Source organism: Halomonas faecis, from assembly GCF_010993975.1.
Classification (GTDB): Bacteria; Pseudomonadota; Gammaproteobacteria; order Pseudomonadales; family Halomonadaceae; genus Halomonas; species Halomonas faecis.
Genome location: NZ_JAACZO010000006.1, coordinates 1 through 55,876, shown reverse-complemented (window position 1 = coordinate 55,876; position 55,876 = coordinate 1). Strand labels below are relative to the sequence as shown.

55 protein-coding genes and 3 tRNA genes (1 of these 58 cut by a window edge) are annotated in these 55,876 nt (G+C 64.3%); 12 read left to right on the top strand and 46 right to left on the bottom strand.

Going from position 1 to position 55,876, the window contains the following annotated elements:
• From GFD32_RS03870 to GFD32_RS03750, 25 genes are all read right to left on the bottom strand, one after another.
• A protein-coding gene (locus GFD32_RS03870; protein ID WP_276208787.1) for a DegT/DnrJ/EryC1/StrS family aminotransferase crosses the window boundary here: on the bottom strand, positions 1-95 show its start. Its footprint begins 1,063 nt before the window's first position; the window shows 95 of its 1,158 coding nt (coding positions 1-95); the start codon lies at positions 93-95; its stop codon lies off the left edge, out of view.
• A 111-nt stretch (positions 96-206) separates the two neighbouring features.
• Entirely contained in the window at positions 207-569 is a 363-nt protein-coding gene (locus GFD32_RS03865) for a GxxExxY protein (RefSeq protein WP_163575249.1), read from the bottom strand.
• A 31-nt stretch (positions 570-600) separates the two neighbouring features.
• Positions 601-1,179, bottom strand: coding sequence for a UDP-2-acetamido-3-amino-2,3-dideoxy-D-glucuronate N-acetyltransferase (gene wbpD / locus GFD32_RS03860; protein ID WP_089683455.1), 579 nt, complete (start codon positions 1,177-1,179; stop codon positions 601-603).
• 126 nt (positions 1,180-1,305) lie between these two features.
• Entirely contained in the window at positions 1,306-2,256 is a 951-nt protein-coding gene (locus GFD32_RS03855; protein ID WP_163575248.1) for a Gfo/Idh/MocA family oxidoreductase, read from the bottom strand.
• Between the two features lie 151 nt (positions 2,257-2,407).
• Complete coding sequence (gene wbpA, locus GFD32_RS03850) at positions 2,408-3,721, bottom strand: UDP-N-acetyl-D-glucosamine 6-dehydrogenase (RefSeq protein WP_089683458.1); 1,314 nt, start codon at positions 3,719-3,721, stop codon at positions 2,408-2,410.
• Between the two features lie 3 nt (positions 3,722-3,724).
• Positions 3,725-5,107, bottom strand: coding sequence for a hypothetical protein (locus GFD32_RS03845; protein ID WP_163575247.1), 1,383 nt, complete (start codon positions 5,105-5,107; stop codon positions 3,725-3,727).
• A 3-nt stretch (positions 5,108-5,110) separates the two neighbouring features.
• On the bottom strand, positions 5,111-6,493 hold the full coding sequence (locus GFD32_RS03840) for a Fic family protein (RefSeq protein ID WP_205599033.1): 1,383 nt from the start codon (positions 6,491-6,493) through the stop codon (positions 5,111-5,113).
• Positions 6,494-6,715: 222 nt separating this feature from the next.
• Positions 6,716-6,904 carry an MBL fold metallo-hydrolase RNA specificity domain-containing protein gene (locus GFD32_RS03835; RefSeq protein ID WP_276208788.1) on the bottom strand — a complete coding sequence of 63 codons (189 nt, stop codon included), beginning with the start codon at positions 6,902-6,904 and terminating at the stop codon, positions 6,716-6,718.
• Positions 6,901-7,572, bottom strand: a complete 672-nt coding sequence (locus tag GFD32_RS19920; protein WP_163575244.1) for a hypothetical protein — start codon at positions 7,570-7,572, stop codon at positions 6,901-6,903. The genes GFD32_RS03835 and GFD32_RS19920 overlap by 4 nt, the downstream gene beginning before the upstream one ends.
• A gap of 52 nt (positions 7,573-7,624) precedes the next feature.
• On the bottom strand, positions 7,625-9,052 hold the full coding sequence (locus GFD32_RS03825) for an MBL fold metallo-hydrolase RNA specificity domain-containing protein (protein ID WP_163575243.1): 1,428 nt from the start codon (positions 9,050-9,052) through the stop codon (positions 7,625-7,627).
• Positions 9,053-9,102: 50 nt separating this feature from the next.
• The gene (locus tag GFD32_RS03820; RefSeq protein WP_163575242.1) at positions 9,103-9,480 is read right to left on the bottom strand and encodes a type II toxin-antitoxin system VapC family toxin; all 378 of its coding nucleotides are present in this window, start codon (positions 9,478-9,480) and stop codon (positions 9,103-9,105) included.
• The gene (locus GFD32_RS03815) at positions 9,464-9,688 is read right to left on the bottom strand and encodes a DUF2281 domain-containing protein (protein ID WP_089683465.1); all 225 of its coding nucleotides are present in this window, start codon (positions 9,686-9,688) and stop codon (positions 9,464-9,466) included. Before GFD32_RS03815 ends, GFD32_RS03820 begins: the two co-directional genes overlap by 17 nt.
• Before the next feature lie 110 nt (positions 9,689-9,798).
• On the bottom strand, positions 9,799-11,121 hold the full coding sequence (locus tag GFD32_RS03810; protein WP_163575241.1) for a UDP-glucose dehydrogenase family protein: 1,323 nt from the start codon (positions 11,119-11,121) through the stop codon (positions 9,799-9,801).
• Complete coding sequence (locus GFD32_RS03805) at positions 11,118-11,942, bottom strand: Wzz/FepE/Etk N-terminal domain-containing protein (protein ID WP_240455543.1); 825 nt, start codon at positions 11,940-11,942, stop codon at positions 11,118-11,120. The genes GFD32_RS03810 and GFD32_RS03805 overlap by 4 nt, the downstream gene beginning before the upstream one ends.
• 423 nt (positions 11,943-12,365) lie before the next feature.
• Positions 12,366-13,634, bottom strand: a complete 1,269-nt coding sequence (gene glyA / locus GFD32_RS03800) for a serine hydroxymethyltransferase (protein WP_163575275.1) — start codon at positions 13,632-13,634, stop codon at positions 12,366-12,368.
• A 123-nt stretch (positions 13,635-13,757) separates the two neighbouring features.
• Positions 13,758-14,786: a quinolinate synthase NadA gene (gene nadA, locus GFD32_RS03795; RefSeq protein WP_163575240.1), complete on the bottom strand. Its 1,029-nt coding sequence runs from the start codon at positions 14,784-14,786 to the stop codon at positions 13,758-13,760.
• A gap of 226 nt (positions 14,787-15,012) precedes the next feature.
• A complete protein-coding gene (locus tag GFD32_RS03790; protein WP_163575239.1) occupies positions 15,013-15,297 on the bottom strand; it encodes a type II toxin-antitoxin system RelE/ParE family toxin in 285 nt (94 codons plus the stop codon).
• Positions 15,291-15,491: a type II toxin-antitoxin system RelB family antitoxin gene (gene relB / locus GFD32_RS03785; RefSeq protein WP_163575238.1), complete on the bottom strand. Its 201-nt coding sequence runs from the start codon at positions 15,489-15,491 to the stop codon at positions 15,291-15,293. Before relB ends, GFD32_RS03790 begins: the two co-directional genes overlap by 7 nt.
• 178 nt (positions 15,492-15,669) lie before the next feature.
• A tRNA-Lys gene (locus GFD32_RS03780) sits at positions 15,670-15,745 on the bottom strand.
• Positions 15,746-15,780: 35 nt separating this feature from the next.
• Positions 15,781-15,856 (bottom strand) — tRNA-Lys (locus GFD32_RS03775).
• Positions 15,857-15,928: 72 nt separating this feature from the next.
• Positions 15,929-16,786, bottom strand: coding sequence for a 23S rRNA pseudouridine(2605) synthase RluB (gene rluB / locus GFD32_RS03770; RefSeq protein WP_163575237.1), 858 nt, complete (start codon positions 16,784-16,786; stop codon positions 15,929-15,931).
• A complete protein-coding gene (gene scpB / locus GFD32_RS03765; protein ID WP_163575236.1) occupies positions 16,783-17,655 on the bottom strand; it encodes an SMC-Scp complex subunit ScpB in 873 nt (290 codons plus the stop codon). The genes rluB and scpB overlap by 4 nt, the downstream gene beginning before the upstream one ends.
• The gene (locus tag GFD32_RS03760) at positions 17,652-18,575 is read right to left on the bottom strand and encodes a segregation and condensation protein A (RefSeq protein ID WP_407081067.1); all 924 of its coding nucleotides are present in this window, start codon (positions 18,573-18,575) and stop codon (positions 17,652-17,654) included. Before GFD32_RS03760 ends, scpB begins: the two co-directional genes overlap by 4 nt.
• 105 nt (positions 18,576-18,680) lie before the next feature.
• Entirely contained in the window at positions 18,681-18,929 is a 249-nt protein-coding gene (locus GFD32_RS03755) for a DUF2442 domain-containing protein (protein WP_163575235.1), read from the bottom strand.
• The gene (locus tag GFD32_RS03750) at positions 18,913-19,155 is read right to left on the bottom strand and encodes a DUF4160 domain-containing protein (RefSeq protein ID WP_163575234.1); all 243 of its coding nucleotides are present in this window, start codon (positions 19,153-19,155) and stop codon (positions 18,913-18,915) included. Before GFD32_RS03750 ends, GFD32_RS03755 begins: the two co-directional genes overlap by 17 nt.
• Before the next feature lie 396 nt (positions 19,156-19,551).
• Between GFD32_RS03750 and GFD32_RS03745 the strand changes: the two genes are divergently transcribed.
• The gene (locus GFD32_RS03745; RefSeq protein WP_163575233.1) at positions 19,552-20,067 is read left to right on the top strand and encodes a hypothetical protein; all 516 of its coding nucleotides are present in this window, start codon (positions 19,552-19,554) and stop codon (positions 20,065-20,067) included.
• Positions 20,068-20,162: 95 nt separating this feature from the next.
• Here GFD32_RS03745 and purL read toward each other — a convergent pair whose 3' ends face one another.
• Positions 20,163-24,110, bottom strand: a complete 3,948-nt coding sequence (gene purL / locus GFD32_RS03740) for a phosphoribosylformylglycinamidine synthase (RefSeq protein WP_163575232.1) — start codon at positions 24,108-24,110, stop codon at positions 20,163-20,165.
• Positions 24,111-24,266: 156 nt separating this feature from the next.
• On the opposite strand from purL, the gene mltF reads away from it, so the two are divergent.
• Both mltF and GFD32_RS03730 read left to right on the top strand, forming a co-directional pair.
• The gene (mltF, locus tag GFD32_RS03735) at positions 24,267-25,730 is read left to right on the top strand and encodes a membrane-bound lytic murein transglycosylase MltF (RefSeq protein WP_163575231.1); all 1,464 of its coding nucleotides are present in this window, start codon (positions 24,267-24,269) and stop codon (positions 25,728-25,730) included.
• A gap of 12 nt (positions 25,731-25,742) precedes the next feature.
• Positions 25,743-27,725: a GGDEF domain-containing protein gene (locus tag GFD32_RS03730; protein ID WP_163575230.1), complete on the top strand. Its 1,983-nt coding sequence runs from the start codon at positions 25,743-25,745 to the stop codon at positions 27,723-27,725.
• Here GFD32_RS03730 and tadA read toward each other — a convergent pair.
• Positions 27,720-28,196 (bottom strand): tRNA adenosine(34) deaminase TadA, encoded by a 477-nt coding sequence (gene tadA / locus GFD32_RS03725; protein ID WP_163575229.1) that lies wholly within the window; start codon positions 28,194-28,196, stop codon positions 27,720-27,722. The two genes, GFD32_RS03730 and tadA, sit on opposite strands and share 6 nt — an antisense overlap.
• Before the next feature lie 67 nt (positions 28,197-28,263).
• On the opposite strand from tadA, the gene GFD32_RS03720 reads away from it, so the two are divergent.
• Positions 28,264-29,079, top strand: coding sequence for an acyl-CoA thioesterase (locus tag GFD32_RS03720; protein WP_163575228.1), 816 nt, complete (start codon positions 28,264-28,266; stop codon positions 29,077-29,079).
• A 41-nt stretch (positions 29,080-29,120) separates the two neighbouring features.
• Positions 29,121-29,196 (top strand) — tRNA-Thr (locus GFD32_RS03715).
• Between the two features lie 98 nt (positions 29,197-29,294).
• Here the strand turns inward: GFD32_RS03715 and GFD32_RS03710 are convergent.
• From GFD32_RS03710 to GFD32_RS03665, 10 genes are all read right to left on the bottom strand, one after another.
• Positions 29,295-29,942 (bottom strand): metallophosphoesterase, encoded by a 648-nt coding sequence (locus tag GFD32_RS03710; protein ID WP_163575227.1) that lies wholly within the window; start codon positions 29,940-29,942, stop codon positions 29,295-29,297.
• A gap of 23 nt (positions 29,943-29,965) precedes the next feature.
• Positions 29,966-30,838: a bifunctional nuclease domain-containing protein gene (locus GFD32_RS03705; protein ID WP_163575226.1), complete on the bottom strand. Its 873-nt coding sequence runs from the start codon at positions 30,836-30,838 to the stop codon at positions 29,966-29,968.
• Between the two features lie 105 nt (positions 30,839-30,943).
• Positions 30,944-31,696: an SDR family NAD(P)-dependent oxidoreductase gene (locus tag GFD32_RS03700; protein WP_163575225.1), complete on the bottom strand. Its 753-nt coding sequence runs from the start codon at positions 31,694-31,696 to the stop codon at positions 30,944-30,946.
• Positions 31,697-31,797: 101 nt separating this feature from the next.
• Positions 31,798-33,075: a Y-family DNA polymerase gene (locus GFD32_RS03695; RefSeq protein ID WP_163575224.1), complete on the bottom strand. Its 1,278-nt coding sequence runs from the start codon at positions 33,073-33,075 to the stop codon at positions 31,798-31,800.
• A complete protein-coding gene (locus GFD32_RS03690) occupies positions 33,072-33,539 on the bottom strand; it encodes a LexA family protein (RefSeq protein ID WP_163575223.1) in 468 nt (155 codons plus the stop codon). Before GFD32_RS03690 ends, GFD32_RS03695 begins: the two co-directional genes overlap by 4 nt.
• A 69-nt stretch (positions 33,540-33,608) precedes the next feature.
• Entirely contained in the window at positions 33,609-33,773 is a 165-nt protein-coding gene (locus tag GFD32_RS03685; protein WP_163575222.1) for a hypothetical protein, read from the bottom strand.
• Positions 33,773-35,125, bottom strand: coding sequence for an amidase (locus tag GFD32_RS03680; protein ID WP_163575221.1), 1,353 nt, complete (start codon positions 35,123-35,125; stop codon positions 33,773-33,775). Before GFD32_RS03680 ends, GFD32_RS03685 begins: the two co-directional genes overlap by 1 nt.
• Positions 35,115-36,536: a TRAP transporter large permease gene (locus tag GFD32_RS03675; RefSeq protein ID WP_163575220.1), complete on the bottom strand. Its 1,422-nt coding sequence runs from the start codon at positions 36,534-36,536 to the stop codon at positions 35,115-35,117. Before GFD32_RS03675 ends, GFD32_RS03680 begins: the two co-directional genes overlap by 11 nt.
• Entirely contained in the window at positions 36,533-37,144 is a 612-nt protein-coding gene (locus GFD32_RS03670) for a TRAP transporter small permease subunit (protein ID WP_163575219.1), read from the bottom strand. Before GFD32_RS03670 ends, GFD32_RS03675 begins: the two co-directional genes overlap by 4 nt.
• A 136-nt stretch (positions 37,145-37,280) precedes the next feature.
• The gene (locus GFD32_RS03665; RefSeq protein WP_163575218.1) at positions 37,281-38,492 is read right to left on the bottom strand and encodes a TRAP transporter substrate-binding protein; all 1,212 of its coding nucleotides are present in this window, start codon (positions 38,490-38,492) and stop codon (positions 37,281-37,283) included.
• Positions 38,493-38,785: 293 nt separating this feature from the next.
• Here GFD32_RS03665 and nfo point away from each other — a divergent pair, with 293 nt between their 5' ends.
• Together nfo and GFD32_RS03655 are read left to right on the top strand one after the other, a co-directional pair.
• The gene (nfo, locus tag GFD32_RS03660; protein WP_163575217.1) at positions 38,786-39,628 is read left to right on the top strand and encodes a deoxyribonuclease IV; all 843 of its coding nucleotides are present in this window, start codon (positions 38,786-38,788) and stop codon (positions 39,626-39,628) included.
• 84 nt (positions 39,629-39,712) lie between these two features.
• Complete coding sequence (locus GFD32_RS03655; RefSeq protein ID WP_163575216.1) at positions 39,713-41,002, top strand: MgtC/SapB family protein; 1,290 nt, start codon at positions 39,713-39,715, stop codon at positions 41,000-41,002.
• Between the two features lie 24 nt (positions 41,003-41,026).
• Here the strand turns inward: GFD32_RS03655 and GFD32_RS03650 are convergent, their stop codons facing one another.
• Positions 41,027-44,128: a bifunctional diguanylate cyclase/phosphodiesterase gene (locus GFD32_RS03650; protein WP_240455542.1), complete on the bottom strand. Its 3,102-nt coding sequence runs from the start codon at positions 44,126-44,128 to the stop codon at positions 41,027-41,029.
• Positions 44,129-44,360: 232 nt separating this feature from the next.
• Between GFD32_RS03650 and GFD32_RS03645 the strand changes: the two genes are divergently transcribed.
• Both GFD32_RS03645 and GFD32_RS03640 read left to right on the top strand, forming a co-directional pair.
• Entirely contained in the window at positions 44,361-44,558 is a 198-nt protein-coding gene (locus GFD32_RS03645) for a helix-turn-helix transcriptional regulator (protein ID WP_163575215.1), read from the top strand.
• The gene (locus tag GFD32_RS03640) at positions 44,542-44,964 is read left to right on the top strand and encodes a hypothetical protein (RefSeq protein WP_163575214.1); all 423 of its coding nucleotides are present in this window, start codon (positions 44,542-44,544) and stop codon (positions 44,962-44,964) included. Before GFD32_RS03645 ends, GFD32_RS03640 begins: the two co-directional genes overlap by 17 nt.
• Before the next feature lie 184 nt (positions 44,965-45,148).
• On the opposite strand, the gene GFD32_RS03635 is transcribed toward GFD32_RS03640, so the two are convergent.
• A complete protein-coding gene (locus tag GFD32_RS03635; RefSeq protein ID WP_240455541.1) occupies positions 45,149-46,300 on the bottom strand; it encodes an MFS transporter in 1,152 nt (383 codons plus the stop codon).
• A gap of 67 nt (positions 46,301-46,367) precedes the next feature.
• On the opposite strand from GFD32_RS03635, the gene GFD32_RS03630 reads away from it, so the two are divergent.
• Positions 46,368-46,913 carry an Lrp/AsnC family transcriptional regulator gene (locus GFD32_RS03630; RefSeq protein ID WP_163575212.1) on the top strand — a complete coding sequence of 182 codons (546 nt, stop codon included), beginning with the start codon at positions 46,368-46,370 and terminating at the stop codon, positions 46,911-46,913.
• On the opposite strand, the gene ada is transcribed toward GFD32_RS03630, so the two are convergent.
• The 6 genes from ada to GFD32_RS03600 all read right to left on the bottom strand — a co-directional run bounded on the left by ada (position 46,889) and on the right by GFD32_RS03600 (position 52,143).
• Positions 46,889-47,983, bottom strand: coding sequence for a bifunctional DNA-binding transcriptional regulator/O6-methylguanine-DNA methyltransferase Ada (ada, locus tag GFD32_RS03625; RefSeq protein WP_163575211.1), 1,095 nt, complete (start codon positions 47,981-47,983; stop codon positions 46,889-46,891). The genes GFD32_RS03630 and ada overlap by 25 nt on opposite strands.
• 244 nt (positions 47,984-48,227) lie before the next feature.
• Positions 48,228-48,686: a cupin domain-containing protein gene (locus GFD32_RS03620; RefSeq protein WP_163575210.1), complete on the bottom strand. Its 459-nt coding sequence runs from the start codon at positions 48,684-48,686 to the stop codon at positions 48,228-48,230.
• Positions 48,687-48,781: 95 nt separating this feature from the next.
• Entirely contained in the window at positions 48,782-49,528 is a 747-nt protein-coding gene (arsH, locus tag GFD32_RS03615; RefSeq protein WP_163575209.1) for an arsenical resistance protein ArsH, read from the bottom strand.
• Positions 49,525-50,688, bottom strand: coding sequence for an MFS transporter (locus tag GFD32_RS03610; RefSeq protein ID WP_163575208.1), 1,164 nt, complete (start codon positions 50,686-50,688; stop codon positions 49,525-49,527). Before GFD32_RS03610 ends, arsH begins: the two co-directional genes overlap by 4 nt.
• Positions 50,689-50,737: 49 nt before the next feature.
• The gene (locus tag GFD32_RS03605) at positions 50,738-51,169 is read right to left on the bottom strand and encodes a PadR family transcriptional regulator (RefSeq protein ID WP_163575207.1); all 432 of its coding nucleotides are present in this window, start codon (positions 51,167-51,169) and stop codon (positions 50,738-50,740) included.
• Between the two features lie 50 nt (positions 51,170-51,219).
• Positions 51,220-52,143: a bifunctional helix-turn-helix transcriptional regulator/GNAT family N-acetyltransferase gene (locus GFD32_RS03600; RefSeq protein ID WP_163575206.1), complete on the bottom strand. Its 924-nt coding sequence runs from the start codon at positions 52,141-52,143 to the stop codon at positions 51,220-51,222.
• Between the two features lie 513 nt (positions 52,144-52,656).
• On the opposite strand from GFD32_RS03600, the gene GFD32_RS03595 reads away from it, so the two are divergent.
• Positions 52,657-53,244: a helix-turn-helix transcriptional regulator gene (locus GFD32_RS03595; RefSeq protein ID WP_163575205.1), complete on the top strand. Its 588-nt coding sequence runs from the start codon at positions 52,657-52,659 to the stop codon at positions 53,242-53,244.
• A gap of 11 nt (positions 53,245-53,255) precedes the next feature.
• On the opposite strand, the gene GFD32_RS03590 is transcribed toward GFD32_RS03595, so the two are convergent.
• Positions 53,256-54,128, bottom strand: coding sequence for an EamA family transporter (locus GFD32_RS03590; protein ID WP_163575204.1), 873 nt, complete (start codon positions 54,126-54,128; stop codon positions 53,256-53,258).
• A gap of 413 nt (positions 54,129-54,541) precedes the next feature.
• Here GFD32_RS03590 and GFD32_RS03585 point away from each other — a divergent pair, with 413 nt between their 5' ends.
• The gene (locus GFD32_RS03585) at positions 54,542-55,501 is read left to right on the top strand and encodes a DMT family transporter (RefSeq protein WP_163575203.1); all 960 of its coding nucleotides are present in this window, start codon (positions 54,542-54,544) and stop codon (positions 55,499-55,501) included.
• Positions 55,502-55,876 lie beyond the last annotated feature (375 nt).

Genomic DNA, 55,876 nt, shown 5'->3' with positions numbered 1-55,876 from the left:
AGGATGTATTTACCGTGGGCGAGAACACGTTGGATGCCGGCGTCGATTTGGTCCTTGATGCGCGCTTGCTGGGCGGCGAGATCGATGAATTGCATTATGACACCTTTTTATTGCCACGGAAAAACACGGAAAGACACAGAATAAATAACTAATTTAAATAATTTTCTGTGTTATTCCGAGGATTCCGTGGCAAAATCATGTAAAAACTAAAAAACAAGGCGCTTTACAGTGGCTTTGGGCCAGGCAAAATTTATCAGCAGCCCGACTTTCAGGCCAGTCGCTTTCAGGTAGTTTATTACCTGAGCTTCTGCCGATGGATGAACGGTGCTGGTGGCCTTTAGCTCTAGCAGTATTTTATTTTCCACGACGATATCGGCACGAAATTCACCTACCGCATGATCTTTGTAGACAACAGACAGAGGAAGTTCGGCAACGGCTTTGATTCCGCTCATTGACAGTTCGTGAATCAACGCTTTTTGATACACGCTTTCCAGAAAGCCATGGCCGAGTTGGCGGTAAACTTCAAACACAGCGCCTCTAATCTTATATGTCAGTTCTTCTTCATGCATTGTATTCAGTGTTATTCCGTGCTTTCCGTGGCTATCGACTTTTGATGACTTCCGTGCCATCCAGAACGTAGCGGTCGCCGGTGTGCTGGCACACGGCTTCGCCCTGCCCTTTCAGCGGCAGTTGCAACTGTTCGCCGTACTCGCTCATCCATCCGATCTGCTTGGCGGGCACCCCCACCATCAGGGCGTAGGCCGGTACGTTCTTGTTGACGACGGCGCCGGCACCGATGAAGGCGTACTCGCCGATGGTCACCCCGCACACGATGGTGCAGTTGGCGCCCAGGCTGGCTCCCTTGCGGACCAGGGTATCGCGGTATTCGTCCTTGCGCTCGATCAGCGAGCGAGGGTTGTAGACGTTGGTGAATACCATGCTCGGGCCGCAGAACACGCCTTCTTCCAGGTGCACGTTGTCGTACACGGAGACGTTGTTCTGGATCTTGCAGTTGTCGCCGATGGTGACCTTGTTGCCGACGAACACGCCCTGGCCCATGGAAACGTTCTTGCCGATGCGGGCGCCGCCGCACACGTGCACGAAGTGCCATACGCGGGAGCCTTCGCCGATCTGGGCGCCTTCGTCGACGATGGCGGAAGGATGGATCGACACTGACATGATCAAGTTCCTTTGGTTGCCAATTCTTGCCACGGAAGAACACGGAAAAATATAAAACAATAAAGATTTCAATTAATAACTTCTGTGTTATTACGTGGGTTCCGTGGCAGAAAGCGGGTTCCGAGGCTAAACGACGAGTTTCTTCAGGAATGGATGCCCTTCGCCCGCTTCCGGCTTCTGAGGCTGGGCGGAGCGGATGGTGTTCACGGTTTCGATGCAGTGGCGGGCATCTTCGATGCCGTAGCCGCGGCCGGCGAGAATTTCCTGATAGCTGACGGTGTGCAGGTCGGTGAAGCCGCCGGAGAATTCGATCTCGCTGCCGTCCACGGTGATGGAGCGATAGGTGGGCTGCTTGCCTTTCACGCTCTCGGGTAGGTCGCCGGCATCGATGGAGAGGAACCAGGGCACGCGGGCTTTTTCGTATTCCAGATAGCCGGCGGCCTTGTCGTTGGTGGCGTAGTGCAGCACGTTCTTCTGCAGGTCGCCGAAGATGAAGTGCAGCATGTCGAAGAAGTGCACGCCGATGTTGGTGGCCACGCCGAACGATTTACGCGGGTCGCCCTTCCAACTCTCCATGTACCACTTGCCGCGAGAGGTGATGTAGGTGAGCTCGACCTCGTGCTTGTCGGTGCGCCGCTCGCTTTCCACCTTCCGCTTGAGATCCAGAATCGCCTGGTGGTGGCGCAGCTGCAGGATGTTGTAGACCCGCTGGCCGGTTTCGCGCTCGATCAACGCCAGCTCGTCGAGCAGTTCGGGCGTGGGCACCAGGGGCTTTTCGCAGATCACGTCGCAGCCCAGGCGCAGCCCGGCGGCAATATGGGCGTGGTGCAGGTAGTTGGGCGAGCACACGGCCACGTAGTTCAGGGCGGTGGTGGGGGCGCGCTTGAGCTGCCAGGCATGCTCCTGAAAGCGCTCGAACTCGGTGAAGAATTCGCTCTGAGGCGAGATGGAGTCGATGATGCCGACCGAGTCGTTGATGTCGTAGCCGATGGCCAGATGGTTGCCGGTTTCCTTGATGGCTTTCATATGGCGCGGGGCGATGTAGCCGGCGGCGCCGATCAGGGCGAAGTTCTTCATAAACGTCTCGAATGTTATTGCCACGTAAGAGATTTCATTTGCCACGGAATCCACGGAAAGACACGGAAGAACGAATAATTACAGTATTTTTAGTTCCGTGTTTTTCTGTGTTCTTCCGTGGCGGACCATGAGCTCCGTGGCGAGTGTGAAATCAGGCCTTGACGATGTGGGGGGCGGCTTCGCGGTAGGTGCCGCGACTGTCGACGATCAGCTTGGCGTGCTGCTTGATCAGTTCGAAGTCGAAGCGGTCGTGGTCGGTGGCCAGTACCACGGCGTCGAAGCCGGCCAGGCTTTCGGCACTCAGCTCGACGCTGCTCAGCGCGAAATGGTGCTCGCGCATCTTGGGAAACACCGGCACGTGGGGGTCGCTGTAGCTCACCTCGGCGCCCTTGCTTTCGATGAGTTCCATGATTTCCACGGAGGGCGATTCGCGCATGTCGTCGACGTTCTTCTTGTAGGCGATGCCCAGCACCAGCACGCGGCTGCCCTTGAGCGCCTTGCCGTGGTCGTTGAGGCCGTCCATCAGCTTGCCGACCACGTATTCCGGCATGGCGCGATTCACCTCGCCGGAAAGCTCGATGAAACGGGTGTGCAGGCCGTACTCGCGCGCCTTCCAGGTGAGATAGAAGGGGTCGATGGGAATGCAGTGGCCGCCCAGGCCCGGGCCCGGGTAGTAGGGCGTGAAACCGAAGGGCTTGGTGGCGGCGGCGTCGACGACCTCGAAGATGTCGATACCCATGCGGTCTGCCACCACTTTCATCTCGTTGACCAGGCCGATGTTCACCGCACGGTGGATGTTTTCCAGCAGCTTGGTCATCTCGGCGGCCTTGGTGGAACTGACCGGCACCACGCGGTCGATGGCCGGGGCATAGAGCGCCTCGCCCACTTGCCGGCAGGCCGGCGTATGGCCGCCAACGACCTTGGGGATGGTGCGGGTTTCGAAATCCGGATTGCCGGGGTCTTCGCGCTCGGGGGAATAGACCAGAAAGACGTTCTCGCCCACGACGAGGCCATTTTCCTGCACCCGCGGCAGTAGCTCTTCTTCGGTGGTGCCGGGATAGGTGGTGCTTTCCAGCGAGACCACCTGCCCTTCGCGCAGATGCGGTTTCAGCGCATCGACGGTGTTCACCACGAAACTCATGTCCGGCTCGCGGTATTTGTTGAGCGGCGTGGGTACGCAGAGAATGATCGCATCGGCCTCGGCCACGCGACGGAAGTCCGTGGTGGCTTCGAAGCCGGAACCGGTCGCCCGGGCGACCTTCGCCGAGGGAATGTGCTCGATGTAGCTCTGGCCGGCGTTGAGGCGGTCGACCTTGTCCTGGTCGATGTCGATGCCGAGCACGCGAAAACCGATGTCGTTGTAGCGCAGCATCAGCGGCAGGCCGACGTAACCGAGGCCGACGATGCCGATCACGGCTTCCTTGGCGTTGAGTTTGTGCAGGAGGTTAGCGTGGGGTGATGTCATCGATCATCCAGTCGAACGGTGGTGTTGATAGAGCACCAGATTGACGAACAGCGCCTCGGAAACCACATAGGTTTCGCCCTCGTGGCGCAGGCGGTGCTGGAATTCGGGGCGCGCTTTGCGAAACAGCGGCGGGCGGCGCTTGCCCGGTTCGATGTGCTGGCCCAGGCCTTCGAACAGCGCCGCTTCGTTCACCAGCAGGAAGCCGGCGTTTTCGTTGTAGTCGATGGCGCGAATCTCGCTCATCTCAACCGTTTCGCCGCGGGCGCGCCGATGCGCCACCAGCCGCTGGCGCACCTCGCCGGTGGTCAGCGGCAGCGGGCAGAAGAAGAAGACTTCCGGCTTGCCGCAGCGGCGCAGCTCGCGGGTGATGCCGAGAAAGCGTGCCTCGCCCAGCAGGGCTTCCAGGGCTTCGTCGCCGGTTGGCTGCCCTTCCTCGGTGAACAGGAAGGGCAGCTCTTCGCGGGTTTCGTTGATCAGCCAGGCCAGGGGGCCGTAGGTGCCGGTTCGGCCCAGGCGGCAGGTGTGCAGGTTCGAGGCGCCGGAAACGCTGGCCGAGAGCTGCCCCTTGAAGACGTTGGTGTTCTGGCTGCGCCGCGGAATGATGAAATCGCCGTCGCGGGTGCGGTACAGGCAGTTGAGCCCCAGGTGGTTCTCCGGCTGGCTGGTTTCCAGCGTGGCGAGCGCGGGGCCGGGTTCAAGCATGTCGCGGTAGGTCAGCCCGCCGGGCAGTTCCACCTCCGGCAGCATGTTGGTGACCAGGTAGCTGTAGTAGGTGGCCTTCTCGAAGACCAGAGTGGCGCCTTCGGGGCCTCGTTCCAGCCCGGTGACGGCCATCAGTAGGCCGTTGTAGTCGTACTTTTCCAGGGCGTTGAAGCGCTTGAGGGTGATCTCCAGGGCCTGATCGGCCACGACCCAGGGCAGCTCGTACCAGTTGTCTTCCAGGCGAAACGCCAGATCCTGGATGGTGGCATCCGCCGGCGGCCGGTACTCGAGCAGCGACTGGCTGACGATGAGATCGCGCCGTCCGGCCAGGCGGCGCGTGTCGCCCGCTTCCAGGCCGATCTGCGCCCCGTAGTCGCCCTTCCCTTCGCGCTTCATGGCCAGGAAGCGGCTGTGCTCCTTGTAATAGCGCTCGACGTAGAACTGCGTATCCAGCGAATAGCGGACGTTCTCCATCCGCGATGAGGAGAAGTACAGCAGGAACAGCGCCGCCTGAATGAGCGCGAACTGGATGCCGTCCATGATCAGCGAGAGATCGATGCCGGCCAGCAGCGCCCGGAGCAGGGCGAAGCCGCCCACGACCAGATGCGCCACCAGGGCCGCCCCCAATACGTGCCGCCAGCGCGGGCGCGAGAAAAGAATGCTGAGGTATTGGGTAACGGTCATGGGTCAGTCGATGAGTGCTCGCTGTGCTTCTACCTCGATGGCATCCAGCACGTCTTCAGGTACCTGGTAGCGGAATTGCCGCCGGCGGTTGTTCGAGAGCCTTCCTTCATTGCTCAGGCACATCATCACCAGCCGAGCCAGATCGCTGCCGCGGATATCGAAATGCTCATCGATCGTACGGTAGACACGATCGAAGCAGGCCAGATAATGGGTCTCCGCCTTGAGATCCTCTTCCAGCGCCACTCTTGCCATTCGCAGTGTGAAGGCCACAGCAGGCGTGGCATCCCAGTATCGGTAGATGGCTTCGCTGCCGGTAAAGCGGAAGTCGTGATGGTCGGCATCGATCCAATTCACCTGCCAGTGCTGGCGCGCCGGCTTGGAGAAGGCCTCCAGCGCCGCCAGGTAGTCGGCCTCATGACGCTTCATGGCCACGGAAATGGGCAGCAAGTTGCCACGCTCCAATTCTCCGGCACGACACAGGGCATGGTGGATCAAAAAACGCGAGATTCGCCCATTGCCATCCATGAAGGGGTGCAGGAACACGAAGCCAAAGGAGACGACCGATGCGGATACCAGCGCAGGAACCGCCTCCGGTAGCCGATTCGCCCAGGCCATGAGCTCACCCATCAAGGATTCGCAAAGTTCCGGCGGAGGTGGCAAATAGCTGACTCCCAACGCTCCAGGCAGCCCGTTGTGGAGATAGTTCTGTTCGTGCCGGAAAGCCGCCGCCTTGTCGAAAGGGTTGCTGACCGTGCTGTTCTGCAATGTGACGAGATAGGCTTCGTCCAGGGGCATTCCTTCATGGGCCTGACGCAGCAACTGCATGAAGCGCTGCTGCTTGTCCGGCGTGGGAGACTCGCGTTCGATGGCGAAAGACGACTGAGTCTCGCTCAAGTAGGCCCACTGGATGGCGCGATCCAGCATGCCAGGCGGCAGCGAGGACACGAACGCCCGGGCCTGGGCCAGTATATCCTCATCGAGCAGTCGCTGTATCTCCGGCGTACGGCGTACCGTCGCACAGTAGCGCAAGGAGCCCAGACCATTGAAATCCACCCGCCAGCGGCTGTTGCGCACGCTGGGGCCCGTCACGTACTGCTTCGGTTCGAATAGCGGTACTGCACGCCCCCGAATCCGGGGTTCGATATCCAGCGGAGCGACGAAGGCCTCGTAGAGATAGGCCAACTTGCGCAGGTAAATGCCATTTGGAGATACCTGCAGCGCCTCGATAAAGGCTTCCTCCGGGAGGTGCGGCAATACCTGCGATAGAATGGCCAGATCGATGCCCTCATGCTTGAGGGCGAACAGGCAATGGGCCAGCAGGTCATCGTCCGGTGCGCGCTCCGCCGGCACGGCCAGACACTCTTCCAGCGTTACGATGCGTGTCACGGGCCGAACCATGGCTGGCCGAATCGGTTCGAAAACCCTCAGCCCTAACTGCTCTCGCAAGTACGCATAGCCCAGCAATTTCATCAGATAGCCGATACCACAGTGGTATTTCGTTCACTCCACCAAGAAAATCTTCATTCTGCAATGCTGGGCATGTTTTTTATTAACCTCAGCCAACGATACCGCGCCGGTCGAAGTCATCGAATGGAAGCCGGTCGAGTCTCATGACGTTGCGTGGGTAACCCGAATGAGGTGCCCTTTCGCGTTGGCCCAGGCTTCGATTGCGGCGGCCAGGGCGGCTTGCGCTGCCGGTTCGCCATGTACCAGCCGCACGTGATGCGGCGGTTGGCGCATGCGCTGGATGAAGTGCAGCAGGTCGCGCTGGTCGGCGTGGCCGGGCCGAGGCGTTATTGCTCGGTGAACAGGGCGTCGAGGCTGTCGGCGGTGATGATTCTGGCGACCCAGGCGTCGAGCTGTTCGTCGCTGGCCTGTGCCAGGCGCTCATCGGCCCAGGCGGGGACATCGCCAAATTTCAGTTCGATTTGTTTGCGTAGTGTACCTTCCACTCCTTCGTGGCGGCCCTGCTGCATGCCCTGCTGCATGCCCTGCTGCATGCCCTGCTGCATGCCTTCGGTACGTAAACGCTCTGCCAGTCCGGTCATGGCGGTGCTCTCCTGCGGGTAACGGGATTCGTAGAGTTGCCGCTCTGCGTCGCTGAGTCCCGAGTAAATATCGACAAAATCCAAGTATTTGATCCGTTTCTCGATATCGGGTTCCAGCGCCAGCAGACCCTTCATCGCTTCGGCGTAGATATCGACCTTCTGCTCCGGCGTCCACTTCATATTAGGGAGGTTCAGCCGGGCGACCAGGTTATCACTATCAAGATACCGCTCGGCGGGAGTCGCCGCCAGCACGCAGGCCAGGTAGTCGAATGCCAGATAGCGGTGCCGTTCGCTGCCCAGCGCCAGCTGGCGGGGTATCGCCTTCGCCTCTTCCTCAGCGAAGAAGGCCAAAGCCTCACGCGGGTAGTCGAGAATCAGGTTCTTGAAGTTCTGATCATGGCTGACGGAGCGAGGCATGTCGATTCCATTCCTGAGCCGCCTGATCGCGGTGGTGGTTGGCCATGAGCGCTTACTGCTGGTTTCCGGTCGATGAGCCGCAATGGGTAACCCGAATGACGTGCCCTTTCGCATTGGCCCAGGCTTCGATTGCGGCGGTCAGGGCGGCTTGCGCTGCCGGTTCGCCGTGCACCAGCCGCACGTGATGCGGCGGTTGGCGCATGCGCTGGATGAAGTGCAGCAGGTCGCGCTGGTCGGCGTGGGCCGAGTAGCCGCTGACGGTGTCGATGCGGGCGCGGATGTCGATGCGCTCGCCATCGAGTTCCACCCAGCCGCCCTGCGGGCCGTAGCGCTGAATGTCGCGGCCGGGGGTGCCGGCGCCCTGGTAGCCGATGAACACCACGGCGTGGCGTTCGTCCGGCAGCATGCGTTTCAGGTAGTTGACCACGCGCCCGCCGGTCGCCATGCCGCTGGCGGCGATCACTACCGCGGGGCGATGGGTGCGCGCCAGGTAGTCGACGATGCGTTCGTGCGCTTCGTGGCTCTCCACGGTGTAGAGGTTGTCGAAGCTGAGCGGGTGACGCCCGCTGCGCAGCCGGCGGTGGGCTTCGGCGTCCCACCAGGGTTTCAGCTCGCGATACACCTGGGTGAAGCGCGCGGCGAGCGGCGAGTCGACGACGATTTCCAGCTCGCGCCAGCGGGCGTCGCGGGCGCAGTGAATCAGCCCTTCCAGCTCGTAGAGCAGCTCCTGGGTGCGGCCGATGCTGAAGGCCGGCACGATGACGGTCCCGCCGTTTTCCAGGGCGCGGTCGATGGCGGCCTTCAGCCGTTCGCGGCGGTGGCGGCGGTCTTCGTGGCGGCGGTCGCCGTAGGTGCTTTCCAACACCAGGGTGTCGGCGCGGTACGGCGAGCGTGGCGCCGGCAGCAGCGGCGCGTAGGGGGCGCCGAGATCGCCGGAGAACACGGTGCGCTGCGCCCGGCCGCTGGCCTTGTCGAGGCTGTCCACCTCCACGTAGGCGGAGCCGAGAATGTGGCCGGCGCGCTGCAGCTTGACCCGCAGGCGGTGGCGCTCGTCGTCGAGCACGGTGTGCCAGCGCTTGTAGGGCAGCGCGACCAGACGGTGTTCCACTTCGTCGAGGAAGCGCTCGATCAGGGCGCGGTCGCGGGTGAAGCCGATCTTCAGCGCGTCTTCGATCACCAGCGGCAGCAGCCGGGCCGAGGGCACCGTGCAGAGGATCGGCCCCTTGTACCCCGCGGCCAGCAGGTAGGGCAGCCGGCCGATGTGGTCGATGTGTACGTGAGTGACCGCCAGCGCCAGCAGGTCGTCCACCGGGAAGGTGACGCGGTGCTGCTCCAAGCTGTCGAGGCGGTCGGCATCCTGGCCCTGAAAAAGCCCGCAGTCGACCAGCAGGGCGCGGTCCGCGGCGATCTGCAGCCGGTGGCAGCTGCCGGTGACGCCGTTGGCGCCGCCGTGGTGAAGCAGTTGCGGGTAGTCGTCCATGACTGCCAACCTCGATGTCCATCGGTCAGCGCCCGGGGCACTGGTCGACACTACTCACCCATCGCCGACATGACTGCGGCAAGCTTCTGATCGAAAGTCAGCAGGGTAAGCTCATATTCAAGAGCTGTCGCCGCAATGATGGCATCCGGCAACTTGAGGTTTCGAGACTGGCGAACAGCAATCGTTCTATCCTCGACTCCCTCAGTAAGAGAAAAGTATTGCAACTTACTGAGCCGCTCTGTAATGAGCTTTACCTCGTCGTTGGAGATTCCGGGAAAACCAAGCAGCTCCATTCGAGTAATCACGCTATAGCCACAATCCGACAGCCCAAGGCTCATGCTTGCGGCATTTTCCAGCACTTTCGGGGATGATTTCAGCAGCCCGAGGATATAATTTGTATCGAGCAGATACTTAGTTCCACTCGTCACGAAGCTGCTCCTGTATTTTCACTTCATCGGCAGCAAAGGTAACTGAGTGCTCTAGCCCACCTTGCAGAGACAGCAGGGAGTCACTTTCCTCGTTGCCTTCTACAACATGATGCTTCTCCCTCAGAAACTCGACAAAATCGAGGACTTCCCTCTGCAATGGTTCGGGAAGCCGCCCCACCTGTTGGGCAATCCGTTCTGTAGTGAGCATGTCTGGTGCTCCGATGTCGATCACGTCATTGAGCCATTTTAGCGCAGCGCGAGCGTGATTCCAGGGCTGGGCGCCTCAAGCTGGCGCGGCCAAGCTCCTACAGCGCTACCTCAACGCCCAACGCTGTAGTAGGTGAAGCCCTTGCGAGCCATGCGCTTCGGTTCGTAGAGGTTGCGGCCGTCGAAGATGACCGGGGCGCTGAGCTGCTGCCGGATGAGCTCGAAATCCGGCGCCTTGAAAGATTGCCAGTCGGTGACGATGGCCAGGGCGTCGGCGCCCTTGAGGGCCGCTTCCTTGGTGCCGCACAGGGTGAGCTCGTCGCGCGCGCCGTAGATTCGCTGCGCCTCTTCCATCGCTTCGGGATCGAAGGCCTGCACGCAGGCGCCGGCTTCCCACAGGGCTTCCATCAGCACGCGGCTGGGCGCTTCGCGCATGTCGTCGGTGTTGGGCTTGAAGGCCAGGCCCCACAGGGCGACGGTCTTGCCTGCCAGCTCGCCGCCGAAGTGGCGGTGGATCTTGGCGAACAGCGTGGTCTTCTGCTCGTGGTTGCGCGCTTCCACGGCCTTGAGCACGCGGGCGTCGAAGTCGATCTGCTCGGCGGTGCGGATCAGCGCTTGCACGTCCTTGGGAAAGCAGGAGCCGCCGTAGCCCACGCCGGGGTAGATGAAGTGGTAGCCGATGCGCGGGTCGCTGCCGATGCCGTGGCGCACCATTTCGATGTCGGCGCCCAGCCGCTCGGCGAGGTTGGCGATCTCGTTCATGAAGCTGATCTTGGTGGCCAGCATGCAGTTGGCGGCGTACTTGGTCAGCTCGGCGCTCTTCACGTCCATGACGAGGATCTTTTCATGGTTGCGGTTGAAGGGCGCGTAGAGTTCGCGCATCAGCTCTTCGGTGGCTTCGCTCTCGGTGCCGATGATGATGCGGTCGGGCTTCTGGCAGTCGGCAACGGCGCTGCCTTCCTTGAGAAATTCGGGGTTGGAGACCACGTCGAAGGTGAGCGCTTGCCGGCCGCGCTCGGCGAGCACGTCGCTCATGCGGGCGCGCACCTTGTCGGCGGTGCCCACCGGCACGGTGGATTTGTCGATGACGATGCGGTGCTCGGTCATGTGCCGGGCGACGGTTTCGGCCACGGCCAGCACGTATTGCAGATCGGCGCTGCCGTCTTCGTCCGGCGGGGTTCCCACGGCGATGAACTGCACGGTGCCGTGGGCCACGCCCGCGGCGGCATCGGTGGTGAAGCGCAACCTGCCGGCGGCGGCGTTTTCCTTCACCAGCGTTTCCAGCCCCGGCTCGAAGATGGGAACGATGCCCTGCTCGAGCTTGGCGACCTTGTCGGCGTCCACGTCCACGCACACCACGTGGTGGCCCACGTCGGCCAGCACCGCGCCCTGTACCAGGCCCACGTAGCCGGTGCCGAATACCGTGACGTTCATGCGTCGCTCCCTTTTTCGCCGCTTCGTTCGCTCGACTCTTCACGCAGGCTCTGGCGTACCAGGCTGGCGAAGTGCAGGAAAAAAACGCCCATCACCGCCAGCATGCCGCCCAGCACCACGCCCAGGGCGAGGATGAGCTTGCGATTGGTGCCTTGCTGCTCGAGGCTTTGCACCGCTACCTGGACGACCTCGCCCGGTTCCAGCTCTTCCAACTCGGCTTCGACCTCGAACATGCGCTGCAGCGCCCCGGAGACGATTTCCGCAGCGCCCATGGAGCGTGTTTCGGTGCCCTGTTCGAAGGTGCTTTCGAGGCTGCTGAGCTGACGCTCCAGGGCATTGCGGCGGCGTTCCAGCGCTTCGTCCTGATCCGCCTTGAGCCGCTCGAGCAGTGCCTGGTGATGCGCTTGCACGCGCTCGGCCTGGGCCTCGGGTGCCGTGCTGGAAAGCCGGACGATATGGGTATTGTCGGGGTTGGCAATGCGCGTGGAGAACGGCAGCGAGGTCAGGCCTTCCGCTTCGATCAGCTCGCGGGTCACCGGGCCGAGGTAGAGGTTCTCGGTGCGCGCCACCAGCGAGGCCGGCGTTTCCAGCGCATCACCGCCCCCGGCTTCGGCCACGCTGTAGATCGAGGTGTAGGTGTAGGCGGGTGTCTGCATCAGTGCATAGGCCAGGGCACCGAAGACGACGACGAGGAAAATGACGACCATGGCCTTCCAGCGGCGTATCAGCAGCTTGGCAAGATCGACCAGGGAAATTTCGTCGTCGGCATAGTGCTGCGGGCCCATCCCTTGCGGGCCGGGGGAAGAGGGAGTTTGGCTCATGGGGGTTCGCTTGGTCAGGTCTCGAATCGCTTTCGGGCCGTGGGGCGCGAAAAGCAAGAAGCGTGCGGGCACGCTACCGCCCGGGGATTGCAGCCGGGCGCTTTCCCTTGCCCTGTCATCGATACGTTGTTGTCGCGCCGTTCGGCGCTGTCGTTGTGTACTGTCAGCCTAGCCGAAACCCTGCGAACGGCCCGGCCAGGAGAGACGCATTCTACTGGATGCGCGCCAACGGCTCTACGACCTGCCGGCGGTACTTTGTTATTCATCGGTAATAAGCCAACTTAGTTTGTTGGCAGATGGCGACAACCCTGCCGGCCGCTCACCGATGCCCGCTGCAACGGCAGGCATAAAAGCGAACGACCCGCCAGCGGCGGCTGGCGGGTCGTTCTCGGCAGGCTACTCGTCGGTCGCGAGCGGGCCGGTTCAGCCGCGATACACCGGGAAGCGGGCGCACACGGCCTCGACCTTGCCCTTCACCTCGGCCTCGATGGCGGCGGTGTCGCCGCCCTTGGCCATGGCGTCAAGGATGTCGCAGATCCAGCCGGTGAGGTCGCGACACTCGGCCTCGCCGAAGCCGCGGGTGGTGACCGCCGGGGTGCCGATGCGCAGGCCGGAGGTCACGAAGGGGCTCTGCGGGTCGCCGGGCACGGCGTTCTTGTTGACCGTGATGTGGGCGCGGCCGAGAGCGGCGTCGGCGTCCTTGCCGGTGAGGCCTTGCTCGATCAGCGAGAGCAGGAAGAGGTGGTCTTCGGTGCCGCCGGAAACCACGTCGTAGCCGCGCTCGATGAACACGCCGGCCATGGCCTGGGCGTTCTTCACCACCTGCTGTTGGTAGCTCTTGAACTCGGGGGCCATGGCTTCCTTGAAGCACACCGCCTTGGCGGCGATGACGTGCTCCAGCGGGCCGCCCTGGCTGCCGGGGAAGACGGCGGACTGCAGTTTCTTCTCGATCTGCTCGTCGCCTTCGCTGGACAGAATCAGCCCGCCGCGCGGGCCGCGCAGGGTCTTGTGGGTGGTGGTGGTGACCACGTGGGCATGGGGCAGCGGCGTGGGGTAGACCCCGGCAGCGACCAGGCCGGCGATGTGCGCCATGTCGACCAGCAGGTAGGCGCCCACTTCATCGGCGATCTGGCGGAACTTGGCCCAGTCGATGATCTGCGAGTAGGCCGAGAAGCCGGCGATGATCATCTTGGGTTCGTGCTCGCGGGCGAGATTGGCGACTTCGTCGTAGTCGATGCGCCCAGCGGCGTCGATGCCGTACTGCACGGCATGGTAGTGCTTGCCGGAGAAGTTGGGCTTGGCGCCGTGAGTGAGGTGGCCGCCGGCGTCGAGGCTCATGCCCAGCACGGTGTCGCCCGGCTTGATCAGCGCCTGGAAGACGGCGGCGTTGGCCTGGGAGCCGGAGTGCGGCTGGACGTTGGCGTAGCTGGCGCCGAACAGCTGCTTGGCGTAGTCGATGGCCAGTTGCTCGACCACGTCGACGTACTCGCAGCCGCCGTAGTAGCGCTTGCCGGGATAGCCTTCGGCGTACTTGTTGGTGAGCTGGCTGCCCTGGGCCTCCAGCACACGCGGGCTGGCGTAGTTCTCGGAAGCGATCAGTTCGATGTGCGCTTCCTGGCGGGCGACTTCTTTCTGCATCGCTTCGAACAGGGCGTCATCGAAACCGGCAATCGTCATGTCACGGCTGAACATCGGCGGGAAACCTCGCGTCACGGGGAGAATCGAAGGCCTAGATGATACCGCAGCGGCGACCGCCTTTCCTATGAAAGGCGGTCATGGAGTGATGGAGGATTTCTCAAGCACCCTTTAGAGGGGTCACCGCTGGAAGTTGAGCATCCGTTCCAGGGGCTCGAGGGCGCGGGTGCGCAGGTCGGCGTCGACGTGGATCTCGCCGGTGCCTTCGCGCAGGGCCCCGGCCAGGTTGTCCAGGGCGTTCATGGCCATCCACGGGCAGTGGGCGCAGCTCTTGCAGGTGGCGCCGTTGCCGGCGGTGGGCGCTTCGAACAGGGTCTTCTCGGGTACCGCCTGCTGCATCTTGAAGAAGATGCCGCGGTCGGTGGCCACGATCAGCTTGTCGTGGGGCAGCTCCTTGGCGGCCTTGATCAGCTGCGAGGTGGAGCCGGCCACGTCGGCGAGCTCCACCACCGAGGCCGGCGATTCGGGATGCACCAGCACGGCGGCCTCGGGATAGAGAGCCTTGAGATCTTCGACGCCTTTGGCCTTGAACTCTTCGTGAACGATGCAGGCGCCATCCCACAGCAGCATGTCGGCACCGGTCTGCTTCTGGATGTAGCCGCCCAGGTGCTTGTCGGGCGCCCACAGGATCTTCTCGCCACGCGCTTCGAGATGCTCGATGACGTCCACGGCGATGGAGGAAGTGACTACCCAGTCGGCGCGCGCCTTCACGGCGGCGGAGGTGTTGGCGTAGACCACCACGGTGCGCTCGGGGTGGGCGTCGCAGAAGGCGCTGAACTCGTCGGCGGGGCAGCCTACGTCCAGCGAGCAGGTGGCCTCCAGGGTGGGCATCAGCACGCGCTTCTCGGGCGAGAGGATCTTGGCCGTTTCGCCCATGAAGCGCACGCCGGCCACCACCAGGGTCTCGGCCTCGTGGCGGGCGCCGAAGCGCGCCATTTCCAGCGAATCGGCCACGCAGCCGCCGGTTTCCTCGGCCAGCTGCTGGATGGCGTCGTCGGTGTAGTAGTGGGCCACCAGGACGGCATTGTGGGCCTCGAGCAGATGCTTGATCTCCTCGATGCGCGCCTCGTCCTCGGCGGGAATACGGGTGGGGCAGTAGGTGCGTGCGAGCTGCTCGCGCAGGTCGGCACGGGAGGTCATGATCGTCATCGTGTCTACCACTGTGACCGGCAGGGAATCCCCCTGCGTGTACCGGGAACATCGCGTTCGCGCGCTCCGCGCGGGCGATGCGCCTGAGGCTGGCCGCTGCGTCTGTCGCGTTGGCCGGCCCGCGCCCTTCTCGACCGGCACCACTCCATCCGGCCCAAGGGCATCGCTTCAATGATGGCGGCGTTCGCCGGGGCTTTCAAGCCAATTGTGCAATCGGCGAGTCGACTTATGAGCGTGAAGGGTACTGACGACGGGTATGGACCACGTTGACGATTTCGATCCTGGTCGCTGCAACCCGATAGACGATCACGTAATTGGGATGTGCCACGAGTTCTCGCGTACCGGAAACCCTGCCAACTTGATACAGGTACGGATGCTCGACCAACGCCAGGGGCGCAGATTCCAAGCGAGCTTTCAGGTTGCGGGCAGCCGCGGGATTCTCATCGGCAATGAAGCTCACGATATCTGCCAGATCGGCAATCGCCTCATCCAGCCAGACAATCGTCAGCATCGAGCCCGCTCGCGGTGGCGGCGCTCAGCCTTGGCAATGATCGCATCCATGCGCGCCATCACCTCATCATGCGGCACGCCCGGCCCAGGGTTGGAAAGGCTTGCCTCGACCTTGGCGTGAAACCAGCGATCATATTCGTCTGCCTGCTCTTGAGTTTCGAATTCCGAAACGATCGGGTCCAGCGGGGTGGTCATGGCTCGCACTCCGAGCATGGGTTTAGCGACAGTGTAGCGCAGAGCCAACCAGCGATAACAGTGTCGGAGCGTGCTCGAGCTGGCCCCTGGGTAGTGATGAGGGGGTGCGGAAAGCAAGAAAGCGCCCGAAGGCGCTTTCTTGCTCTGGTTCAGACCCTCGAGGGCCCGAGCCGATGACTGGTGGGTCGTGTAGGATTCGAACCTACGACCAATTGGTTAAAAGCCAACTGCTCTACCAACTGAGCTAACGACCCGCAACACGGCACGGTGGCCATGTCTCAGGTTCGGATGGTGGGTCGTGTAGGATTCGAACCTACGACCAATTGGTTAAAAGCCAACTGCTCTACCAACTGAGCTAACGACCCGTCCGAACGGGTGCAGATAGTACTGATCCGCCCCCGTGAAGGCAAGCGCTTTTTTACCCTTGGTCGAAGCCCTCAGCGGCTTTTCCGACCCTTGGGCTGGCGCATCGCTTGTACCGGCTTGCGTTTGTGCTTGTCGCGGCTCCAGCGGTTCTTCTCGTCCGGCGTGAGTTCCGGCACCTTGCGCGATGGCAGGTCGGCGGCGGCCGCCAGGTCGTCGACTTCCTCTTGGGAGAGCTCGACCCACTCGCCCGCCTTGGCGCGCTTGTCGAGGAAGACGTTGCCGTAGCGAACCCGCTTGAGGCGGCTGACCGTCAACCCCTGGGATTCCCACAGGCGGCGCACTTCGCGGTTGCGCCCTTCGGTGATGACCACGTGGAACCAGGTGTTGATGCCTTCGCCGCCGAATTCCTGAACGTCGGTAAAGCGCGCCGGGCCGTCCTCGAGCATGACGCCCTCGACCATGGCGACTACCTGCTCCTTGGTGACCTCGCCCATGACGCGCACGGCATACTCGCGCTCGACCTGGGTGGAGGGGTGCATCAGCCGGTTGGCCAGCTCGCCGTCGGTGGTGAACAGCAGCAGGCCGCTGGTGTTGATGTCGAGCCGGCCGATGGCGATCCAGCGCTCGCCCTTGAGGCGCGGCAGGCGGTCGAAGACGGTGCGCCGCCCTTCCGGATCCTTGCGCGTGCACAGCTCGCCTTCGGGCTTGTTGTACATGATCACGCGGCGCGGCGTCTCTTCGGCGCCGCGCAGGGTCACGGGGCGCTCGTCGAGGGCGACCTTGTCGTGCATGGCGATGCGGTCGCCGAGGGTGGCCACCTTGCCGTTGACCTTGACGCGGCCGTCGGCGATGGCGGCTTCCATTTCGCGCCGCGAACCCAGCCCGGCGCGGGCCAGAACCTTCTGCAGTTTTTCCGTGGTGGTGCTCATGAGTCGTCGGGTGTCTCATCGGGGGTGGATTCCGCCCCCGCTCCGCCGTCTTCGTCGACGCTGGAGCGGGCACGTTCGGCCAGACGCGCTTCGAGATCGGCGAAGCTGAGTCTCGGCCGTTCGGACGCCGTCTCGGCGTGTTCCGCATCGGCCGAGTCGGCCGCTGCGGTGGGGGCGTCGGCATCGACCGCCGCCTCCGGGGTTTCGTCATGTTGCGGCGCCACGCCGGCGGCCTCTGTCTCCGCGGCCTCTTCCGGCGATTCGTCGGCCTGGGCCAGCAGTTCGCTCTGCGGCGGCGGCGGTGCCTCTTCGCGTTCGTAGTCGGTGTCGTCGAGGCCCTTGAGTTCGTGCATCGGCGGCAGTTCGTCGAGGGTCTTGAGGCCGAAGTCGTCGAGGAAGGCCCGCGTGGTGGCGTAGACCGCGGGGCGCCCGGGCACGTCGCGATGGCCGACCACGCGAATCCAGCCGCGCTCGGCCAGGGTGCGCATGATCGAGCTGCTCACCGACACGCCGCGCACGTCTTCGATGTCGGCACGGGTGACCGGCTGCCGATAGGCGATCAGCGCCAGGGTCTCGAGCAGCGCGCGGGAGTAGCGCTGGGGGCGCTCTTCCCACAGCCGCGACACCCAGGCGGAGAGCCGCGGCCGAATGCGCAGCTGGTAGCCCGAGGCCGTTTCCAGCAGCTCCATGGCGCCGCGCTGGTGGCGCGTGGCGAGCCGCGACAGGGCCTCGCGCAGGGCGCTGCGCGGCGGGCGCTCGTGATCGTCGAACAGCGTCTCGAGCCGGTCGAGGCCGAGCGGTTCGCCGGCGGCGAGCAGGGCCGCCTCGACGATCTCGTCCAGCGCTTCGGGATATTCCATGGCCGTCATGCCGGCGCCTCTCCCTCGTCTTCCGCGAAGGGGCTTTCGCCGGCTTCGCCCTCTTCCGTTTCCACCGCTTCCAGCGGTTCCTGCTCATCCAGCCGCGCGCGAACGTGGATCGGCGAGAGCGGGGCATTCTGCACGATTTCGATCATCGCTTCCTTGGCCAGCTCGAGAATCGCCATGAAGGTGACGATGACCCCGGCACGCCCCTCTTCCAGAGTGAACAGCGCCTCGAAGGGGGTGAAACGCTCCCGCGAGAGCCGCTCCATGATGCCCAGCATGCGCTCGCGGGTGGAGAGCGCCTCGCGGGCGATATGGTGCACCTGGTTGAGCTCGGCACGCTTGAGAATGCCGGCCAGTGCGCCGAGCAGCTCGTCGAGCTCCACCTCGGGGTGGATGACCCGCGCTTCCAGCGGCGGCAAGCCCGGGCGGGCCGGAAACCAGTCGCGGCCCAGGCGCGGCAGCTCGGCCAGCGCCTCGGCGGCGCTCTTCAGCTGTTCGTACTCCTGGAGACGGCGGATCAGCTCGGCGCGGGGGTCGTCTTCTTCGTCGTCGCCACCCTCCTTGGGCGGCCGCGGCAGCAGGGTGCGCGACTTGATCTCGGCGAGCATCGCGGCCATCAGCAGATACTCGCCGGCCAGTTCGATCTCCATCGCCTTCATCAGCTCCACGTACTCGATGTACTGGTGGGTGATGGCGGCCACGTCGATGGCCAGGATGTCCAGGTTCTGGCGGCGGATCAGGTAGAGCAGCAGATCCAGCGGGCCCTCGAACGCCTCGAGGAACACCTTGAGCGCTTCCGGCGGGATGTAGAGATCGTCGGGCAGCTGGGTGATCGGCTCGTCGAACAGCCGCCCCAGCGCCTCGACCTGCTGGGTCGCTGCGGTGGAATGCTCGGGGCTGGCGGTATCGGGGGTGGCGCTCACGCGGCTGACCTCTCCGGGTACGCAGGATCAACGCGCCAGTTTAGCAAGATGGCGGCAAGGTAGACAGCGCCGACTCACGAGCCAGCCACCCCGGCTCGATGCCTGCTACGCCACGGCTTGTCGATGGCGAGTCATATCACCACGCCCCGCCAAGATACCCTCGACAGACACGTCTTCGTCGATCTCATCCCAATGAATCCCTCTAGGGCTGAGCTCATGATCGCGCAGCTGCTCCGGCGTAGCATTCAACAAACGTGGATACCACGCGAGCGGCACCCCAATGATACGGCCATCGCTCAGTTCGACCCAGAAGCTGTCTGCATCGAACGTCACGCGCTTAGGCGAAGTAGTCATACCAGGCTTCCTCCAGTGTCTTGCGATGTTTCACGACCAGTGTAGTGATTTTACGCAGCGATTTGGCATCGAAACCATCGTTGCGGGCCAGCTGCACCTCCGGCACGAGCCAAAACTTGGCCTCTGCCCCCGCTTTGAAAACGTGTATATGTGGTGGTTCACGCGGGTCGCCCTCATCCGAGTAGAAGAAAAATTTGTACCCATCCAGACGCAGAACGGTTGGCATGACTCTCCCCTGTCGTAACCCCCTCGCTTGGTTGACCGCACGAAATCCCGCAACGGCTCCAAATCTCAACTGTCGCACAGATCACTGGTGACATCTTGGTACCAACTGGGGCTGCCCCCTTCTGTTCCACAGCCGGTCAGTCAATTATCCACATTGATGGATGTCGACCTTGGCTACAGGCATTACCTAACACTAACTTAGGCCTGCTACGCGTCGGTCTGTCGATGATCCCTCGGCGCGCACGAGCCGTCTCATACGCCGGCAACCAATCGTCTGGTACAAACCGATAAACGCCGTTTCGAATTGACCGACGTCATGAAATTGCCATCGCTAAGGGTCAATATTCGCCTCTACCGCGGGGGACGACACCGAATTCCGACTCGACAGGAGGCCACCATGCCGACTCCATCTGCCACAGCTGCCCGGCTGGTCTTTCAATGCGATGAACTGCTGGCCCTCGCCAAAGCCCATGAAGGCGGCGAGCTGGCGCGCTACCGCCGACTCGCCTTCGGCTTTCTCACTTTCAATACCGCCATCAGCCGCTTGATGGCCTCGCTGGGCATCGAATGCGAGAAGCGCCTGGACACGCTTCGCCATGCGGCACGCCAGCAGGAAACCGAAGCCACGCCATTCGACGGCAACGACCGACGGCCGGCGGTCGAGACGCGCCACGCCGCTTCTCCCTTCGGCTTCATCAGCCACTACGGCATGGCCATCGACACGCTGCATCAGGCAGTGGCCGATGCCGACTATTCGCGGCGCTTCTATGAACACCTGCAGATGGCCAGCGCCGTTCCGGCTTTCCATCCGACCCTGACGGCCATCATCAAGCAGAAACGCGTCGAGTGCGACGTACTACAGGAATACCTGAGTTCCAGCGACGACCTGCGCTATCGCGCTTCGGTCGGCTGAACGGTCGAGCGGGCGACCTGCCGGCGCCACGGGCAGCACAGCGCTGCCCGTGACGGGCCCGGCAGAATGCCTGCCACCAGTGACGCCAGCCAAGCTCAGCCGACCCACACCCGCGCATTGCGGAACAGGCGCAGCCAGGCGCCGTCCGTGGTCCACTCGGCCGGGCGCCAGGAGTTGGTGACGGCGCGCACCACGCGCTCGGGGTGCGGCATCATGATGGTGACCCGGCCGTCGGGGGTGGTCAGGCCGGTGATGCCGGAGGGCGAGCCGTTGGGGTTGGCCGGGTAGCGGGTGGTGACCTGGCCATGGTTGTCGACGTAGCGCAGGGCCACCTGGCCGCCGCCCTGCATGCGCCGCAGATGAGCGCTGTCGCGGAATTCGGCGCGCCCTTCGCCATGCGCCACGGCGATGGGCAGGCGCGAGCCTTGCATGCCGGCCAGCAGGATCGATGGGCTCTTCTCTACCTGCACCATGGCCGTCCGGGCCTCGAACTGTTCCGACTCGTTGCGCACGAAGCGCGGCCAGGCCTCGGCACCGGGGATCAGGTCCTTGAGCTGGGCGAGCATCTGGCAGCCGTTGCACACGCCCAGCGCGAAGCTGTCGTCGCGGTCGAAGAAGGCGGCGAACTGCTCGCGGGCACGCGCGTTGAACAGCACCGACTTGGCCCAGCCGCCCCCGGCGCCCAGCACGTCGCCGTAGGAGAAGCCGCCGCAGGCCGCCAGCCCCTGGAATTCGGTCAGCGTCACGCGGCCTTCCAGGATGTCGCTCATGTGCACGTCGATGGCCTCGAAGCCGGCACGATCGAAAGCCCAGGCCATTTCCACCTGGCCGTTGACGCCCTGCTCGCGCAGCACCGCCACCGCCGGGCGGGTCCGATTGAGATAGGGCGCGGCGATGTCCTCGTCGACATCGAAGGTGGGCTGCGCGGAAAGCCCCGGGTCGCGGTCGTCGAGCAGGCCGTCGAATTCGCTCTTGGCGCAGTCGGGATTGTCGCGCAGCGCCTGCAGGCGGTAGCTGGTCTCGGCCCAGGTGCGCTGGGTGAGCAGCCGCGTGGTCTCGAGCAGCGGCTCCTCGAAGAGGGTGACGCGCACCTGGTCGTCGTAGCGCGGGCGGGCGATGACGCCGCAGGTTTCGATGCCGGCGGCGGCGAACTGCGCCAGCACCGCTTCGGTGTGCTGGCGGTTCACCTGGATCACCGCGCCGAGCTCTTCGGCGAACAGCGCGTCCACCGCTTCGACCGGCTCGTCGATCAGCCAGTCGAGCTTGATCTCGAGACCGGCGTGGGCGGCGAAGGCCATTTCCAGCAGGGTGACCAGCAGGCCGCCGTCGCTGCGGTCGTGGTAGGCGAGCAGCTTGCCTTCGGCGTTGAGCCCCTGGATGACGGCGAAGAAGGCCTGAAGGTCTTCGGGGTCGTCGAGGTCGGGGCAGACATCGCCCACTTGGCCGTAGACCTGAGCCAGCGCCGAGCCGCCCAGGCGGTTCTGGCCGCCGCCCAGGTCGATGAGCAGCAGGTCGGATTCGTCCTGCTCCAGATTGATCTGCGGGGTCAGAGTCTTCAGCGCGTCGGTGACCGGCGCGAAGCCGGTGACGGCGAGGGTGAGCGGCGAGGTGACGCTCTTCTCCTCGCTCTCGCCCTTGTCGTTTTCCGCTTGCCAGGCGGTGCGCATGGACATGGAGTCCTTGCCCACCGGAATGGCGATGCCCAGCCGGGGGCAGAGTTCCATGCCCACGGCATGTACGGCATCGAACAGCGCCTGGTTCTCGCCGGGGTGATCGGCGGCGCTCATCCAGTTGGCGGAGAGCTTGATGTCGCCGAGCTTGGCGATGGGGGCGGCGGCCAGGTTGGTGATCGCTTCGGCCACGGCCAGGCGGGCGCTGGCGGCGGGGTCGATCAGCGCCACCGGTGGCCGCTCGCCCATGGCCATGGCTTCGCCGGCGTGGGTGTCGAAGCTGGCCGTGGTCACCGCGACGTCGGCCACCGGTACCTGCCAGGGGCCGACCATCTGGTCGCGGGCCACCATGCCGGTGATGGAGCGGTCGCCGATGGTGATCAGAAAGCTCTTGGAGGCCACGGCGGGCAGGCGCAGCACCCGCTCCATGGCCTCGCGCAGATCGAGGTTGTCGAGCATCACGCCGGGCAGCAGACGCTCCTCGCGGGAGAATTCGCGGGTCATCTTGGGCGGCTTGCCGAACAGTACGCTCATCGGCAGGTCCACCGGCGTGCTGTCGAAGTGCCCGTCGTGCACGCTGAGCCGGTGGGCCTCGATGGCCTCGCCGACCACGGCGTAGGGGCAGCGCTCGCGCGCGCACAGCGCCTCGAAGGTGGCGAGATCTTCCGGCGCTACCGCCAGCACGTAGCGCTCCTGGGCCTCGTTGCACCAGATCTCCAGCGGGCTCATGCCCGGTTCGGCATTGGGCACGTCGCGCAGTTCGAAGCGGCCGCCGCGGCCGCCATCCTTGACCAGCTCGGGCAGGGCGTTGGAGAGCCCGCCGGCGCCGACGTCGTGAATGAAGCGGATGGGGTTGGCCTCGCCCAGCGCCCAGCAGCGGTCGATGACTTCCTGGGCGCGGCGCTCGAGTTCGGGGTTGTCGCGCTGCACCGAGGCGAAGTCGAGATCGGCGCTCGAGGCCCCGGACGCCATGGAGGAGGCCGCGCCGCCGCCGAGACCGATCAGCATCGCCGGGCCGCCCATCACGATCAGCTTGCCGCCGACGGGTATCTCGCCTTTCTGGACGTGCCCCGCGCGGATGTTGCCGTAGCCGCCGGCGAGCATGATCGGCTTGTGGTAGCCGCGCCGCTCGATGCCCTCCGCCCCCAGGGCGTCCTGCTCGTAGGTGCGGAAATAGCCGGCGAGGTTGGGGCGGCCGAACTCGTTGTTGAAGGCGGCACCGCCGATGGGGCCTTCGAGCATGATCTCGAGCGCCGACTGGATGCGCTCGGGCTTGCCGTAGTCGAAGGCTTCCCAGGGTTGCACGTACTCGGGAATGCGCAGGTTGGAGACGGTGAAGCCGGTCAGCCCCGCCTTGGGCTTGCCGCCGATGCCGGTGGCGCCTTCGTCGCGGATCTCGCCGCCGGCGCCGGTGGCCGCGCCCGGATGCGGGGCGATGGCGGTGGGGTGATTGTGGGTCTCCACCTTCATCAGGATGGGAATCGGCTCGTGCCGGGCGGCGTAGCTGGCCCGCTCGCCTTCCCGGCCGGTGAGCGGTGCCGGGAAGAAGCGCGGCGCCTCGGTGCCTTCGATCACCGCGGCGTTGTCGCTGTAAGCGGAGAGGATGTCGCCGGGCGACTGCTGGTAGGTGTTCTTGATCATCGCGAACAGCGAATGCGGCTGGGCTTCGCCGTCGATGCGCCAGTCGGCGTTGAAGATCTTGTGCCGGCAGTGTTCGGAGTTGGCCTGGGCGAACATCATCAGTTCGACGTCGCTGGGGTTGCGGCCAAGCTCCCGGAAAGCGCTCACCAGGTAGTCGATTTCGTCGTCGGCCAGCGCCAGGCCCAGCTCGCCGTTGGCCGTTTCGAGCGCTTCGCGCCCGCCTTCGAGCACGTTAACCTGGCCCAGCGGGGCCGGCTGGTGGTGGGCGAAGAGCTTGGCCGCATCGCTGGCATCGGTGAGCACCGATTCGGTCATGCGGTCGTGCAGGGTGGCGACAATGGCCGTGAAGGCCGCTTCGGACATCGGTGCCTTGAGGGCCACCCGGTAGGCGATGCCGCGCTCGATGCGTCGCACCGCGGAAAGGCCGCAGCCATGCGCGATGTCGGTGGCCTTGGACGACCACGGCGACTGGGTGCCGATGCGCGGCACCACCAGCAGCAGTTGCCCCTCCCGCGGCCGGGCCTCGCTGGCGGAATGTGACGGGTGAGCCCCGTAGTCGAGCAGTTGGTCGAGCAGACGCCGGGCATCGGCCGACAGCTCGCCGTCGTGGTCCACGAAGTGCACGTACTCGGCATGGAGCGACTCAACCTCGGGAACTCGCGCGCGCAGGGCAGCCAATAGCTTGGCGTGACGAAAGGCGGAAAGGGCGGGCGCGCCTCGAAGTTCGAGCATGTCTTGAAGCCTCTGAAGCAAGCGAAGGAAGGGGGCGCCGCGAACGGCTGACAGAGGCGACATGATACTGGAAAGCGAGGGGCACGCGAAATGCGGCAGATGACAGCCGCCGCGGGGGCCGTTAAGGTGAGGCTCTCATCGCCGAACATCGCCTGCATGCCTGGATTCTCGAGCCGTTTCACGCCGGGCCGCCTGCGCCGCGCCATCGTTTTGCTGGCGTCGGCCGCGCTGTGCCTGATTCCATACCGCCCCGCGCCGCCTTCCGATGGGCTGCTGGAGGCGGTGCTGGCGCGCGATTTCCTCAGCGTGCACACCCGCAACACCCCCACCACCTACTACGAGGGCCGCCACGGTCCCACCGGCTTCGAATACGATCTGGTGCGACGCTTCGCCGATCACCTCGGCGTCAGCCTGGACCTGGACGCCAGCCACCATATCGACAGCGTGTTCGAAACGGTTCGCAACGAGGGCGATCTGGGCGCTGCCGCGCTACCCCTCGATCTCGATCGCGAAGGGGTGATCTTCAGCCAGGCCATCTTCGACCTGCAGCCCTTGCTGGTCTATCGCCGCGGCCTGCCCCCGGTGACCGGATTCGATGAGCTCGACGGCCTCGAGATCGGCACCATTCGCGGCTCCGGCGCCGACCGGGTGCTGCGCGAACTGCAGACCGAGCACCCCGACCTGAGCTGGTGGGAATCCGACGACGTGGAGGTCGCCGAGCTGCTCAGCCAGGTGGAGAGCGGCAATCTGGACGCCGCCGTGGTCTACGAGCACCAGTTTCGCATCAACCGCCTCTTCTTCCCCGGCGTGGAAGACGGCTTCACTCTGGGCTCTCCGCTCTCGATGGCCTGGGCCTTTCCCGCACGCGGGGGCCTGGCGCTGCAGCAGGAAGCCAATCGCTTTTTGAGCAAGATGCGCGCCGAGGGCACCCTGGACTCGCTGGTGAACCGCCATTTCGGCCACGACGACTATCTGGAGTACGTTGGCGCACGCACCTTCATCCAGCACGCGCGCGAGCGGCTACCCGACTACGAAGCCCTGTTCCGCGAGGCCGCTCGCGACACCGGCTTCGACTGGAAACTGCTGGCCGCCCTGGGCTATCAAGAATCGCACTGGGATCCGGAGGCCACCTCGCCGACCGGCGTGCGCGGACTGATGATGCTGACCCTGCCCACGGCGGGCGAAATGGAGGTGGACGATCGTCTCGACCCGGCCCAAAGCATCGATGGCGGCGCCCGCTATCTGCGGTCCCTAAAGTCCCGCCTGCCCGAGTCGATAACAGGAGAAGACCGACTGTTCATGGCCATGGCTGCCTACAACGTGGGGCTCGGGCATCTCTACGACGCTCGCCAAATCGCCGAGATGCGCGGTGGCGACCCCGACCGTTGGCCCCACGTGCGTGAAGCCCTGCCGCTGCTGCAGCAGCGCGAATGGCACAGCCAGACCCGGCACGGCTATGCGCGCGGCGGCGAGCCGGTGATCTACGTGCGCAACATCCGTCGCTACTACGAGATCCTCAACTACGTGGACCGCAACCAGCAACAGTTTCTGCAGCTCGACGGCATACCGGAAGATGGCGACAGCGTCAGCAAGTTCGAGAGCGTACCGCCCATTTTGTAAAAGGTCTCCGCCATGCGCCGTTTTGCGTTTCTCTTGACCAGCGCGGCATTGCTCTTGGCTCTGCTGGCCATGGTGCAAGCGGTAACCCGGCTCGCTCCGGCCCATGCCCTCGTCCAGCCACTTCTCATCGCCAGCGTGGCCGCGGCGCAACTGCTGCTGATGCTGCGCTGGCGCCTCATCGGCCAGGTGCTGGCCGCCGTTGTCATGACGGTCCTGGCGGTCATCCTGCTCAGCTACATGCTGCCGGAGCACTGGATTTCGCTGCGCGCGTGGAATCGTCTTAGCGATTGGCTCGCTCCCGAGCTGAGCCTCGAGGCCTGGCGCCCGGCCCTGCTGGTCACCCTCACCCTGTCGCTTCAGGCCACCGGCATACTCACGCATGCCCGCGCCGCCCTGGGCGGGCCTTTGCTGCTGGGCAGCGCCGCCATGCTGCTGGCCATCCAGCTGGGCGAACACTATGCGCCCGACGACATGCACCTGCTGCGCTATGCGGGGGACCTGAACCACCAGTCGATGCTCTGGTTGCTGCTGGGAGGGCAGCTCCTCGGCGCGTTGTCGCACTGGCGGCCCAGCGACCTCACGCTGCGCCGCTCGCTGTGGCCCTCCCTGGTCCTGGCGAGCCTCACTCTGCTGTTCTGGCATCAACAGAAGAGCGCCACGGACAGAACGCTGCACGCCGAGGTTCAAGCGGAGGGACAGGCCCTGGCCGAGCAGTTGACCCGTGACATCGACGCCCATCTGGACGCCATGGAACGTTTCGCCAACATCTGGACGCTCTTCGACCAGTTGCCCGGTCGCCTCGACTGGGCCAACCAGGCGGCGCCCTACCATCGCGACTTCCGCTACATCCTCAACATTGCCTTCGTGGATCCCGACAGCCGCATCCTGCGCGTACACCCACCCAATGGCCTCAACCAGCGCGCCCTCGGGGCCCGGCTCTACGACGCCCAGCCGGCCGGTCGGGCCGCCGTCAGTCAGGCGCTGGAACACCAGCGCGCCGGACGCACCGAGGTGATCGAACTGCTGCAGGGCGAGCCCGGCATCATTCACTATCTGCCCATCGTCGTCGGTGCCGAACGGCGCACCCTGGGCGCCGTCGCCATGGCCATGAGCCTGCCGAGGCTGGCCGAAACCCTCTTCGAAAGCGTGGACGTCCGGCAGGCCCGTTTCACGCTGCAAACCGGCGGCCAGGTCCTCGCCCGGCGCGGGCCCGACGCCCTGCTGGGGCCCTGGCAATACACCACCCAACTGGACATCGCCGACCGGCCGCTGACCCTGACCATGCAGCCCAGCCAGGCCAGCCTGCTGGCACGGCAAACCCGCTATCCCACCGTCAGCCTCATCGTCGGCCTGACCCTGGCGATTCTGCTCTACCTGGTGCTGTATACCTACGGCACCCTGGAGCGCCAGCACCGTCGCGTTCACGTGGCCAACAGCGACCTGCGCCGGGAGATTCGCACGCGTACCCAGCTGCAGCGCGAAGTCGAATGGCTGGCCCGTCACGACGAGCTGACCCAGCTACCCAACCGGCGGCTGTTCATGGAGACCCTGGGGGCCCATGCCGATAGCCGGCCGCTCAGCGTGCTGATCTGCGACATCGACCACTTCAAGCGCATCAACGACCACCATGGCCATCTGGTCGGCGACCGCTTCCTGAATCGGCTCGGGCAGATCGGCCAGGCCGCGGTGGCGCCCCATGAGGGCCTCTTTTCGCGCTACGGCGGGGAGGAGTTCGTGGCCTGCCTGCCGGGCGTCCCGCTCGAGGAGGCCGAGGCGATCGCCGAAGTCATTCGCCGCAGACTCGAGCAGGCCGACCTGCACCACCACGACGGCAGCGCGCTGACGGTGAGCATCGGCGTGGTGACCCTCGTTGCCGGCCCGCTGGATGTCGCCGTACTGATGCAGGCGGCCGACGACGCCCTGTACCGTGCCAAGCACGAAGGGCGCAACTGCGTTCGCACCGCCCGGCCGCTCGACCTTTCGTCGCCGTCATGAGGCATCCGGCGTCGAGCCGTCGCGCCGCGCCGCGAAGAAGGTCTTGATCAGCCGCGCCGCACGGCCGGCCAGCACGCCTCCCTCGACCGTCACCCGGTGGTTGTGCCACGGCTGAGCGAACAGATTGGCCTTCGATTCGACCATCCCGGTGCGCGGCTCGGCGGCACCGTAGACCACGCGGGCCAGTCGCGCATGGATGATCGCGCCGGTGCACATCAGGCACGGCTCCAGGGTCACGTAGAGGATGCAGCCGTCCAGGCGGTAGTTGCCCAGCCGCTGGCCGGCATCGCGCAGCGCCCGTATCTCGGCATGGCCGCTGGGGTCGTGACTCGACACCGGCGCATTGTAGCCGGCACCCACTATCTCGCCGCGGTCGTCCACCACCACCGCTCCCACCGGCACCTCTCCGGCCGCCAGAGCCTGGTGGGCCTGGTCCAGCGCGCGGTGCATGTAGAATTCGTCGCTGCGCATCGACGCCGACTCCGTGTATCCTGAAAGTCTTGAAACAACCGTATGATAACCCCCTGAGGAGCCGTCCATGTCCGACGCCCTTGATGCGCTCGTCGCCCTGCTCGGCCTCGAGGAGCTGGAGGAGAACCTGTTTCGTGGCGCCAGCCAGGATCTCGGCCTGCCCCAGCTGTTCGGCGGCCAGGTACTCGGCCAGGCGCTCTCCGCCGCCACCCATACGGTGGCCCCGACGCGCCGCGCCCATTCGCTGCACGGCTACTTCCTGCGCCCCGGCGACCCACACCGCCCGGTAGTCTATCAGGTCGATGCGGTGCGCGACGGCGGCAGCTTCACCACCCGCCGGGTCACCGCCATCCAGAAGGGGCGCCCGATCTTCTTCTGCAGCGCCTCCTTCCACGGCGAGGAAACGAGCCTCGAGCACCAGACCGCCATGCCCGACGTGGCACTGCCGGAGGACTTGAGCGATGCCGCCGAGGCGCGCCTGGAACGCTTCCCCGGCCACCCCATCGAGTTTCTGCACCTGGGCGACGAGGCCGAACCCGGCCAGCCGGCGCGCAAGCGGCTGTGGTTCCGGCTCACCGGCGAGCTGCCCGACGACCCGGCGTTGCATCGCTACCTGCTCGCCTACAGCTCGGACTTCAATCTGCTGACCACGGCGCTGGTGCCCCATGGCGTCACCTTCCGCGACCCGCGGCTGCAGATCGCCAGTCTCGATCATGCACTGTGGTTCCATCGCGACGTGCGCATCGACGAGTGGCTGCTCTACGACATGGACAGCCCCTGGGCCGGCGGCGCACGCGGCTTCGCCCGCGGCAGCCTGTACGACCGCCAGGGCCGGCTGGTCGCCTCGACCTCTCAGGAAGGGCTGACGCGAATGCGTGAGTGAACTTGGCAGCGCCGCCACGGCGGCGCTATCATGCCGCCATTGCCGCAATAGCTCAGTTGGTAGAGCAACGCATTCGTAATGCGTAGGTCGGTGGTTCGAGTCCACTTTGCGGCACCAACGAGCGTCAACCGCCACCCTGGGCCAAGCCCGGGTGGCGGTTTCGCGTCATGGCTCCGGCAACGCGCTTCGGTATTCGCCGACCGGGCTCATGGGAATCATCCGAGCAATTCCTGGGCTTCCAGCAGCGTCAGCCGGCCGGTGTCGAAGGCGCCGGTATCGAGGTAGTGCACGTTCCCCAGCCGCACCGGCTGGGGGACGATGGTGTGCCCCACCGCCACCGCATCGACCCCGGTTACCGGCGTCGCATCCTGGCCGGCAATGCGGCGGCGGCCCCACACCAGTTGATGCATCAGCGCTTCGTCGGCCGTCTCGATCTGCGCCCAGTCCGGTGGCGGCTCAGCGTGCACGATGCCGAGGCGCTGGCCGGCAACGACCACCTCCCGCACGTAGGGCAGCCGCACCAGAGCTGAATCGAGCCGCCGACGCACCGCATCCAGGTCGTGGTCACGCACCCAAGTGCCCCCGTTCATCAGCCACGCGCCCCAGTCGCCGCCATCAATAGCCGCCTGCGCAAGCGCTTCATGATTGCCGCGCACCCCGAAGAACCACGGCTCCAGCGCCAGCGACAGGCAGGCGAAGGAGTCCGGGCCCCGGTCGATCAGATCGCCCACCGAAAAGAGCCGGTCTCGCGAGACTTGGAAGTCGACCCGGTGCAGCGCTTCATCGAGCAGCCGGTATTCGCCGTGGATGTCGCCGACGACGAAATCCCGACCGTGACGGTTCTGGGCATGGTGTTGGATCATCGCGGCTCCTTGCAGCCCACCGCTCAGGTACGCAACCCGCTCGACGGTTGGCCGCCGGGACGCCGCCGCGGCTCGGGCACGTCAGTGGAGAGCTCCAGTTCGTGCTCCTCGCCTTTTTGCCAGTAGCGCAACTGGGCCTTCTCGCCGCGCGACGTGCCACGTACCAGTTCGAGAAAGTGCATCGGCGTGGTGGGCACCTCACCGTTGACCTCGAGCAGCAGTGCTCCGGGGGCCAGGCCGGCTTCAGCCGCTTCTCCTTGGGCCTCGCTGACCAGCACGCCTTCGTCGTCGGGCAGTTCCAGCGCGGCGCGAAGCTCCTCGTCGAGCGGCGTCACCGTGATGCCCAAGGCTGCCACCACCTGATCCTCCAGCCCCCGATATTCGATCTCTCGGGCTGCCTCCAGCACCTGCGGCGCCACATGAATGGAAGCGCCGGTATTCAACGCCACGGCAATGGCATCGCTGGGACGACTGTCGATGCGCACCGGCTCACTGCGGTCTTCCAGGCGAAGTTCGAGCATGCCGAAGAAGGTGCTGTCCTCGATGGCGTCGACATAGACGCGCTCCAGGCTGGCATCGAGGCCGGCCAGCACGTCGCCCAGCAGTTCATGAGTGCGGGGGCGACTCGCGCGTTCGCCGTGGAGGCTGCGCAGGATGGCACCTGCCTCATTGGGACCGATGAAGATGGGCACCACTTCGCGGGCCCCGGGCTCGCGCAGCAGAACCACGGGTAGGCCGCTCATCCCGGCCACGCCCACCGTGGCGACCTCCACCTCGACCATCGTCTCGGGGTCGACGGCAAGATCGCGAGCCGCCAGCGTGCCGCTCATCGTCAGCATCGCCACGCCCAGCCAGATGACACCCTGGGACAGCCGCGATCTCCAACGCCATGGCATGGGAACCTCCTTGGCAGCGACGGATCGCACCTGCCGCTGCACGCGCTTGGGTTCCTTCAGGATGGCAGCCGACGCCGGCTCCCGCCATTCACCGACGGCACGGCTTCACGACTTGCCAGCCGTGAAGCCGCCGTCGACCATCAGATGGGCGCCAGTGACAAAACTCGCCTCGTCGCTGGCCAGGAACAGAAAAGCACTGGCCACTTCCTCGGGGCGCCCCAGACGACCCAGGGGATGCAGGTCGATCAGCCCCTGGAGCAGTTCGTCGTCCAGTGCCTCGAGCAGCGGTGTATCGATATAGCCCGGACCGATGGCATTGACCCGCACTCCCTTGGGTGCCGCCTCGATGGCCAGCGTGCGAGTCAGGTTGACCACGCCGCCCTTGGCCGCGGTGTAGGCTGCCGTCTGCGACTGACCGAACACGCCGAGGATGGAAGCGCAGTTGACGATGCTGCCCTGCCCTTGGCGATACATCACCCGCAACGCCGCCCGGGCCACCCGGAAGACGCCGTTGAGATTGATGTCGATGACCTCGAGGTACTCTTCGTCGCTCACCTCATCGGTGGGGGCGATACCGCCGATTCCGGCATTGTTGAAGACGGCATCGACCCTGCCGAATGCCGTCACGGTCTCTTCGAAGAGACGATCCACCTGAGCGGTCTCGGTGACATCGCAGGGCTCGAAACGGCAGCGGCCCGGGTATCGCACGTCGAGCTCAGAGGCCCGCTCGGCCCCGACGCTATCCTCGATGTCGGCGATGACCACCCGCGCTCCTTCCGCCAGACAACGCTGCGCGCTGGCCAGACCGATACCGCTGGCGCCTCCGGTAATGATGATGACTTTGCCTTCCACTCGCATGACCGCTCTCCTCGCAATACCGGAAACTTGGATGGTGGGCTTCAGTGTAGCTGTCAGACGGCTTCGTGCAGAGCTTCCTACCCTGACGCATCAAAGCCTTTTCACCCCGTCTTGACCTTCATCAGTTCGTTCCAGCGCGTGGTGTAGCGCGAACTGAGCCGCTCGCAACGCAGCTGCCAGGCGCTGTTCTCGCAGGGTAGACCGAAACGCACGGTGTCCCGCCCCATTTCGCGATTGAGCCGATCCACCACCGCCATCAGGCGCATGCTGCGCTGTTTCTGCGTTGCATCGTGCGCCGCCTCGAGCAGCGAGAGCTGGCGGCGCTCACGGTCGACCAGGTCGAGCAGCGCCACGCCGCACTTCTGGTAGCGATAGCCCTGGCGATACAAGGCCGCCAGGGCACGGCGAACCACTGCCAGCAGCTCGTGGGTGTCGTCGCTGGCACGGGCCAGAGGCACCACCAGGCGATTGCCGTACTGGGGCTCGTGGACCTGGTGCGGATTGGTGCGCAAGAAGACCATCACCGCTCGAGCGAGACTGCCTTGGCCACGCAGCTTCTCGGCGGCACGGGCGCCGTGCTGGCGCAACGCCGCGGCGAGTTCGTCATACTCGCCGGTCAGGCGGCCGAAGGAGCGCGATACCATGAGACGCTGGCGCGACTCGGCCAGATCCTCGAGCTCGATGGCCGCACGGCCGCGCAGCTCCCAGACGATGCGCTCGAGCACCACCGAGAAGTCGCGGCGTATCCGCTGCGGGTCGGCCTCGCGCAGCTGCCAGGCGGTGTGGATGCCCATCAACGCCAGCCGTTCGCCGGTGCGCCGCGCCACGCCCCATAGCTCGGTGGCCGGCAGTTGCATGAGCAGTGCTCGGGTGGCTGGGGCATCGGCTTCCAACCGGCACACGCCCTCGTAGGCAGGCACTGCCTTGGCCGCCCGATTGGCCACCTTGGCGAGCACGCGGGTGGGCGCCACGCCCACGCCAACGGGAATGCCGGTATCGCGGCGCACTGTCTCACGCAGGCGCTGGCAGTATGCCTCCAGGCTGCCCGGGTCGAAGCCGTCCAGGCCGACGAAGCTCTCGTCGATGGAGTAGACCTCCACGTCCGGCGAGAACTCGCCAAGTACCGCATTCACACGCCGCGACATGTCGCCGTACAGTGCATAGTTGCTGGACAACAGCGCCGCCCGCCGTCGGATGGCCGGCGGCAACAGATGCAACGGTGCCCCCATGGCCACGCCCAGTGCCTTGAGCTCGGCACTGCGGGCGACGACGCAGCCGTCGTTGTTGGAGAGCACGCCCACCGGCCGCCCCTCGAGGGAGGGATCGAAGACGCGCTCGCAACTGACGTAGAAGCTGTTGGCATCGACCAGGGCGATCATTCGTGCCCTCCCGGCAGCGCCGGCAGGGCGTGCACCACATGGGTGACCACACCCCATACATGGCACTCGCGCCCCGCCAGCGGAATGGGGGCGAAACGCGGGTTGCTGGCCACCAGCAGGAGGCGTTCGCCGTCCCGTGCCAGGCGCTTGACGGTGGGCTCGCCATCCACGGCGATCACCACCACCCGGCCCGGCAGGGGCTCGAGGCTGCGATCCACCACCAGGAGGTCGCCGTCGTGAATGCCGTCGCCCTGCATCGAGTCGCCTTCGGCACGCACGAAGTAGGTGGAGGCCGGGCGGCGCACCACATGGTCGTGGAGGTTGAGTTCGACATCCAGGTGATCGTCGGCCGGGCTGGGAAAACCCGCTCGCACTCGACAGCCGAGCAGTGGCTGAGCGCCGTGGTGCGATTCGACGGCAGCGCACGCCACGATGCGCGGCGAGCAACGGGCTACGAATGACATGACGCCTCCTGAATCTGTATTTAAATACAGTATTCAGGAGACGTCCTGCCTTGGCAAGATGGATCGCGCTCAGCGACGACGGCTGGCCAATTCGTTCCAGAAGTCGTAGACGGCCAGCAGCACGCAGCCCAGGGTGAACAGAATCAGGTCGATGTGCGGCACGAAGATCGGCACCGTGATCAGAAAGGCGATCAGCCCGCACAGCGCCACGACGGCAAGAATCTTGTCGGTCATTAGCCGGCCTCCTGAGAAAGGGTGCGCACCAGCCAGCGCGCGGTGCGCAGCAAGCGAGCCTCTTGGCCCGGCGGTGCCACCAGCTGTACGCCGATCGGCATTCCGTTGGCCCCGGTCATCAGCGGCAGGCTGATGGCCGGCAAGCCGCAGAAGGTCCACAGGCTACAGAAGACCGGGTCGCCGGTGCTCTCGAGCCCGATGGGTGCCTCCCCGGTGGCCGACGGCGTGACGATGACGTCGAAGCGGTGGAAGAGCGGACCCAGCGAATCGCGCAACACCCGCCGCATGTCGCGGGCTGCCAGGTAATCGGGCGCGCGCATGGCTCGTCCGTCGGCCACCAGTTCACGCAATTTCTCGCTGACCTGGTCCGGGGCCCGGTCCACGTAGTGGCCGAGGTTGCGCGCCATCTCGGCTGCCATCACACCGCCCAGCCAGCCGACGCCGCGTCCGAACGGCTCGGGAAGCTCCACCTCGGCGGCGGCGCCTCCCAGAGCCGGCGCCAGCTCGCCGAACGCATCGCGCATGGCCGCATCGGCACGCTCCCAGAATGGCGTTCTCACGAGAGCCAGGGCCGGCGTCACCGGCGGCTCCGTCAGCGCGGTGGCCGTGAGCGGACCCGGGTTTTCCCGGGCATCGTCGTCCCGGTCATCCGGCCCCATGAGCGATTCGATCAGGGCGGCATCCTCGATGGAGCGGGAGAAGATACCGAGCTGGTCGAGGCTGGGGGCCAGCGTGAGCACGCCGCTTCGCGGCACGGCACCGAAGCCGGGCTTGAAACCGACCACCCCGCAATAGGACGCCGGCCGAATCACCGAGCCGTTGGTCTGGCTACCCAGCGCCAGCGGCACCATGCCGGCCGCCACCGCCGCCGCCGACCCACTGGAAGAGCCACCCGGCGTACGCGAGGGATCGTGCGGGTTGCGCGTCTTGCCTGGGTGGAAATACGCCAGCTCGGTGGTCACCGTCTTGCCGAGAATGACTGCGCCGGCATCGCGCAGGCGACGGATCACCGTGGCGTCCTCGAAAGGCCGCCGCCCTTCGTCGATGGGCGTGCCGTTGCCGGTGGGCATGCCCTTGACGTCGATGATGTCCTTCACCCCTACGGGCACCCCGTGCAGGGGGCCCAGGGGCAGCCCGCGCTGGCGGCGCCGGTCGCGCTCCTTGGCCTCGAGCATGGCCTTGTCGCGATCCAGGAAGGCCCAGGCGCGAACCTGCTCTTCTTGGGCATCGATGACATCGAGACAGGCGGCGACCAGATCGGCCGAGGTCAGCACCCCTTCGGCGATGCGCCGGGCCGCCTCACTGGCGGTGAGTGCGGCCATTTCCTGAGCGGGATTGCGCTTAGCGCCCATAAACGACCTCCGGCAGCCAAAAGACGATCTGCGGCAAGTTGTACAGCACGATCATCGCCAGGAACACCATGGCCAGGAACGGCATGCAACCGCGGAATATCTGGGTCAGCTGCACCTGCGGTGGCGCAATACCCTTGAGATAGTACGCCGACATCGCCATGGGTGGCGTCAAGAACGACGTCTGCAGGTTGAGTGCCACCAGGATACCGAAGAATAGCGGGTCGATGCCGAAATGCGGCAGCAGCGGCAGGAAGATCGGCACGAAGATGATGATGATCTCCGACCACTCCAGCGGCCAGCCGAGCAGGAAGATGATGAACTGCGCCAGCAACAGGAAAGTCAACGGCGAGATGTCGAGCCCGGTGACGAACTCGGTGATCAGGTGCTCGCCCCCCAGGTAGGAGAATACCGAGGAGAACGTCCAGGAGCCGACGAACAGCCAGCACACCATGGCCGTGGTCTTCATGGTGAGGTAGACCGCTTCGCGCAGCCGCTGCCAGGTCAAGGCCCGGTAGACCGCCGCCAGCAGCAGACCGCCGAGCGCGCCCGCCGACGCCGCTTCGGTGGGCGTGGCCAGACCGAACAGGATGGAGCCCAGCACCGCCATGATCAGCACCGCCAACGGGACGAAGGAGGTGAATACCATGAGGATCAGCTTTCCGGTGGGCACGTCCCCGACGTCTTCCTCGCGAGGCTTCGGCGCCACCGAGGGCTGCAGCAACGCACGCCCGATGATGTAGATCAGGTAGAGCCCGGCGAGCAGGAAACCCGGCAGCAGCGCCCCAGCATAGAGGCGCACGATGGACACCCCCGAGGCCGCCGCATAGACGATCAGCATGATCGAGGGCGGAATCAGGATGCCCAGCGTACCGCCGGCGCAGATCACGCCCGAGGCGAAGCTGGTGTCGTAGCGGGCCTTGAGCATGGCCGGCAGAGCCAGCAGCCCCATCAGCGTCACCACCGCCCCGACGATGCCGGTGGCCGTGGCGAACAGCGCACAGGTGATCAGCGCCGCTACGGCCATGGAGCCGGGCAGCCGCTTGGCGGCGATGTAGAGCGTCGAGAAGAGCCGGTCGACGATATTGGCGCGCTCGACGATATAGCCCATGAACAGGAACAGCGGTACTGCGGTGAGCACCTCGTTCGCCATGACCGAGTAGGTCTGATTGACGAAGAGATCGAATATTCGGTTGTTGAAGAAGCCACCGACCCAGGTTTCGATGAGCTCCCAGTTGCCGGCACCGGCTTCCACGGCACGGTCGTAGTCGCGCCACATGCGCCCGGGGTTGAAGTAGGCGAAGTAGCCGAAGAGGACCCCCAAGGCCATCAGCGTGAAGGCAATGGGGAAGCCGAGAAAGATGATGAGGATGAAGATCCCCAGCATCATGATAGCGATCTGAGGATCCGTCATTTGTCGTCTCTCTCCTGGTCGGCCTCATACGACGTGTCGATTTCACCGGCTGCGGCCTGACGCATGAGCTTGTCTTCCAGCTCTTCCACGTCTTCGACGCTCGGCGGCCACTCATTGGTGCGGATGCAGATGATGCAGCGACACACCTGGGCGATCCCCTGAATGAACAGCAGGATGCCGGCCACCATGAGCACGGTCTTGAAATGAAAGATCGGCACGCCCGCCGGGGAGAAGGTGCTCACCTCCAGGTAACGCCAGGAACGCTCGGCGTACTTCCAGCCGGAGATGACCAGGGCCGTGACGCCGGGGTAGAAGAAGATGAAATAGAGCACCAGTTCCACCTTGGCCTGGGTGCGCGGCTGCCACAGTCGATAGAGGAAGTCGCCGCGCACGTGGGCGTTGCGAGCCAGGGTGTAGGCACCCCCCATCATGAAGAGGGTGCCATAGAGGATATAGGACATATCGAAGGACCAGGCGGTGGGCGCATTGAAGGCATAGCGCGATACCACCTCGTAGCCCATACCGAACGCCATGAGCAGAATCAGCCAGGCGAAGGCCCGGCCGAACCAGCTCGTCAAGCGATCGATGAAACGAATGACGTTGATCATAGTGCGAGCACACCTACCGGATCGGCTGGCGTGGCGGTCAGTCGACCGCCACGCCACGCGTGAAAGACGATGAACCTTCCATTCAGGCGCCATTCGGCCTCCCCGGAGTAAAACCGAGGAGGCCGGCGCCGCGCAATCAGAGGTTCAGCTTGCCCGGGAAGTAGTGCTCATAGGCCAGGGCCAGGTCGGGCTTGTTCATGAGCTCGTAATACACGACGCGCTCGACCCACTCACGCTGGCTCTCCATGCAGCGCCGCATGAAGTCGTCTTCTTCGAGCTGAGGAATCAGCTCGTCCCACGCCTGGAGCTGGGCATCGAGGATCTCCTTGGAGGTGCGGTGCACGGTGACGCCATGCTCTTCCTGTAGCGCCTGCAGGTCGGCGGAGTAGTTGTCCAGCGCCGAGGCGGTATTGGACGTGGAAGCGGCTTCCACGCCATGACGCAGAATGGCCTGCAGATCTTCGTCCAGGTCGTCGAAGAAGTCCTTGTTGAACAGGAACTCGAACGACTCGCTGGCCTGGTGGTAAGAAGAGAGGTAGTAGTTCTTGGCGACGTCCTGGGCGCCGAAGCGCATGTCGGAAGACGGGTTGTTGAACTCGAAGGCATCGATGACGCCCCGTTCCATGGCCGGCACGATCTCGCCGCCGGGCAGCTGAGCAACGCTCATGCCCATGGACTGCAAGAGGTCGGCGGCCAGGCCCACGGTGCGATACTTCAGACCCTCGACGTCGGAGACGGAATTGACTTGGTCCTTGAACCAGCCGAACGGCTGGGCCGGCATGGGGAAGCCGAAGAAACCGTAGAGGTTGAGCCCCAGAATGTCCTGGGTCAGTTCGCGGTAGAGCTCCTCGCCCCCGCCCTGGTAGTACCAGCCGAGCATGGTGTTGGCATCGCCGCCCCACACCGGCCCGGTGCCGAACAGCGAGGCCGCCTTGTGCTTGCCGTACCAATACACCGGTACCGAATGGGCCGCGTCGATGATGCCATCGGCCACTGCATCGAGCACCTGAAAGGCACCGACCACGGCACCCGCCGGCATCAGGTCGATCTGTAGTCGACCGCCCGACATGCGGTGAACGCGATCGACGTATTCACGGGCGAAGTCCATCCAGATATCGCCGGAGGGCCACGATGTCTGCATCTTGACGACGATCGGGCTCTGCGCCAGAACGGCAGGCGCACCGATGGTACTGGCCGCCACGCCGCCGGTGGCCAGCAGCCCCCCCTTGAGGAACTGGCGGCGGGAAGTGGGTTTCTCGGTAACGCCGCCAGCAGTGGGCAGCGTGGCGTCGGATGTCGTCGCGATGGCGGTGGTCGGATTCTTGCTGGCGTCTGTGCGGTTATCCATTGTTGTTTCCTCTTCGTTGCGTACCACAGCGTTGTCGTTATCTTTTGCGGCCTACCAACAGCGGGACAAGAGGCCGCCAAGTGCAGCAAAGGCACTTCGCCTACAGTAAAGGAGAGCCTGACGAAAAGGTCCATTTTCCACTGCTGGAACAGCGTTGAAACGCGGCATTATTCAAGCCGTGCAGCGCTGGCTATGCTGATGGCACTATTGTCTGAATTCACCTTCCACCTCATGGCCAACCTTCCGGCGTGTTACCCTGCCGACCCTCCCACTTCGCGTGCAGGAATAGCGCCATGAAATACCTAGGAGCCCATGTCAGCGCCGCGGGCGGCCCCGACAAGGCGGTCGAGCGCGCCGTGGAAATCGGCGCCGATGCCTTTGCCCTGTTCACCAAGAACCAGCGCCAGTGGCGGGCCAAGCCCCTGACCGACGAGGCCATCGAGGCCTTCCGGGCTGCCTGCCGCGAGCACGGCTTCGGGCCCGGCCAGATCCTTCCCCACGACAGCTACCTGATCAATCTCGGCCACCCCGATGCCGCCGGTCTGGCCAAGTCGCGCGACGCCTTTCTCGACGAGATGCAGCGCTGCGAACAGCTGGGCTTGACGCTGCTCAACTTCCACCCCGGCAGCCATCTCAAGAAGATCAGCGAGGCCGAATGCCTGACGCGCATCGCCGAGTCGATCAATCTCGTTCTGGATCGAACCCGGGGCGTCACCGCGGTGATCGAGAACACGGCCGGTCAGGGCACCAACCTGGGCTGGCGCTTCGAGCACCTGGCCGAGATCATCGAGCAGGTCGATGACAAGTCGCGGGTCGGAGTGTGCATCGACACCTGCCATGCCTTTGCCGCCGGCTACGACCTGCGCACGCCCCAGGCCTGCACCGCCACGCTCGATGAGTTTGGCGAGGTAGTCGGTTTCGAGTACCTGCGCGGCATGCACCTCAACGATGCCAAGAGCGAGTACGCCAGCCGTGTCGATCGTCACCACAGCCTGGGCCAGGGCAACATCGGGCTCGATGCCTTCACCACGATCATGCGCGACCCGCGCATCGACGAGATCCCGCTGGTGCTGGAGACCATCGAACCGGCGATCTGGGCGGATGAGATCGCCTGGCTGCGCGCTCAGCTGGGGTAGCGGCAACGTTGCAGTCGCCCACGCTGCGGGTCACCATGAAGATCCCGGCCTTCAGCCACCGCCAAGGAGCGCCGACCGCCCGCCATGGACGACGTCGCCAGCCAGTTCGTCACCGCCAACGAAGCCGTCATCCAACTGACGGTGGCGCTGCTGCTGGGCGCACTGATCGGTATCGAGCGCGGCTGGGTGGCCCGCGAGCAGCAAGCCGGCGAACGCGTGGCCGGCGTCCGCACTCATGCCCTGGTGGGGCTGCTCGGCGGCATCGCCGCGCTGCTCTCCGCCGAGGTGAGCCAGTGGTCCTTTCCGCTGATCTTCGTGGCCGTGGCCGGCATCAGCCTGGTGGCATGGCGAGCGCGCATGACGGAGAGCCGGGACTTCAGCATCACCGGGCTCATCGGGCTGCTGCTCACCTTCTGCTTCGGGGCCATCGCCGTGGCCATCGACCTGGCTCTGGCCACCGCCGGCGCGGTGATCACGGCGGTGATCCTCGACAACAAGCGCGAGATACACGGGCTGTTGAATCAACTGCAGTCCCATGAGCTGGATGCCGGCCTCAAGCTGTTGCTGATCACCGCGGTGATGTTGCCACTGCTGCCCGACCGCGGCATGGGCCCCGGCGGGGTGCTCAACCCCTATGAGATCTGGTGGCTGGTGGTGATGATCGCCGCGATCTCCTTCGTCGGCTATTTCGCCATCCGCGTCGGCGGCGCCGAAAAGGGCATTCTCTTCACCGGGCTGTTTGCCGGACTCAGTTCCTCCACCGCCTTGACCCTGCACTTCTCCCGTCAGTCGCACCAACTGCCCGCCCTTGGCACGATGCTCGCCGCCGGAGTGCTGCTCGCCTGCGGCACCATGTTTCCGCGCATTCTGCTGTATGCCGCCGTGATCAGCCCGGGCCTGCTGCCCGAGCTGCTGCTGCCGATCACCGTGATGGGGCTGGCGCTCTACGTGCCGGCGCTGCTGCTTTGGTGGACCCAGCGACGCAAGCTCAAGGTCGACCGACCTCAGCTGACCCAGAACCCGCTGGAGCTGCGCGCCGCCCTGCTCTTCGGGGCCTTGCTGGCCCTGATCATGGTGCTCGGCGAATGGCTGCGCGAATGGCTCGGCGAAGCCGGCATCTACCTGCTGGCGGCGTCATCGGGCGTTGCCGACGTGGACGCCATCACCCTGTCGTTGACCCGCATGTCATTGGGGCGAGTCGATGCCGACACGGCGGTGGTGGGCATCGTCATCGCCGCTGCCGTGAACAACTTGGTCAAGGCGGGGCTCGCCGCCGGCTTCGGTACCCGCCAGCTCGCCCGTCACGTCGCCGCGCCCATGATCGCCTCGCTCCTGGTGGGGCTGCTGCTGGCCTGGTGGGGGGCGGCCCTCTGAGAGGGCCTGTCAACACCAGAACACTCAGTCTCTCGGCAGGTCGAGGGCATCGACCGGCATGGGCCGACCGAACAGAAACCCCTGGTAGTGCTCGCAGCCGTGTGCGGCCAACCAGTCGCGCTGCGCCGGGGTCTCGACGCCTTCGGCGATCACCGCCAGGTGCAGGCTGTGGGAGAGCGCGATGGTGCTGGCGACGATGGCTGCGCTCGCCTCGTCCTCCAGCAGGTCGCGCACGAAGGACTGGTCGATCTTCAGTTTGTCCAGGGGCAACCGCTTGAGATAGGCCAGCGACGAATAGCCGGTGCCGTAGTCATCCAGAGCGAAGGTCACCCCCCGGGCCTTGAGACACAGCATGATATCGTGAGCCTCGTCGGGGTGTTCGACGAACAGGCTCTCGGTCACTTCCAGCTCCAGCCGTTCGGGCGGGGCACCGCTCTCTTCGATCAGGGACGTCACCCGAGCCACGAAACCGGGCTCGCGAAACTGCTGTGGACTGACGTTGACCGAGAGGCTCAAACCGGCCGTGGCAGGATCTCGCGCCCAGGCGGCCAACTGGCGACAGGCGGTTTCCAACACCCAATCGCCGATCTCGATGATTAGCCGACTGGACTCGGCCAGGGGAATGAAGTCGGCCGGCGATACCCACCCCCGCACGGAATGAAACCAACGCAACAGCGCTTCGACGCCGGTGACACCGCCTGCCGCATCCACCTGCACCTGGTAATGCAGCTGAAATTCACGACGCGTCAAGGCTCGGCGCAGGTCGTTCTCCAAGCCGGCACGGGCCTGGAGCCGTGCCTGCATTTCCGGATCGAAGAAGCTCAAGGTGTTGCGTCCGGCATCCTTGGCCTGGAACAGCGCCATATCCGCCTGCTGGAAAAGCACGCTGCCGTCGACTTCCCGACCGTGACAGAGAGTGATGCCGATGCTGCCGGTCACCTTGACGCTCTCCCCCTCCAGCCAGCAAGGAGAGGGGAGTACCATCAGCAGCTTGTTGGCTACCCGCTCGGCGATGCCGGCCGCACCGTCCTGATCGGTCCCCAAGCCTCGCAGCAGCACGGCGAACTCGTCGCCACCGATGCGCGCCAGGGTGTCGGTCTTGCGCAGCATTCCACCCAGCCGCTTGGCCACGTACTGCAGCAACCGATCGCCCTGATGGTGGCCCAGGGTATCGTTGACCTGCTTGAAGTTGTCGATGTCGATGAACAGCAGCGCCGTGTACTGATCATTGCGCTGGCTTTCCCTGAGCGCGGCATCGAGGTGATCCTGCAGTTGACGCCGGTTGGCCAAGCCAGTGAGCGAATCGAAGAACGCGAGTTGATGGATCTCCTCTTCGGCGGCCTTGCGCTCGCTGATGTCGCTGAAAGTCGCCACCAAGTGCGTCAACTCGCCACTCTCGTTACGCACCGCACTGATGGTCAGCCACTCGGGGAACAGCTCGCCGTTGCGGCGGCGGTTCCAGATCTCGCCCTGCCAACTGCCTTGCTCCCTGACGTTCGCCCACAGCTGCTCGTAGAACCGCTCATCGTGCTGATCTGACTGCAGCAGTCGAATGCCCTGCCCCACGATCTCTTCCTGGGAATAGCCAGTGATCCGGGTGAAGGTATCGTTGACCTTGAGGATGGAGCCCTCAGCGTCGGTGATCATCATGCCGAGATGCGTCTCGAATGCCGTGGCGGCGATGCGTAGCTGAGCCTCGGTGGCACGAGCCTGTGTCACGTCGCGCACCAACGCCAACACGCCGCTGAACGTATCGCCATGCTCGGCGAGCGGGCTGACGACCGCATGATAGTCGCGAGTCTGGCCGTCCAGGGTCAGTTGATAATCGTATTCCAGCGGCCGGTCATCGGTCTGCAGGGTCGTGAACGCCTTATCCAGCGGCTTGGCCATGAAAGGAGGCAAGACGTCGCGATAGTGGCGCTCGAGCACCTGGCTTGGATCGAGCATCAGTTGACTGCGGTCGGGCGCATGCACGTAGACGAACCGCCCCACCGCATCGAACACGAAAATCATGTCCTGGAGCGAGGAAACCAAGGCAGCCAGACGCGATTCGCGATTCTCCACCTCGCGCTGCGCGCGCTCACGCTCCAGCAGCCTCTGGTGCAACACCGACTCCATGTCCAGCCGGCGGAAATAGTGGCGTACCACCACGCCGCCCAGCAGCGCCACCAGCAACGCCAGCCCACTGAGGCCCCAGGCACGTTGCCGCCAGCCGGCCAGCAGCACCTCCGTTTCTGCCCCCACGACGACTGCATAAGGGATGTCCGCGACGCGCTGCATCCAGTAGAGCCGCTCGACGCCATCCAATGGCGATGGTACACGCACGCTGGTGCTCGTTTCGCCACTATCGATGAAGTCGCGGGTGTGAGGCTCCTCGACCTGTATGCCCAACACGCCGTCCTCGTTTTGAGGTCCGAACACCGGCCGACGGGCCACCAGCTGCATGTTGCCGTCGAGGATGGCAATGCTTTCTCCGGCCGTCATGCTCAGCCGCTCCAGCGCTGCGCTGAAAATCGACGGATCGAGCTGACTCAGGACGACCCCCTGAAAGGTACCATCGCCGCCTTCCAGACGACGGGCATGCACCACCCGGAAAGCCTGCGAAAGCGACGACCAGTAAAGTGGCGTCACCGTTTCCTGGCGGTCTGAATCTTGCTGGAAAGGACGAAAGAAGAGCCGCTCGCTGACATCGAACCCCGGCGGCAGCACGCTGCTGGAGGAAGCCACCACGCGACCCTGAGAGTCGACGTGGCTCAGTTCATCGACGAAGTCGATGCTGTCGCGTCGCCCGGCCAGAAACGACGCCAGCTGCCGTGGCGCGAAAGCCTCCCCGTCGTTGCCCTCCACATAGGACTCTTGCAGCCATTGCACCATGCCATTCAACGAATGTTCGCTCAGCGCAAAGTAACCGGCCACCCACTCGGCGACCATGTCCGCCCGTGCTTGCAGCTCTGCCTTGCCATCCTCGAGGTCGCGCCGGTACTGGTCGACCAGTACCCATGCCAGGGTGGCGACCATCACGGCCACCGCCAACAGATAGAGACAGATGGCGCGCCACCGAAACGTGCGCTGTCTCCCTCCGACCACCGGCTCCGGCTCCGGCACCACCGCTGAAAGCTCCCTCATGACATAGCCTTACTCGCGTCGAGACATTGCATGAGAGTCTATCCGATACGCGGGTATAAGGCTCACCCTCAGAAATATTGATATTCATCAAGACAAGCTCGGGCGCCGCCTTTCGATTCGTTCGACACCGCCACCTCCTATCGAGTCATGGCCGTCAAAACCGCACGACTCAGTGCTCTTCCACATGCCAAGTAGGCTTGACACTTCGCTCCATGACAAGCAGGCTTGTCTCATGATCAATCACGTTCGCGCCCTGCGCAAGGCGAAGGGTATGACTCAGGCGGCTCTGGCCGATGCCATGGGCGTGTCGCGTAACACCATCAACTCCATCGAAGTCGGCCGCTACGTCCCCTCCTTGCCGTTGGCCCTCAACCTGGCGCGATTCTTCGGCAAGCCCGTCGAGGAGGTATTCGATGATCGACACGCATAGAGGCGACGCCCCCCGCGCGCCATCGACCAAACGGCGCCCGCTGACCGTTCCCCTCGTCGGCATCGCCCTGGGGCTGACGATGTTCCTGGTCTCCTGGCTGGCCGCGGACGCGCCTGGCATCGGCCTGGCGATGTTCGCCATCATGCTGCTCTACGCGGCGGTCATGCGCTTCGGCCAGCGCTTCGAGTCGGTTCAGGTGCTCAGCCACGACCCGCCGCTGGATGAACGCCATGCCTTCATTCAATTGCGCGCCCTCGCGGCGGCCTATTTCGCCGTACTGGCCGTGGCCCTGGCAGGCTTCTTGTGGGAGATCGCCCGCGGCACACCGGGTGCCTTCACCCTAGTCTGCTTCGTCGGCGGCCTCACCCACATGGTGGCCACCGTGATCCTGCGCTGGCGCCTGTAGGCTAACGATTCGAGGAATCGGCAGAGCGGGCGTGGCGCGGCTACGCGGTATTCTGGCCGCCAGGCCCGCCATAAAGCTGGATTCGACGAGCCGAATGTCTGATCCCGCATGATCGATCCATGTGCCGGCCCTGAAGCCGGCGCGCAAGTCAGGATCGTCTGTCGCGTTTAGATATCAGCGCACTCTACTCCAACGCAGCCTGTTTTCTGCGCCGCTGCTCCACCGCCCAGCCCAGCGAGGGCAGCACCAGCATCGCCGAGGCCCAGGCACAGGCGGCGAAACCGAAGTGGGTGAAGATCGGCCGGTAGAGCAGCGCCCCGACGAAGACGCACAGGTAGGTAATGGCACTGTACAGTCCCATGATGGCGCCTCGCTGGTTAGGATCGAGCTCCCCCAGGCGACACAGCAGCAGGTTGAGACCGACATGGTTGGCGATACCCCAAGCCAGGCAGAGAACCAGCAGAACGAGGGGCAACGCCGTCGACGCCATCAACCCCAGATAGACGAGGATCAGGCCGGCAAAGGCCACGCAAGCCACCGTACTCATCTCGTGCCGATCGACCCAGCGTCCCAGCGGTGCGGCGATGCCGAAACCGGCGCCATAAACGGCAATCGTCAGCCCGGCGAAGGTGGTCGAAGCCTTCAGCACGTCACTGACATGCGGGCCGAGATAGCTGTACAGACCATAGAACGCCGTCATGAAGGCCGCCACATTGAGCAGTACGCCCAGCACGCCGGGTACACGCAGTGCCGTCAGCGGCGATGTCGGCATGACGGCTCGCACGCTCCCCCACTCTCGGCAGCGAACCACGCCCAGGGCCAGCACGACCGCCGCCAGTGCCAGCAGCGTAAAGACGGCTCGCCAGTGCACGATATCGGCCAGCACCGCCGACAGGCTGACGCCCGCTACCAGACTCAGCGTCCAGCCCGTGAGCACGAAGCTCAGGGTTTCGCTCTCGCGCCCCTTCGTGGCTACTTGAGCAGTCAAGGTATAGATAGCCGGCAGCGCCACACCGGCTGCCAACCCGGCCAGAGCCTGAGCCCCGATCAGGATCGTCAGCGTGGGCGCGCTGCCCGCCAGCGCCAGCGCCGCCGCCAGCACCGACAGGGCCCGCACCAGCGCCCGCTCGGCACCGATACGGTCGGCTATCGAAGCCAGGAAGAGCGCGCTTCCCGCCGTGGCCAAGCCATAGAAAGCAGCAGCCGTCATGACATCGGCAGCGCCAGCGCCCGGGAACGCTCTCGCCACCGAAGCGGCAATGGGGCTCAGCACCAACGAATTGGCACCGATCACGGCAATGGCGGCAGTCAGCAGAATAAGGTGACGAGTAATCACGGCTTTCTCCAAATGAAGTTCGACACTAACATTCAAGAAAGGAATTTCATTCGGAGCAATTGCGAAAATGCCGAACTTTGAAAAAACAGAAATCGTTCGGGGCAAGAGCCAGGAGACGCGCCCGCTGGACACCTTCGACCGAAAAATATTAGGCGAGCTGGCCGTGGACGCCGGGCTCAGCTACGCCGAACTGGGCAATCGCGCCGGACTCTCGGCCCCTGCCGTGCATGAGCGGGTCAAGCGGCTGCGTGCAACGGGGCGCATTCGCGGCACGGTAGCGATGCTGGACGGCCCCAAGATGGGCAAGCCATTCCTGGCCTTCGTGCACGTCGACTCCACCGGATGGGGCAAGACCCAGGACCTGCTGGCGCTCTCGGAGTTACCGGAGGTCGAGGAGATCCATTCGGTGGCTGGCGACGCCTGCATGCTGCTCAAGGTGCGCTGCGCCAGCAGCCGCGCCCTGGAGGGCCTGCTCGCCCGGCTCTATGCGCTGCCGAGCGTAAAAGCCACACGCAGCTACGTGGTGCTCTCCACCTACCTGGAACGCACGCCACAGGCGGGCATCTCTGGTCAGTTGGAGGAGGCGGTTCACGAACCGCCCGCGAGTTCGTGATCCTGCTCCCGCTCGAGAAGGGCACGCTTCCTCTTGACGCCCCAGCGGTAGCCCGAGAGCGCTCCGTCACTGCGCACCACCCGGTGGCAGGGAATGGCTAGCGCAATGGTATTGGACGCGCAGGCACTGGCCACGGCGCGCACCGCTCGGGGAGAACCGATGCGCTCCGCCAGCTCGGCATAGCTGATCGTCGTTCCCACGGGGATCTCGGTCAGCGCCTGCCAGACCCGCTGCTGAAAGGCGGTGCCACGAATGTCCAACGGTAGCGACAACCCGACGTGGGGCGCCTCGACGAAGCCCACTACCCGAGCCACCCAGGCATCGAAATCCTTGCCCCCCGGTACCAGGATGGCGTTGGCGAAGCGCTCCTGGAACTCCTCCAGCAGTCGTTCCGGATCGTCCCCCAGCGAAATGGCGCAAATGCCCTTTTCACTGGCCGCTACCAGAATGGTTCCGAGCGAACACTCTCCCAGGGCAAAACGAATCTCCATGCCCTCCCCTCCCGAACGGTAGCGCTGCGGCGTCATGCCGAGCATATGGGTGGCAGCGGCGTAGAAGCGTCCGCTGGAGTTGAAGCCCGCGTCATAAATCGCCTCGGTCACCGTTTCGCGGGTCAGCAGTTCGGCCCGCACCCGCTCGGCACGCTGCGCCACGGCATAAGCCTTGGGCGTCAGGCCCGTGGTCGACTTGAACACGCGGTGAAAATGGAAACGGCTGAGGCCCGCGACCTGCGCCAGCTCGTCGAGCGAAGGAAGTTCGTCGGAGGCTTCGATGAGCCGGCATGCGCGGGCAACGCTCGCAGCATGACGCTGAGCCAGCGAGATTTCCTGAGGCCGGCAGCGCTGGCAAGGCCGATAGCCGGCCCGCTCGGCTGCCGGCCCATCGGCATGGAACTCGGCGTTTTCACGCCGTGGCCGGCGCGAGGCGCAGATAGGGCGGCAATAGATCCCGGTGGTGCGCACCGCATAGACGAAAGCATCGTCCGCCGCGGCATCGCGGGCCAGTACCGCCGCCCATTTCGCCTCATCGGAATCGAAAGTGGCGAGTGAATTGGTCGTTGTCTCGATCATGGCGGGCCCCCTGCAGTGGCTTCGACGTTCTCCATGAGTTCAGGATGAGCCCTGGACCCGCCTGGCACACTCCGTTACTTGCTTTCGAAACGAACCCGACTCTGCGCAACAGTCGCAGCATAGCATTGCCGGTCTTTTCGATTCGGCGGCAAGAAGCGGAGTGAGCGTTTTCAACATCCGCCCGAGCCCCTGCTACCCTGCAGACAGCGACCAGCGCCCCGGTAAGCCCTTACTTACCGGGAAGCTAACGCTTCACGTGCTCGATGGCATCGTGATCGACTAGGCTCCATTCGCCGCTGTTGCGATACAGCCGCTTCCCCAGGCGGGGGTAGTCGGAAACATCCTGGGCCAGCCGCTGCCCCACCACCAGGCATACCAGCGGCTCATCGCCATCGTTGTACATTTCATGGGCCACGCCATTGGTGGGACAGCCGATGAAGTCGCCGGGGCCTACCGACTGTTTGCACTCGCCCAGCGTTGCCACGCCGGTTCCCGAGAGCACGTAGATGGCTTCCTCCTCGTAGCGATGGCAGTGGAACTCGGTGGAAAAGTGGCCGGGTGGCACGCTGATCTGGTGAATCCCGAGCTGGGTCATGCCCACGGCATCCCCCAGCGACTTGTTGATGCGCACGGCCTGGGCATTGAGGAAATGCGTCTTTCTCACGCCCTCCAGGGCTTCGATATCCTGCGCCGATAGGTACATGTCAGTTCTCCTTCGATTCGAGTCGCCGCCTGGACGGTCGGCCACGACAAGGAAGAGTGGGTTGTTGGCCGATTGCGAGGGGCCTCATCCCACCGTCAAGCCGTTTGGCCCACTGCCGCCTTGTCCGTCACCGGGTCGGCCTTGGCGCCGGCCGCCTCGCGGCGCTCCGAGTAGCGGTCGGTTAGCGTCTCGGCGTGAGGCCGCAGCAGCAGGGTGAAGCGAACCAGTTCCTCCATCACGTCGACGATACGGTCGTAGAGCGGCGAGGGACGCATGCGCCCGGCTTCGTCGAACTCCTGATATGCCTTGGGCACGCTGGACTGGTTGGGGATGGTGACCATGCGCATCCAGCGACCGAGTAGACGCAGGGTATTCACCGCATTGAACGATTGCGAGCCCCCGCTGACCTGCATCACCGCCAGCGTTCGTCCTTGGGTGGGCCGCACCGCGCCCAGGCTCAGCGGCAGATGATCGATCTGGGTTTTCATCACGCCGGTGATCTGGCCATGACGTTCGGGGCTGCACCACACCTGACCTTCGGACCAGATGGCCAGCTCGCGCAGCTCCCTTACCGCCGGGTGATCGTCGCCCGGCACCTGGTCCGGCAGCGGCAGGTCGGAAGGATCGAAGATGCGCGTCTCGGCGCCGAAATGGCGCAGCAGCCGCGCCGCCTCCTCCACCGCCAGGCGCGAATAGGATCGCTCGCGCAGCGAACCGTAGAGCAGCAGGATGCGTGGCGGATGGCCCAGGGGATCGGGCAAGCCCTGGCTGGGCTGCCGGAGAGCGAAGCGCTCGTCGAGGGCCGGCAGATGGTCAGGGTCGTACAGCGTGCGAAGCCTCATGTCGCCTCCTTCAGGGCGTGGGTTTGCAGAACGAGCAGCGCCACCACGGCCAAGAGCCCCAGGGCAGAGGAAAACAGCAGTGCCTGGGTGCCAAAACGCTCGATCAGCAGAGCGAAAGCCAGCGGTGCCAGTGCCTGGCCGAAGCGTGCCGGCACCATCAGCACGCCCTGGCGCAGGCCATAGCCGTGAGGACCGAAGATGGCCAGCGGCAGCGTGCCCTTGGCGATGGTGAGAATGCCGTTGCCGGCGCCGTGCAGCAGCACGAACAGCGTGGCCAGCGGTGCCCCCAGCGTCATCACGCCGAGCGCCCCGATGGGGTGAGCCACCACCGCCAGTTTCGCCGAGAGCAGCGGATGAAAGCGCTGCAGCAGCGAGAACTCGAGCAAGCGCGCCGCGACCTGAGCCGGCCCCACCAGCGCCGCGGCGGCAATGGCGCCGGCCGGCGTCAAGCCCGCGATCTGCAACAGCCATGGCAGGTGCGCTGCCATGCCGGTACTGATGAACCAAGTCACGGCAAAGACGAAGGCCAACAGCGCCATGGGCAGCCAGGTCGAATTCGATTCGCCCGGCGCTGGCTCGGCATGGGTCACAGGCGGCTGGATGCCGAAGGGAATCAGCAGGCGGTTGAGCGGCAGGCCCAGCAGCAGATGTGCCGCCGCCCAGGTGAAGCAGGCGTTCTGCCAGCCGAACTCGGCGTCGAGCCAACCGGTGATCGGCCAGCACACGGTACTGGCGAAGCCCGCCAGCAGGGTGATGCCAGTGATGGGGCCGCGCGCCTCGCGACCGTAGAGCCCGGTCAGGGTCGAGAAGGCCGATTCGTAAAGCCCCATGCCCATGCCGATGCCGATCACCAGCCACCCTATCCACAGCATCAAGGGCCCGGCGGCCAGCCCCAGCAGCAGCAGGCCCAGAGCGAATACCAGGCTCGATACCGTCAGCACATCGCGCCCACCGAAGCGGTCGATACGCCGCCCTACCGCCGGCCCCAGAATCGCCGACACCACCAGAGCCGAGGAGAACGCCGCAAACACCGTGCCGGCGGAAAGGCCGAGATCCCGCGCCATGGGCACGGCGAGGATGGCCGGCAGATAGTAGGTCGAGCCCCAGGCCAGGGTCTGGGAAGCGCCCAGGGCGAGCACCACGCGGGGGCGGGCGTTCATTTGATACCTCGATCAACGAGGCATGGGGGCGTGAAAAAACTTCCGATGTTCATCCTCCCCGCTCCTCCTGAGTCACCCGAGTTGCCGCCGCACCGCCCGCCATCCGTTGCCCCTCGAGGATGCAGTTCGTGGCTTCCAGCCAGGCGTCCACCGCCACCTGAAATGCCTCCCGCCCCTTGTCGGTCAGCGCGTAGACCTTGCGCGAGCGCCCCTGCACCACCTCGACGCTCGAACTCAGGTAGCCTCCCGCCTCGAACTCGTTGAGCATCGGGTAAACCGTACCTTCCGACGGACTGCAGCATCCATGGGTGCTCTTCTCCACCGCCTGCACCACCTCGTAGCCGTGCATCGGCTTGCGGTGCAGCACACTGAGCACGAAGAACTTCGACAGCGACATCTTGATGGTGCCGCGCCAGTAGGAAGCATCGCTGTAGTCAGGGATCTTGCGGCCCGCGGCCGGTTCGCTTTTCGTCTGGGTCATGCCAGGAAACCTATACCTCGATGATCGAGGCGTCAAGATAGGCCAATCAACTACAGCTGACGGGACCAGACCTGGCCCACGAGATCCTTACCGAAGCTGTGATGCGGCGTTTCCTCCACCAACTCGAAACCCGCTCGTTCATAGATTCTGCGTGCATCGGTGAGCACGCTGTTGGTCCACAGAACCATTTGCCGATAACCGGCATGGCGGGCGAATCTCAGGCATTCATCCACTAGGCGACGCCCTATTCCAAGGCCACGAGCACACGGGTCGACGTAGAGCAACCGCAGCTTTGCGGTCGCTTCGTCTTCGCGGACGACGAACACCGACCCAACGACGTTTCCCTGCTTTTCGGCGATCCAGCACCGCTCCCAACGCGGGTCGAAATCGCGCAGGTACTTGGCGACGATCTCGGCGATCAGCGCCTCATACTCCGTGTTCCAACCATACTCTTGGGCATAGAGCACGGCCTGCCGATGGACGATCCACCCCATGTCGCCCGGCCGCGGATCACGCAACAGATAGCTCGAATCCGCTTCGCCGAGCAGGCTTTCGATCTGGCCCATCGCCTCGATCAGCCGCTGCTGCTCAAGTTCCGAGAGATCTTCCAGCATGGCTACGACTTCACGCTGCGACGCCTCATTCAGCGGCCCGTAAGTCGCCCGACCATGATCGGTCAATTGCAGTTGCGAAGCCCGCCGGTCGGAGGGCGAGGGAGTCCTGATGATGAGACCTTTCCTCTCGAAACCTTTGAGCACGCGGCTCACATAGCCCGCATTGAGGCCCAGTTCCCGGCAGATGTCCGAACTGGTCAGCATCGGTCTATGCGCCAATTCATACAGGATGCGGACCTCGGTCAGCGAGAAGGGGCTATCCAGGAGGTGCTCGTGCAGCACGCCGATCCGGCGTGTGTAGAAGCGGTTGAAGCTGCGTACCGTGCCGGCGCGCTCTTCGAGGTGGCGTTCTGCGCTCATGAGGGAGCCTTGTTAATGGTTGCCTAAAGCACATATTTAGCTTCCTAAAGCAACCATGTCAACAATGCCTTGCCGTGGCCCAACTCCGACTGCCACTTGATTGGCCAGATGGTATTCACCTACTCTCATTCAAGACCAATAATCGATTGCAAAGAGAGCTAAATACGATAAGACTCGTCACTAGGACTGACTTCGACACCCATCCCGACGACTCGGCTGGCAAACAGCTCCATGTCTCCTTCTTCAGCGATGACGCCACAGGATTTTCTATCACAGGCGGAAGCGGTATCCCGACTGTCCTACCTCGAGGCAAGATATGGGGTTAGAATATCGCTATGGCACAACTCTGGGCGTGACATTACCTACTCATCCCCAAAAGGGCATACCTTCAGCTATTACCTGAGCGGGGGTCACAGAAGTGTGCGCAAGGGAGTGCACTCTTGTGCTGGAGGGCCGGGTAAGATCTGCCTCATCCCAGAAGGCGCTGATTCCGAGTGGGGTCACGGTAGCCCCTTGAAGTTTCTTCATATCCATGTCGAGGATAGCGAGCTGCGCCGACGCTATGTGGAAATCACCGACAGGGATGCACGTCTTTGTGATATTCCAGAGATCACCTATGGTGAGTACCCGAGAGTTCGATATGCATTCGACAGTATTTTCGCCGCATGGTCATCCGATGATCGTCTAGCCGTGGAATGTGCTCTATCCGACCTCTTCGGAGAGATTATCGGAATTAGCAAGCCCTGTCGCGACCTCCACCTAACTGGGGGGCTGAGCCCCTATATATCCCGCCGAATTCGGCATTTCATCGATGATAACCTCGACGAAAGCCTAACCCTGGAAAAGTTGGCAAGCATCGCAGGGCTCAGCGAGTTCCATTTTCAGAAGATGTTCTTGAAAAGTTTCGCAACAAGCCCTTCTCGCTGGGTCTTCTATCGAAGAATACGAAAAGCCGAAGACCTTCTATCTGGCCACTACCCGATTTCTGACATCGCCGTCCGGTGCGGCTTTTCTGACCAGAGCCACTTTACTCGAACCTTCCGAAAGGCAACCGGAACGACCCCCGCCGTCTACCGAAGGCTGATCCAAAGTTCTCACTGAAACAGGCGGCCCTATGCAGAGCCACTCTCGCGCATCAACCGCACTCTCACTCCTGCCATATGTATCACGATGCCGACTATGATCAACGCGCTTCCAGTCATTCTCGCAACACCCAGTGCTTCATCAAAGAGCACGTTTCCTAGATAAATACCAATAATCGGAATCAACAAGGAAAACGGAGCGACAGCCGTCGCTGTATAGGTCGCTATGGCCTTAACCCAGAAATGGTAAGCCATTACCGTGGCAATCAATCCGAGGTAAATAGCAGGTGGCAAGGCACTCCATAAATCGGCAATCGTAGCCTGAGAGAGCTCTCCGGAAACTCCTGCCATGATTCCGAAAGGAATCGGCAAAAAAGCACTTGCCCATATGACGAGGGATACAGGGTTGTAGTTCAGCCCATGTACCGATCCCCAAGCGACGACGACGTTCGAGGCACCCCAGGACATGGCTGCTGCAACCCCGAGGATAATTGGGGCGGGACCAGCCACCCCGCTTTCGGAGAGAATAAAACCCAGGCCGCACAGACTAACGATGATGGCAACTCCCGTGGCCAAAGGTATTCGCTGTCCGAGAGCCAGTAGGGCAAAGAGCGGCGTGAATACAACTTGTAACTGAACCAGAAGCGAGGCCATACCGGAGGGAAGCCCCATCCAGATCGCGACGAAAAGCAGCCCGAACTGCCCGAACCCGAAGGTCATGCTGTAAACAACGATAAAGATAAATGGGACGCGCGGTCGACGGATGAAGAAGATCAACGGCACACTGGCGATAAAAAAGCGCAAGGCTGCAAGCGTGAAGGGACCAACCTCATGCACGCCAATACGCATCACCGCAAAGTTGCAGCCCCAGATGATGATGACGGGTAACACGAGCCTCAGCATCGCAGTCACCTCTGAAATTAACGGGTGGCGGCTTGATCATATCGAGCTCCTCTTCGGGGAGTTTTGAACATTCTTGCGGTAAAATTTCGGAGCCGACCTCAGGCCTTAGACGATCCACTGAGGAGCTCACTATCGGACACGGTTCTGCAATCTAACCCCGCGGCTCCCTCCCATGATGGCGACAGCCACGCCTGAACTGGCGTTCTTACTCAGCGTTGCAAGCCGAGAAGACCGGTGAGCTAGTCACGCGGGCGCGCGCCGACGAGCCGCCGCCACATGACTGTCGAGCGATCACGGTCGAGGCAAGGCGCTGAGCCGCGCGCACTTTCGCTCGACTTCCAGCGCAAGAAGCGGAGTTCCCTCGCCGCCCCGCTGCCCTAGGTTGGCATCGTTTCCCAACCGGAGTGGCAGCGATGAAAACGATCGATCGAACCATGGGGCCCATGGAGTGGGCGTTGTTGCTGACCCTGTCGATGCTGTGGGGCGGCTCCTTCTTCTTCGTCGGGGTGGCGGTCGAGGAGCTGGGGCCGCTCACCATCGTGGCCCTGCGAGTGGGACTGGCGGCACTGGCGCTGAACGCCCTGATTCTCCTGCTGGGCCAGCGCATGCCACGCGACCGGGAACTATGGGCAGCCTTCTTCGGCATGGGCCTGCTCAACAACATGATTCCTTTCACGCTCATCGCTTGGGGGCAAGGGCACATTACCAGTGGATTGGCATCGATCCTCAATGCCACCACGCCTTTCTTCACCATCGTGGTGGCGCACTTCCTGACCCGCGACGAGCCTTTCACCCCGGGGCGACTTGCGGGCGTGGCAATCGGCTTCGTCGGTGTGGCATACATGCTGGGCACTGAGGTTCACGAGGGTAGCCCCAGCCATGCATGGGCGCAGCTAGCGGTGCTGGCCGGCGCCCTTTCCTATGCCTTTGCCGGAGTGTTCGGACGTCGCTTCCGTGCGCTGGGTTGCTCGCCTCTGGTCGCCGCCTGCGGGCAGGTAACGGCATCGGCGCTGGTGCTGATGCCCTTGGCCTTGGCGGTGGAACGCTTCTGGCAGCAGCCTTGGCCGGGGCTGGAAACCTGGTCGGCGGTGTTCGGCCTGGCGCTGTTCTCTACCGCGCTGGCGTACCTCATCTACTTCCGCCTGCTGGCATCCGCAGGTGCGACCAACCTGCTGCTGGTCACCTTCCTGATTCCGGCCAGTGCCATTTTGCTGGGGACGTTCGTGCTGGGAGAGCGGCTCGAGTGGCGTCACCTGGCCGGAATGGGACTGATCGGCCTGGGGCTCGCGGGCATCGACGGTCGACCGTTGAGGCGGTTGCGAAAAACGGCTTGCACCTACTGGAAAGCCTGGCGAGAGGACATGAACCGATGAGGCCATCGGCCATGCAGTACGCCGGGAAGAATGCGCCTACCCACGTCGTCGGTGGTGCCGAGGCTGACCCGCTCCTCCAGCGAGGGAGTCAGAAACTGGGTCACCGCCTCCTCGTTGAGCCGTAGCAGCCGCCTCCCATGGTTCAAGAGCAACTCATCCTCCGGGGTGAGTCGCACCTGGCATGCCTCACGTACGAACGACAATTGGCCGAGTGTCTCTGATATGCTCTTTGCCATCTCAAAGCGCGCTGAAGTGGTCCAATTGGAGCGGACACCCCGATAAGCCTCATAATGGAGGCAGTGGAGGTGTTCATGACCAAGAAGACTCGACGTCGGTTTTCCGATGAATTCAAGGCGGATGCGGTGAGCCTGGTGA

Excerpts from the sequence above, each read along its gene's own strand:
- GFD32_RS03755 (WP_163575235.1), bottom strand. The coding sequence starts at position 18,929 with ATGACTACTTCGCCTAAGCGCGTGACGTTCGATGCAGACAGCTTCTGG.
- GFD32_RS03585 (WP_163575203.1), top strand. The coding sequence starts at position 54,542 with ATGAAAACGATCGATCGAACCATGGGGCCCATGGAGTGGGCGTTGTTG.
- GFD32_RS03640 (WP_163575214.1), top strand. The coding sequence starts at position 44,542 with ATGATCGACACGCATAGAGGCGACGCCCCCCGCGCGCCATCGACCAAA.
- GFD32_RS03745 (WP_163575233.1), top strand. The coding sequence starts at position 19,552 with ATGCCGACTCCATCTGCCACAGCTGCCCGGCTGGTCTTTCAATGCGAT.
- GFD32_RS03705 (WP_163575226.1), bottom strand. The coding sequence starts at position 30,838 with ATGCCATGGCGTTGGAGATCGCGGCTGTCCCAGGGTGTCATCTGGCTG.
- GFD32_RS03730 (WP_163575230.1), top strand. The coding sequence starts at position 25,743 with ATGCGCCGTTTTGCGTTTCTCTTGACCAGCGCGGCATTGCTCTTGGCT.
- tadA (WP_163575229.1), bottom strand. The coding sequence starts at position 28,196 with ATGCGCAGCGACGAATTCTACATGCACCGCGCGCTGGACCAGGCCCAC.
- GFD32_RS03855 (WP_163575248.1), bottom strand. The coding sequence starts at position 2,256 with ATGAAGAACTTCGCCCTGATCGGCGCCGCCGGCTACATCGCCCCGCGC.
- GFD32_RS03695 (WP_163575224.1), bottom strand. The coding sequence starts at position 33,075 with ATGATCGCCCTGGTCGATGCCAACAGCTTCTACGTCAGTTGCGAGCGC.
- GFD32_RS03645 (WP_163575215.1), top strand. The coding sequence starts at position 44,361 with ATGATCAATCACGTTCGCGCCCTGCGCAAGGCGAAGGGTATGACTCAG.
- GFD32_RS03630 (WP_163575212.1), top strand. The coding sequence starts at position 46,368 with ATGCCGAACTTTGAAAAAACAGAAATCGTTCGGGGCAAGAGCCAGGAG.
- GFD32_RS03590 (WP_163575204.1), bottom strand. The coding sequence starts at position 54,128 with ATGCTGAGGCTCGTGTTACCCGTCATCATCATCTGGGGCTGCAACTTT.
- GFD32_RS03825 (WP_163575243.1), bottom strand. The coding sequence starts at position 9,052 with ATGGACGACTACCCGCAACTGCTTCACCACGGCGGCGCCAACGGCGTC.
- arsH (WP_163575209.1), bottom strand. The coding sequence starts at position 49,528 with ATGAGGCTTCGCACGCTGTACGACCCTGACCATCTGCCGGCCCTCGAC.
- GFD32_RS03805 (WP_240455543.1), bottom strand. The coding sequence starts at position 11,942 with ATGAGCCAAACTCCCTCTTCCCCCGGCCCGCAAGGGATGGGCCCGCAG.
- GFD32_RS03720 (WP_163575228.1), top strand. The coding sequence starts at position 28,264 with ATGTCCGACGCCCTTGATGCGCTCGTCGCCCTGCTCGGCCTCGAGGAG.
- relB (WP_163575238.1), bottom strand. The coding sequence starts at position 15,491 with ATGACCACCCCGCTGGACCCGATCGTTTCGGAATTCGAAACTCAAGAG.
- GFD32_RS03600 (WP_163575206.1), bottom strand. The coding sequence starts at position 52,143 with ATGAGCGCAGAACGCCACCTCGAAGAGCGCGCCGGCACGGTACGCAGC.
- GFD32_RS03610 (WP_163575208.1), bottom strand. The coding sequence starts at position 50,688 with ATGAACGCCCGCCCCCGCGTGGTGCTCGCCCTGGGCGCTTCCCAGACC.
- ada (WP_163575211.1), bottom strand. The coding sequence starts at position 47,983 with ATGATCGAGACAACGACCAATTCACTCGCCACTTTCGATTCCGATGAG.
- GFD32_RS03675 (WP_163575220.1), bottom strand. The coding sequence starts at position 36,536 with ATGACGGATCCTCAGATCGCTATCATGATGCTGGGGATCTTCATCCTC.
- scpB (WP_163575236.1), bottom strand. The coding sequence starts at position 17,655 with ATGACGGCCATGGAATATCCCGAAGCGCTGGACGAGATCGTCGAGGCG.
- nfo (WP_163575217.1), top strand. The coding sequence starts at position 38,786 with ATGAAATACCTAGGAGCCCATGTCAGCGCCGCGGGCGGCCCCGACAAG.
- GFD32_RS03710 (WP_163575227.1), bottom strand. The coding sequence starts at position 29,942 with ATGATCCAACACCATGCCCAGAACCGTCACGGTCGGGATTTCGTCGTC.
- GFD32_RS03845 (WP_163575247.1), bottom strand. The coding sequence starts at position 5,107 with ATGACCGTTACCCAATACCTCAGCATTCTTTTCTCGCGCCCGCGCTGG.
- rluB (WP_163575237.1), bottom strand. The coding sequence starts at position 16,786 with ATGAGCACCACCACGGAAAAACTGCAGAAGGTTCTGGCCCGCGCCGGG.
- GFD32_RS03650 (WP_240455542.1), bottom strand. The coding sequence starts at position 44,128 with ATGAGGGAGCTTTCAGCGGTGGTGCCGGAGCCGGAGCCGGTGGTCGGA.
- nadA (WP_163575240.1), bottom strand. The coding sequence starts at position 14,786 with ATGACGATCATGACCTCCCGTGCCGACCTGCGCGAGCAGCTCGCACGC.
- GFD32_RS19920 (WP_163575244.1), bottom strand. The coding sequence starts at position 7,572 with ATGCCTCGCTCCGTCAGCCATGATCAGAACTTCAAGAACCTGATTCTC.
- GFD32_RS03605 (WP_163575207.1), bottom strand. The coding sequence starts at position 51,169 with ATGACCCAGACGAAAAGCGAACCGGCCGCGGGCCGCAAGATCCCTGAC.
- purL (WP_163575232.1), bottom strand. The coding sequence starts at position 24,110 with ATGCTCGAACTTCGAGGCGCGCCCGCCCTTTCCGCCTTTCGTCACGCC.
- GFD32_RS03815 (WP_089683465.1), bottom strand. The coding sequence starts at position 9,688 with ATGCTCACTACAGAACGGATTGCCCAACAGGTGGGGCGGCTTCCCGAA.
- GFD32_RS03700 (WP_163575225.1), bottom strand. The coding sequence starts at position 31,696 with ATGCGAGTGGAAGGCAAAGTCATCATCATTACCGGAGGCGCCAGCGGT.
- GFD32_RS03750 (WP_163575234.1), bottom strand. The coding sequence starts at position 19,155 with ATGCCAACCGTTCTGCGTCTGGATGGGTACAAATTTTTCTTCTACTCG.
- GFD32_RS03670 (WP_163575219.1), bottom strand. The coding sequence starts at position 37,144 with ATGATCAACGTCATTCGTTTCATCGATCGCTTGACGAGCTGGTTCGGC.
- GFD32_RS03865 (WP_163575249.1), bottom strand. The coding sequence starts at position 569 with ATGCATGAAGAAGAACTGACATATAAGATTAGAGGCGCTGTGTTTGAA.
- wbpD (WP_089683455.1), bottom strand. The coding sequence starts at position 1,179 with ATGTCAGTGTCGATCCATCCTTCCGCCATCGTCGACGAAGGCGCCCAG.
- GFD32_RS03655 (WP_163575216.1), top strand. The coding sequence starts at position 39,713 with ATGGACGACGTCGCCAGCCAGTTCGTCACCGCCAACGAAGCCGTCATC.
- GFD32_RS03810 (WP_163575241.1), bottom strand. The coding sequence starts at position 11,121 with ATGAACGTCACGGTATTCGGCACCGGCTACGTGGGCCTGGTACAGGGC.
- mltF (WP_163575231.1), top strand. The coding sequence starts at position 24,267 with ATGCCTGGATTCTCGAGCCGTTTCACGCCGGGCCGCCTGCGCCGCGCC.
- wbpA (WP_089683458.1), bottom strand. The coding sequence starts at position 3,721 with ATGACATCACCCCACGCTAACCTCCTGCACAAACTCAACGCCAAGGAA.
- GFD32_RS03620 (WP_163575210.1), bottom strand. The coding sequence starts at position 48,686 with ATGTACCTATCGGCGCAGGATATCGAAGCCCTGGAGGGCGTGAGAAAG.
- GFD32_RS03680 (WP_163575221.1), bottom strand. The coding sequence starts at position 35,125 with ATGGGCGCTAAGCGCAATCCCGCTCAGGAAATGGCCGCACTCACCGCC.
- GFD32_RS03690 (WP_163575223.1), bottom strand. The coding sequence starts at position 33,539 with ATGTCATTCGTAGCCCGTTGCTCGCCGCGCATCGTGGCGTGCGCTGCC.
- glyA (WP_163575275.1), bottom strand. The coding sequence starts at position 13,634 with ATGTTCAGCCGTGACATGACGATTGCCGGTTTCGATGACGCCCTGTTC.
- GFD32_RS03790 (WP_163575239.1), bottom strand. The coding sequence starts at position 15,297 with ATGCTGACGATTGTCTGGCTGGATGAGGCGATTGCCGATCTGGCAGAT.
- GFD32_RS03685 (WP_163575222.1), bottom strand. The coding sequence starts at position 33,773 with ATGACCGACAAGATTCTTGCCGTCGTGGCGCTGTGCGGGCTGATCGCC.
- GFD32_RS03665 (WP_163575218.1), bottom strand. The coding sequence starts at position 38,492 with ATGGATAACCGCACAGACGCCAGCAAGAATCCGACCACCGCCATCGCG.